The organism is Streptomyces griseus subsp. griseus (assembly GCF_000720255.1).
In the GTDB taxonomy this organism is placed as follows: domain Bacteria; phylum Actinomycetota; class Actinomycetes; order Streptomycetales; family Streptomycetaceae; genus Streptomyces; species Streptomyces griseus_I.
The window spans coordinates 1-57,410 of the sequence record NZ_JOJE01000013.1 but is presented as its reverse complement, the minus strand read 5'-3'; the positions used below and the strand labels follow the sequence as shown (position 1 = coordinate 57,410).

Here is a 57,410-nt window from a genome sequence, read left to right as displayed (position 1 = left end):
GTTCATCTCCATCCACCCCTACGGCGTGGCCGTCGAGGACAGCGCGACGATCTACTGCTACTCGGACTACTCGACGCCCTCCGACCCCAACACCTGCCGTCCCGACCTGCGGACGTACGTCGACCCGCTGCCGGGCGTCTGGGAGATCGAGGTCGAGTCGCGGCGCACCTCGCCGTACCTCGACAACCCCTACAAGCTGGACGTGTCGGTGCTCGGCACCGCCTTCGACCCGGCCGTGACGACGATCCCCGAGGCGAAGGCCGGCACCCCGATCGCCGCCGAGTGGACCGTGACCAACGCGTTCGCCGCGATCGAGGGCAAGCTCCAGGGCGGCTCGCTGGGTTCGGCGAAGCTGGAGACGCCGACCATCGCCCACCGTGAGGTCCAGACGAAGACGGTGGAGGTCCCCGAGGGCGTCGAGCGCCTCGACATCTCCATCGGCGCCCCCTCCGACCCGGCCGCCGACCTCGACCTGGTCGTGCTCAAGGACGGCGTGACGGTGGGTCAGTCCGCGGACGGCGACTCGGAGGAGGCGGTCAGCCTGTCCAAGCCCGCCGCCGGTACGTACACGGTCCGCGTCGACGGCTACAGCGTGCCGTCCGGCTCGACGACGTACGCCTACAAGGACGTGTACTTCTCGTCCTCGCTGGGCTCCGTGAACGTCGACTCCGGCAAGACCGTGTCGATCCCGAGCGGTGGCTCCGCGAAGGTCTCGGCCGAGGTCGTGGCCCGGTCGGCCGGTGCGGCGGGCCGCCAGTTCTTCGGCGAGGTCCGGCTGGTCAACGGCCGCGGCACCGCGGCCGGCCTCGGCACGGTCGTCATCGAGAAGGTCACCGGCTGATCATCACCGCCGGCCGACGGCCCGTGTCGCCGTAGGCCGGCAAGCAGTCGAAGGGGCGGGCGTCCGCGGGGATGCCCGCCCCTTTCTCTTCTATTCCTGCTCGCAGGGCGCGCCGTGCGACTGCGGCAACGCCTTTTGTACGGCGGCCCGTTCGCGGGCGATCTCCCGGTCGCCGACGATCCACACGTCCGGGGAGGCGGAGCCGCGGGAGATGCCGACGAGGACGTGGTCGCCCTCGCTCAGCATCGGATCCGTGTCCGCCTCCAGCACGAAACCGACCTCGTCCTTGCCCCGCTCGGGCTTGTAGGAGCGGGTCACGTGCAGGGTGACGCTGTCCAAGCCGGCGCCGGGCTCGCGGGCCACCTTCGTCACGTCGCCCTCCACGACGAGGCGGGCGCAGGCCAGGTAGCCGGGATCACCGAGCAGGCTGCCGGAACCCGCCTCCGTGCTCGTGTCCGCCTTCGAGCCGGTGGCCGAGGACGCGGAGTCGTTCGCTCCGTTCCCGGCCTGCGCGAGGAGCCAGCCCAGGCCGGCCACCATCACACCGGCGGCGGCCACCCCGACGACGCGGAGGGTGACGGGGAGCAGCCGGGAGCGGGGGCGGGGAGGCCGTAGCGCCTGTACCGGTCGCCGTGCCGGAGCGGGCGACTCGGCGGGCTCGGCCAGCACGTCGGCGATGACGCCCAGCTGTTCCCGCAGCAGGGCCACGTCGGCGAGGGCCGACCGGTGGCCCGCCATGAAGGCGGCGTCCGCGCGCGCCCGCTCGGGCAGGGGAGCGTCCATGATCGCGGCCAGCAGCGCGTCCATGCCGTCATAGCGCTCGGAGACGTCGTCGGCGTCGGGGCTGTCACAGGCCTCGACGGCGTCGTAGCGCTGGGAGCCGTCGTCGCCCCGGAAGTCCTCGTGGTCCGGGGAGCTGTCGTGTTCGGCGGGCATGTCACACCACCTCGTCCTCGTGCAGGCGGGCGCGCAGGGCCCGTACCGCCGTGTGCAGGCGGCTCTTGACCGTGCCCTCCGGGACGCCGAGCTCCTCGGCGATGGAGCGCACCGGCAGGTCGGCGTAGAAGCGCAGGACGAGGACCTGGCGCTGGGCGTCGGGCAGCTCGTCCAGGCCCTGGGCGACGGCGAGGGAGAGCAGGCTGCTGTCCTCGCCGGAGGGGTGTTCGAGCTGACGCAGGGAGGCCAGGCGCTCCCCGATCCGCTCCTGGCGGCGCTTGGCACGGTGCCAGTCCATGGCCAGGTTGGAGGCGACGACCGCCGCCCACGCCGACACGTCCCGCGGCGCCTCCCGACCGTCGGCCGCCCGTTCCAGCAACCTCAGGCGGACCTGCTGCACCCCGTCCAGCAGGTCCGCCTGCGGCACCCCGCCCAGCGCGAGCACCGCCCGCACCCGGCGTTCCTGTGCCGCGTCCAGAGGGTCGTCCCGCACGTCGTCCCCCTGGCCGCGGCGCGTCATTCTTCGCAGCACAGCCACCCCTCCCCCAGGGCCCGTCCCGCCGATCACGCGGGGCAGGCCCTGGCCGCGTTTCCCCTATGACGCCGCTGTGGGGCGAAACGTTCGACGCGGTTCGCCGGATTCTCGGCGCGCGAGCGGGGTGCGCGACAGGGATACTCGATCGAGGTGTACGTCACACCGCCGTGTGTCCGTGGCCCGGTCGGGCAGGCTAGCTTTCGGTCCGGGGCCATCTGCGGGCGAATTCCTCCAGCTCAGCCGGGGTGACACCGCAGGTCCGCAACCGGCCGTCGGATCGTCGCGTCCCACCCTTCGGGCGAGCGGCGCAAAGAATTGGACAGGCGGGTCGGGGTCGGCCGCATGATGGAAATGCCTCGGCCGAGTAACAGGCACGCAAAGACAGACAAAGGGAGTCGCCGTGAGGATCGGAATCGTCGGAGCCACCGGGCAGGTCGGCACGGTCATGCGCGGGATCCTCAAGGAGCGCGACTTCCCGGTCACCGAGCTTCGCCTGTTCGCCTCGGCCCGCTCCGCGGGGACCGTCCTGGACGGCGTGACGGTGGAGGACGCGACGACCGCCGACTACACCGGCCTGGACATCGTGCTGTTCTCGGCGGGCGGCGCGACCTCGAAGGCGCTGGCCGAGAAGGTCGCCTCGCAGGGCGCCGTCGTGATCGACAACTCCTCGGCGTGGCGCAAGGACCCGGACGTCCCGCTGGTGGTGTCCGAGGTGAACCCGCACGCGGCCACCGACCGCCCCAAGGGCATCATCGCCAACCCGAACTGCACGACGATGGCCGCCATGCCGGTGCTGAAGCCGCTGCACGAGGAGGCCGGTCTCGAGGCGCTGGTCGTCGCCACGTACCAGGCGGTGTCCGGCTCGGGTCTCGCGGGCGTGGCGGAGCTGCACGGCCAGGCGCAGAAGGTGATCGACGACGCGGACAAGCTCACCCACGACGGCGGTGCGGTCGACTTCCCCGAGCCGTCCGTCTACAAGCGCCCGATCGCGTTCAACGTGCTGCCCCTCGCCGGCAACATCGTCGACGACGGCCTGAACGAGACGGACGAGGAGCAGAAGCTCCGCAACGAGTCCCGCAAGATCCTCGAGATCCCCGGGCTGAAGGTCTCCGGCACCTGTGTGCGTGTCCCCGTGTTCTCGGGCCACTCCCTCCAGGTCAACGCCCGCTTCGCGCGTCCGATCACCCCGGAGCGTGCCCAGGAGCTGCTGGCCGGCGCCCCCGGCGTCGCCCTCTCCGAGATCCCGACCCCGCTCCAGGCCGCCGGTCAGGACCCGTCGTACGTCGGCCGCATCCGCAACGACGAGACGGTGGAGAACGGCCTCGCGCTGTTCATCTCCAACGACAACCTCCGCAAGGGCGCGGCGCTGAACGCCGTCCAGATCGCGGAGCTGGTGGCGGCGGAGCTCAAGCGCTGACGCGCCCCGCAGAAGAAAAGGGGGTGAGTGCCTGCGGCACTCGCCCCCTTTTCCCACCTCGCCTCAGCCCCGGCGCACCTCGTACAGGAAGCAGCCGTACTCGACGGCCCTCACGTGGACGAGCGCGACCTCGGGGTCGGTGAAGGCCTCGGTGACGGCTGCCTCGAAGCCGTCGGGGCCGGGCTCCTCGACGAGCCGGCCGCCGAGGATGCGCCCGGCGGCGGAGTAACGGCGGACGGTGCGGTGGGAGTTGGTGAAGGGCAGGCCGTCTCCGGTCGGGCCCGGGCAGGCGTGCGCGTGGATGAAGACGGGGCCCTGCTCGTCGTAGGGGCCGGGATCGGCGTCGGTCGCGGCCGCCCAGCGGCGCAGGGGGGCGTAGGAGACGAGGGCGATCCGCTCGCCGGGCTCGCTGTGGCGCAGGCAGCAGCGCAGCGGGGAGCCGCCCTCGTCGTCGGTCACGGGAACGGTCGGGCGGCCCGCGTCGTCGGTGGAGCGCAGTTCGTCGAGGGTCTCCTGCGGGATGGGCCGTGCGGTGCGGGTGACTGCGGGGGTTGTCATGTCTCGAGCCTCCCGTCGGCGTCTCCCCCGCACCGGCGGAATCCGGACATCACGTTCTGGCCGTCACGGGGAAGGCGCCCCGGGCACGTGATCGTCGCCCCGGGCGTTGATCCCGTGGAAGGATGGCGCAACCCACACATCACGAGGAGATGACCGCGTGCCTGGCACAAACCTGACTCGCGAAGAGGCGCAGCAGCGGGCGAAGCTGCTCACCGTTGACTCGTACGAGATCGATCTCGACCTCTCCGGAGCACAGGAGGGCGGCAACTACCGGTCCGTGACCACGGTGCGCTTCGAGGTCGCGGCGGACGGCGTGGAGGACGGGACGGCGGAGTCGTTCATCGACCTGGTGGCTCCGACCGTCCACGAGGTCACGCTGAACGGGGACGCGCTCGACCCCGCCGAGGTGTTCCAGGACTCCCGGATCGCCCTGCCCGGGCTGCTGGCGGGGCGCAACGTGCTCCGTGTGGCCGCGGACTGCGCGTACACCAACACCGGTGAGGGTCTGCACCGGTTCGTCGACCCGGTGGACCAGCAGGCTTATCTGTACACCCAGTTCGAAGTGCCCGACGCCCGCAGGGTCTTCGCGAGCTTCGAGCAGCCGGACCTGAAGGCCACCTTCCAGTTCACCGTGAAGGCGCCCGAGGGCTGGACGGTCGTCTCCAACTCGCCGACGCCCGAGCCCAAGGACAACGTCTGGGAGTTCGAGCCGACGCCGCGCATCTCGTCGTACATCACCGCGCTGATCATCGGCCCTTACCACTCGGTGCACAGTGTGTACGAGAAGGACGGCCAGACCGTTCCGCTGGGCATCTACTGCCGACCGTCCCTGGCCGAGTACCTCGACTCGGACGCCATCTTCGAGGTGACCCGACAGGGCTTCGAGTGGTTCCAGGAGAAGTTCGACTACGCCTACCCGTTCGAGAAGTACGACCAGCTGTTCGTGCCGGAGTTCAACGCGGGTGCGATGGAGAACGCGGGCGCGGTGACCATCCGCGACCAGTACGTCTTCCGGTCGAAGGTGACGGACGCGGCGTACGAGCTGCGGGCTGAGACGATCCTGCACGAGCTGGCCCACATGTGGTTCGGCGACCTGGTCACCATGGAGTGGTGGAACGACCTGTGGCTGAACGAGTCGTTCGCCACGTACACGTCGATCGCCTGCCAGGCGGCCCACCCCGAGTCGCGCTGGCCGCACTCCTGGACCACGTTCGCCAACTCGATGAAGACGTGGGCGTACCGCCAGGACCAGCTGCCGTCGACGCACCCGATCATGGCGGAGATCAACGACCTGGAGGACGTGCTCGTCAACTTCGACGGGATCACGTACGCCAAGGGTGCGAGCGTGCTGAAGCAGCTGGTCGCGTACGTCGGTGAGGACGAGTTCTTCCGGGGCGTGCAGGCCTATTTCAAGGCGCACGCGTTCGGCAACACGCGCCTGTCCGACCTGCTGGGCGCCCTGGAGGAGACCTCCGGGCGCGACCTGAAGACCTGGTCGAAGAAGTGGCTGCAGACGGCGGGGATCAACGTGCTGCGGCCCGAGATCCAGACCGACGAGAACGGCGTCATCACCTCCTTCTCCATCCGCCAGGAGGCCCCGGCCCTGCCCACCGGCGCCAAGGGCGAGCCCACGCTGCGTCCGCACCGCATCGCGGTCGGCCTGTACGACCTCGACGACGACAGCGGCAAGCTGGTGCGTGACGAGCGCATCGAGCTGGACGTCGACGGCGAGCTGACGGCCGTACCGCAGCTGACCGGCAGGCGCCGTCCGGACGTCGTCCTGCTCAACGACGACGACCTGTCGTACGCCAAGGTCCGCCTGGACGAGAAGTCCCTGGCGTTCGTCACGGAGCACCTCGGCGACTTCGAGTCGTCCCTGCCGCGCGCGCTGAGCTGGGCGTCGGCGTGGGACATGACGCGGGACGCGGAACTGCCGACCCGCGACTACCTCTCGCTGGTCCTGTCCGGCATCGGCAAGGAGTCCGACATCGGTGTGGTGCAGTCGCTGCACCGCCAGGTGAAGCTGGCCATCGACCTGTACGCCGACCCGATCGCCCGCGAGGCCCTGCTGACCCGTTGGACGGACGCCACGCTGGCCTACCTGCGCGCGGCGACGGCGGGCAGCGACCACCAGCTGGCGTGGGCGCGCGCGTTCGCGGCGACGGCTCGTACGCCGGAGCAGCTGGACCTGTTGGAGGCGCTCCTCGACGGCTCCCAGACCATCGAGGGGCTGGTCGTGGACACCGAGCTTCGCTGGGCGTTCGTGGAGCGTCTCGCGGCCGTGGGCCGGTTCGACGAGGCGGAGATCGCGGGCGAGTACGAGCGGGACAAGACGGCGGCCGGTGAGCGCCACGCGGCGACCGCCCGTGCCGCCCGGCCGACGCCGGAGGCCAAGGCCGAGGCGTGGGCGTCCGTCGTCGAGTCCGACAAGCTTCCGAACGCCCTGCAGGAGGCGGTCATCGGCGGCTTCGTCCAGACCGACCAGCGTGAGCTGCTCGCGCCGTACGCCGACACGTACTTCGAGGTGGTCAAGGGCATCTGGGAGTCCCGCTCCCACGAGATGGCCCAGCAGATCGCCGTCGGCCTCTACCCGGCCGTCCAGGTCTCCGAGGAGACCCTGCTCAAGACGGACACCTGGCTTGCCTCCGCCGAGCCCAGCGCGGCCCTGCGCCGGCTGATCTCGGAGAACCGCGCGGGTGTGGAGCGCGCGCTGAAGGCCCAGGCGGCGGACGCGCGCCCGTAGTCGTAGGTACGTGCGTGAGGGGCGCCCGGTGTCACACCGGGCGCCCCTTCTCGTTGGAGGACCGCAGAGAGGTCGGGAGTCGCGTCACACGCTCGTTGGAGGACCGCAGCGAGGTCGGGAGTCGCGTCACACGGGAACGCTGTCACGCTGTCGCGCGCGCCGGGGCCCGCCGGAGGTGACCCGGCGGCCGCCGCCCGCCCCCAGCTGTCCCGCGACCGTCGCGCCGAAGGCCACTGTCATGCCGGCGAGTTGGAGCGGGGTCAGCGCCTGGCCGAGGGCGGCCCAGCCGACGACGGCGGCGGTGAGCGGGGAGAGCGGGCCGAGGAAGGTGACCTGGGTGGCGCTGAGGCGCCCGATGCCGCGGAACCAGAGCCAGTAGGCGACCGCCGTGTTGGCCAGCGCGAGGTAGAGGTAGCCGCCGACCGCCCGCCCGTCCAGCGCGGGCGGGGCTCCCTCGACGAGGAGGGCGACGGGGGCGATGAGGAGCCCGCCCGCGGTGAGCTGCCAGCCGGTGAGCGCGAGCGGGCCCACCCCGTCCGGGCGGCCCCACTTCTTCGTCAGCACCGTGCCGGCCGACATGGACGCGGTGGAGGCGAGGGCCGCCGCCACACCGAGCACGTCCAGCGCCCCGGCCGCCTTCAGCACGACCAGGCTCACCCCGAACGCGGCCACGACACCGGTGAGCAGGGTCCGTACGGTCGGCCGCTGCCCCAGCACCAGCGCCGACAGGCCGACGACGAACAGCGGCCCGACCGAGCCGACGACGGCCGCCATACCACCGGGGAGCCGGTACGCGGAGAGGAACAGCAGCGGGAAGAACGCGCCGATGTTCAGCGCGCCGAGCACCGCGGCCTTCCACCACCAGACACCGCGGGGCAGCACCCGGGCCAGGGCGAGCAGCACCAGACCGGCGGGCAGGGCGCGCATCAGACCGGTGAACAGGGGGCGGTCGGGCGGCAGGAACTCGGTGGTGACGGCGTAGGTGGTGCCCCAGGAGATGGGGGCGAGGGCGGTCAGCAGGGGGGTCGCGAGCCGTCGCATGGCCGGGTCCCTTTCGGAGAGTGGGCGGACTTACGCCGTGGCGGGGGCGGGGGACGAGGGAGCGGGTGCGGCGGGGGCGCCGGGTCCATGGGCGACGGCGACCGGCACGGGCCGTACCGCCTCGGCCGGCAGATGACGCTCCACGCGGAGCAGCAGTGCGCCGGCCAGCGCCGAGGTGACGATGAGGACGGCCCAGGGCACCCGGCCGTCCACGGCGAGCAGCGCGGTGAAGAGCGACGGCGCGACGGTCTTCGCCAGCGACCAGGACATCTGGTACGCCGCCATGTACCGGCCGCGCACCTCCTCGGGTGCCGCCGCCACGGCGAGCACCTCGGCGGCCGGGCTGTGGACCAGTTCGCCGAGCGTGTGGACGAGGACGACGGCGGCCAGGGCGGTGCCGAGGACCGCGGAGGAGCCCGGACGCACGGTGCCGAGCACGATCTGCGCGGCGAATCCGAGCGCGAACAGGGCGCCGCCGAGAGCGGCCGCCCGGGTGCGCCGGGCGCCGGTCCGCCGCACCCGGGTGCCGACGTAGACCCCGGCGACCGCGCACACCACCGTGTTGAGGGTGAACGCGGCACCGGAGAGCGCCGCGGGTCCGTGCAGCCACTCCACGACGAAGAGCGGGACGAGCACCGACAGGGCCGAGTAGTTGAGGGCGTTGAGGAAGTTGGCGCCGGTGACGACGAGGAAGGGCCGGTCGGCGAGGACGAGCCGGTATCCGGCTCCGGTACGCCGCCCCTGCGCGTCCCCGTCGGCCCGCACCGGCCTGAGCGGGCGCAGCAGCAGCGCGGCGAGGGCGAAGCAGAGGGCGTTGCCCCAGGCGGTCCAGGTGTAGCCGGTGCCGCCCGCGAAGGCGATGACCAGGGTGGCGGTCAGCGCCCCGGCTCCGTATCCGGCGTTCTGCAGCGCCCGGTTGGCCGCCTGGAGCCGGTCCAGCTCCGCACCGCGCGCCACCTCGCCGAGCAGGGTCTGCTGTACGGCGGGGAAGGCGCGGTCGGCGGCCGCGGTGACCAGGGCGACCGCCGCGAAGGCGGGGAGGGAGTGGGCGAAGGGATAGAGCGCGAAGCCGAGGACCCGCACGCCGTAGAGGGCGTACTGGACGCGCTTGGCTCCGCAGCGGTCGACGGCCGTCCCGACGAGCGGGAGAAGGGCGAGCCCCGCGAGGCCGGTGGCGGTGAGGACGGCGCCGACGACGGTGAAGGACAGGCCGGTGACGTGGTGGAAGAACACCAGCGTGAACGGAACGTACATGCCGGTGGCGACGCCGTTCACCGCGGCGGTGACCGGCAGGGCCCACCGGCCCGGCAGAGCCCCTGTGCTGACCTTCGCCGTCATGGCGAACCCCCTTGAGATAGCTTGATGAAAAGTAGCTTAGCGCTAAGCTACTTTCCGTCAAGCCACTTTCTTGCGACCGACCTGAAACGGCCCGGATACTCCTCCCATGACCCAGAGCCAGCACGCGCAGAGCCCCCAGCCCGCGCCCGCCGCCGCAACCGCGCCCCGCGCCCCCCGGGACCCGGTGGACGCGATCGTCGAGCAGTGGGCCGCCGTCCGCCCCGACCTCGACACCCGGGCGATGGAGGTCTTCGGCCGCATCTACCGCCTCTCGCGCGCGATGGGCGACCAGGTGGAGCAGGCGTACGCCCCGTTCGGGATCTCACGCGGCGAGTTCGACGTCCTCGCCACGCTGCGCCGCTCCGGCGAGCCCTACACCCTCTCCCCCCGCCGGCTCTCCGCGACCCTCATGCTGACCACCGGCGGCATGACCGGCCGCCTCGACAAGCTGGAGCGCGCCGGCCTGCTGCGCCGCTCCCCCGACCCGCACGACCGCCGCGCCCTGCACGTCACCCTCACCGACCAGGGCCTGTCCCTGATCGACGAGGCGGTCGGCGCGGGCCTCGCCGTCCAGACGGAGGCCCTGACCACCGCCCTGAACGAGGAACAGGCCGACCGCCTGTCCGAGCTGCTGCGGGAACTGCTCGCGGGGACGCAAGGGGCGGCGCGCTAGCCGGCGTACCGGGCGAGGGCCGCGTCGATCGCGGCCGGTGTGGTGGTGTCGGCGGCCCAGGCCGCGCATCCGTCCGGGCGGACGAGGAGGGTCGTACGCCGGGCGCTCGCCCAGCGGACCAGGCTCAGCCGGTCCGCGCGGTCGTCCCGTCCCGGTCCTCACGGCCACCCCGGTCCGCGTACGTCTCCGGCGTGATCAGTACGAAGCGACCGCGCAGAGCCTCGTGGAGGCGGTTGCCGTCGGCCGGGCGGACGTCCGGGACGCGGGCGCCGGTCAGCGGATGGGAGCGTCGGGGGGACGCGTATCGGTACCCGATCCCGGTGACCCGGGCCAGGGCCCTGCGCCGCACTGGGCGCTGTTCGAGGAGGGTGACGGGGACGCCGGCGGTGGCCGGATCACCGGCGAGGAACAGACCGGTGGGGCCGGCCCCCACGACGACGGTGCCGATCACCGGGGAATCCTGGGTAACGCCGAGGGCACCGCCCCCACCTCGTACGGCGGGAACGGCGCCCTGGGAAACACGCCGTGCGGACAGCCGCCGTCAGGCGCTCGCCTTGGCGTCCGCCCCGGAGCTCGTCTTCACCTTGTCCTTGGCCTTCGGCTCGCGGTCCGTCGACCTGTCCAGGACCATCACCAGGCCGGTGATGACGCCGAAGATCACGAGCGGGGCCAGGACGTAGAGGCCCAGCGTCTCGACGACGCTCAGGCCCGGACCGGGGTCGTCGCCGTCGTCGCGGGTCAGCGCGAGCGCGGGGGACGACATGAGCAGCATCATCAGCGTCGTACCGGCAGCCAGGGCGCCGGCGCGCAGGGCGTTCTTCTTGTCCACGGTGCAAAAGTAGCGAACGCCGAGAAGCACCGCGCGCCCGGGGTGCCCTACGAGCCCACCGGGCCGCCGGTCCGGCTCCACCCACCGGCTTCTTCAGCCCCCCGGCTCCCCTCCCTCAGCACCTCCACCAGTGCCCGCACCCGGGGTGAAGCGGCGAGGTCCTCCAGGGGGACGGGGCGGCCCTGCGTGTCGGCGATGGGGAGGCGCCAGTTGGGGTACTGGTCCCAGGTGCCGGGGAGGTTCTGGGGGCGGCGGTCGCCCACCGTGTCGGGGAGCCAGATGCCGAGCATGCGGGCCGGGGTGCGGCGCAGGAAGCGGTGGACGGCCTTGATCCGGGCCTCTTCCGAGGGCGCGTCGAGCCCACCCGCCGCGCCGTCCAGCAGACCCAGCTCCGCCAGCAGTGCCAGCCACTCCGCCGTGTCGGCCGCCGCCTCCGCCCGCTCCGTTTCGACGGGCCGGGTCAGCAGCCCCAGGCTGTCGCGCAGTTCGACGTGTTCACCGGTGAGACGGGCCGCGGTGGGCGGCAGATCGTGGGTCGTGGCGGTCGCGAGACAGTCCGCCCGCCAGCGGCCGGGGTCCAGGGGCCGGCCGTCGCCCTCCCAGTCCCTCTCGAACCACAGCACCGACGTCCCCAGCACCCCGCGCTCCCGCAACGCCTCCCGCACCCCCGGCTCGACGGTGCCCAGGTCCTCGCCGATCACCACCGCCCCGGCCCGCGACGCCTCCAGCACCAGGATCGCCAGCATGGCCTCGGCGTCGTAGCGGACGTACGTGCCCTCCGTCGGCGCCTCCCCCTGCGGCACCCACCACAGCCGGAAGAGCCCCATCACATGGTCGATCCGCAGGGCACCCGCGTACCGGAAGAGGGCGCGCAGCAGGTCGCGGTACGGGGCGTAGCCCGACTCGGCCAGGCGGTCCGGGCGCCAGGGCGGCAATCCCCAGTCCTGCCCGCGCGCGTTGAAGGCGTCCGGCGGTGCCCCCACCGACATCCCCGCGGCGAAGTGCTCCTGCTGCGCCCACGCGTCCGACCCCCAGGGGTGCACACCGACCGCGAGGTCGTGCACGATCCCGATCGGCATCCCCGCCTCCCGGGCCGCGCGCTGCGCACCGGTGAGCTGGGTGTCGGTGAGCCAGGCGAGCCGGCAGTGGAAGTCGACGCGGTCCATCAGTTCGGCGCGTGCCCGCGCGGTCTCGGCCGAGCGTGGCTCCCGCAGCCCCTCCGGCCAGCGGCTCCAGTCCGACCCGTGCGTCTCCGCGAGCGCGCACCAGGTGGCGTGGTCTTCGAGGGCCTGCCCCTGTTCGGCGAGGAAGTCGCGGTAGGCGGCCTGACGACCGGGCCCGAGCGGCACCCCGCGGATCAGCTCGAGCGCCTCCCGCTTGAGCTCCCACACCGCGTCCCGGTCGATCAGCGCGCCCTTCTCCAGCACCGCGGACCGCAGCCGCCCGGCCCGCTCCAGCAGCCCCGGGATCCGCCCGTCACCGTCACCGGCGTACGCGAACTCCGGGACGTCCTCGACCCGCAGGTGCACCGGATCCGGGAAGCGCCGTGAGGACGGTCGGTAGGGGGACGGATCGGTGGGCGCGCCCGGTACCGCCGCGTGCAGCGGATTTACCTGCACGAACCCCGCGCCCAGCGCCCGCCCCGTCCATCCCGCCAGCTCACCGAGGTCACCCAGGTCACCCATGCCCCAGGACCGCCGGGACAGCAGTGAGTAGAGCTGGACGAGGATGCCGTACGACCGCGCGGCCGGGGTGGGGAGCCGGGGCGGGGCCACGACGAGGTGGGCGCGTGCCGTGCGCCCGTCGGGGGCGGTGGCTGTCAACAGGTGGACCCCGACCGGGAGGTTCTCGGCGTCGGCACGGGTCTCGCCCCGCTCGGTCTCGACGCGCAGACGGGTCCCGGCCGGCAGTTCGGCGAGCGCGGCGGGCACTGCGGCGCCGCTCCAGTGGACCACGGTCGGCGGCAGCAGCCGCTCACGAAGTTCCCGTTCCCGGTCGGCGAGCGCGGCGCGGGTGGCTTCCGGGGTGCCGGCGTCGACGCCGAGGGCGGCCAGGGCCCGGGTGACGGCCGTGGCGGAGGCGGTGACCGTGCGGTCCGAGGAGGGGCGGTAGGAGGTGGCGACGCCGTGCAGGCCGGCGAGCCGGGACAGGTCCTCGGTGGGGACCGGTCGGGGTGGGGTCATCTACGGCCTCGTGGTGCCGGAGTCCAGGGCGGCGTCGGACTCACTGGTCAGGGGTGCCGCGTCGGAGAGCGGCGGCTCGCTGGTGAGCGGTTCGGCGTCGGGCAGGGGCGGTTCGCTGGTGAGGGGGGCTTCGGCTTGGGCCGACTCGGCGCTGAATATGCACACGTCGGGCTCGGCGCAGGACTTCACGTGGGGCCTGGCCGAGCGTTTGGAGCGGGCGAAGAGAACAGGTTGTACCGATGTGGCCACGGGGGCCTCCTTCGTCGGGTACGGCGTCGTCACGTGGTCGTCGTGACGGGTTACCGCAGCCCTACCCACCACGCGCGAGGGCAGACGTACAAACCTCGAACAAGACACATGTTCCATCTCACCTCCCGATCCCACGCCTGCTCTCGACTCCCGCTCCCGCCCCGCTATTCACTCAGTACATGTATCGAGTGCATAATGGTCCCCATGAGCACCCGTCACATCCTGCTGGGCCTGCTCGCGACGGGGCCGAGCCATGGCTACGACCTGAAGCGACGCCACGACGAACGCTTCCCCCAGGCCCGCCCGCTGGCCTACGGGCAGGTGTACACGACCCTTCAGCGCCTGGTCCGCGACGGACTGGCGGAGGTCGAGGGCACCGACTCGGACGGCGGCCCGGAGCGGACCGTGTACCGCTCGACGGACGACGGTTCGAGCGAGCTGAGCCGGTGGGCCGGGGAGATCGCCCCGCCCGCGCCGTTCGTCACCAACGAGATCTTCGCCAAGGTCGTCGTCTCGATCCTGTCGAACGGCGATCCGGACGCCTATCTACGGGCCCAGCGCACCGCCCACATGGAGCGGATGCGCGAGCTCACCGCGGTGAAGACCGCCAAGGACGCGGACCTCGCGACCGTGCTCTCGGCGGACTACGCCCTCAACCACCTCGACGCCGACCTCCGTTGGATGACCACCACGGCGGCCCGGCTGACCACCCTGACCGCGGAGGTCGACGCAGCATGAGCAACAACGGGGGTACGCCTGTACCTCTCCTCGCGGGCCGTGACCTCGCCCGGAAACACGGCAGGACGCAGGCGCTGCGCGGCGCCTCGCTCGAACTGCACACCGGAGAGATCCTCGCCGTCACCGGGACCAGCGGCAGCGGCAAGTCCACCCTGCTGCACTGCCTGGCGGGCATCGTCCGGCCGGACCAGGGCTCGGTGGTGTACGCCGGTCAGCGGCTCGACCAGCTGCCCGAGAAGCGGCTGAGCGTGCTGCGCCGCACCGACTTCGGTGTGGTCTTCCAGTTCGGGCAGCTCATTCCGGAGCTGACCGCCCAGGACAACGTGGCGCTGCCGTTGATGCTGGCGGGCACCGCCCGCACGCAGGCGCACGCTCGGGCCGGCGAGTGGCTGGAGCGGTTCGGGGTGCGCGGGCAGGAGGAGCTGCGGCCGGGTGAGCTGAGCGGCGGCCAGGCGCAGCGGGTCGCCCTGGCCCGGGCCCTGGTCACCGGCCCGAAGGTCGTCTTCGCGGACGAGCCGACGGGGGCGCTGGACTCGCTGGCGACCGAGCAGGTGATGACGGCGCTGGTGCACGCGGTCCGGGAGTCCGGGACGTCGGTGCTGCTGATCACGCACGACGCCCAGGTGGCGGCATACGCCGACCGCGAGGTCAGGCTGATCGACGGCGCGGTGGCGGCGGAGGTGGCGGCATGAACGGCGAGGCACGCGCAGGGGCGCACACCGGGGCACGCCCCGGGATCATGACCGACCTCCGGCTCGCCTGGCAGCTGACCCGGGGATCGGACCGGCGTGAGTGGTGGCGGGTCGGTCTGACCGCGGCCGGGGCCGCGCTCGCGACGGGGTTCGCGCTCGCCGCCGCCGTGCTGGCCTCCCTGCGGGGGTACTACCGCGTGCCCGTCGGCAACGGTCTGCTGAACGCGCCGGGCGAGCGGTCCGGGGTGATCGTGAGTCTGCTGCTCCTGCTGGTGCCGGTGCTGGGCTTCCTCGGGCAGTGCGCCCGGATCGGTGCCGTGCACCGTGACCGGCGGCTGGCCGGCCTGCGGCTGGCGGGCGCCACCCCGGCGCAGGTGCGGCGGATCGCGGGGCTGGAGACGGGGCTGGCCTGTCTGCTGGGCTCGACGGTCGCCACGGTCACCGCGCTCGCGGTGCTGCTGAGCCGGTGGGACCATCCGGTGACCCTCGTCTGGTTCTGGTTCGCCCTGATCGCGCTGGGCGTGCCGGTGCTGGGAGCGGCGGCGGGCGCGCTGGCGCTGCGCCGGGTGGTGACGTCGCCGCTCGGCTGGGTGCGCCGGGTGCGGCCGGGGTCGGGGCGGGGCGTGGGGCTGTTGTTCCTCGGCGCGGTGCTGCTGGTGGTGCTGACGGCGGTGCTCGCCGTCGCCGGTACGTCCGCCACCGGGCCGGGCCGCGGCTACGGCCAGGTTCAGCTGCTGATGTTCGGCCTGGTCCTCGCGGTCGGCGCGGGCACGGTGTGGCTGGCGGGTGCCACGGCCGGGGTCACCGGGCGGCTGCTGGCGGCCCGGGCCCGGTCGGCGGCGACGCTGATCGCGGCGGAGCGGCTGCGTGCCGACCCGTGGGCGACGGCCCGCACGCACGCGGCGGTGCTGCTGGTGACGGTGGTCGGCACGGGCTTCGTGGGGATCCGGCGGACGCTGCTGACCGAGCTGAACGGCATGCGGGAGCGCCACACGCCCGGGATGGGCATGTCCTTCTACACGACGGGACTGAACCTCACGGCGGCGGCGATCGCGGTCGCCCTCGCGATCACGATGTCCGGGCTGGCGGTCGGCACCGCCGAGTCCCTGGCCGGCCGTCGCCGGGGGCTCGCCGCGCAGGCCGCCGCCGGGGTGCCGCGGGCGGTGCTCGGCCGGGCGCTGCTCCTGGAGACCGCGCTGCCGCTGGCGCCCGCGGTGGCCGTGGCGGGCGTCGGGGGCATGGCGATCGGCGTCTGGTACGCCTCGCTGCCGAAGCACGGCGAGGCCGGCCTGCCGTACGTCGCGCTGCTGGTCCCGGTGGGCGTGTACGCGTGCTGCCTGCTGGCGGCGGCCACCTCACTGCCACTGCTGCGCCGCTCGGTGCGCCCGGCGGAGCTGCGGTACGTGTGAGCGGCGGCGCGGGCACCCCATGCGGTGCGGGCGCCCCATGACGGCCCGCCCCGGGGGCACGGGGGACCCTCGGGGCGGGCAACACGAAGGCCCGGACCGTCAGGCTGAGATGCCGTCGATCCGGGCCAGGGCGTCGTCTGCGCCGTACGGTTGCAGGTACGGCATCCAGCGCGGGTCGCGATGGCCCGTGCCGATGATGCGCCAGGCCAGTCCGGTCGGCGGGGCCGGTTTGTGGCGCAGCCGCCAGCCGATCTCGACGAGATGCCGGTCGGCCTTCACGTGGTTGCAGCGGCGGCAGGACGCCACCACGTTGTCCCAGACGTGCTTGCCCCCGCGGCTGCGCGGGATGACGTGGTCGACGCTGGTTGCGACGCCACCGCAGTACATGCACCGGCCCCCGTCGCGGGCGAAGAGCGCCCTGCGGGTGAGAGGAACGGGCCCCCGATAGGGAACCCGCACGAATCGCTTGAGCCGAACCACGCTGGGTGCGGGGACTGTGACGGTCGCGCTGTGCATGAAGGCGCCGGATTCCTCCAGGGAGACTGCCTTGTTCTCCAGGACGAGGACGAGCGCGCGGCGGAGCGGTACGACGCCGAGCGGCTCGTACGACGCGTTGAGGACCAGGACATGCGGCACGGATGCCTCCTTGGGCGTCGGCGGCGCGTGGCTCGCGCCGGGACGATGTGCAGTCAGTCTCTCCTCATGCCTGGTGGAAGCGCCACCATGTGCCGGTAACGGGCTGGGAGTGTTTTCGACCACACCCTGATACATCCCCCGGATCATGACCGGTTCAAGCCCAGGTGAGCCCAGTCTCTCCTTCACACATCGGTCCGTCCCTCACACAATGCCCCGTTAGTGTGGTGGTTCTGCCCGTCCGGTGACCGTTCCGTGATCTGGACGACCTGACCGCCGTACCGGAACGGGTGGACCGTTGCACCTGGAGGTACCTGCCTTGTCCATGTCCCCTGCGGACGCCGTCCTACTGGCCGTCGGTTCGTCGCCCTCACCGTCTCCCTCGGAGACGACGGCGCCGTCGGTCCCCACCCTTCAGGACGCCCAGGAGAGCGCGACGAACGCCGCCGGCTGGGTCGAGCAGAACTGGTCGACGTGGCTCGCGATCGGGCTCCGGGTCCTGCTGATCCTCGTCATAGCGACGGTGCTCAGAGTGGTCGTGCGGCGGGCCATCACCAAGCTGATCGACCGGATGAGCCGCACGGCACAGTCGGTGGACGGCACGGCGCTGGGCGGTCTGCTGGTGAACGCCGAGCGGCGCCGGCAGCGATCGCAGGCGATCGGCTCGGTGCTGCGCTCGGTGGCGTCCTTCCTGATCATGGGCACGGCGGCGCTGATGGTGCTGGCCACGTTCCAGATCAACCTCGCCCCGCTGCTGGCGTCCGCGGGTGTCGCCGGTGTGGCGATCGGCTTCGGCGCCCGCAACCTGGTGACGGACTTCCTGTCCGGCGTGTTCATGATCCTGGAGGACCAGTACGGGGTCGGCGACACGATCGACGCGGGTGTGGCCTCCGGAGAGGTCATCGAGGTCGGGCTGCGGGTGACGAAGCTGCGCGGCGACAACGGTGAGATCTGGTACGTCCGCAACGGCGAGGTCAAGCGCATCGGGAACCTGTCCCAGGGCTGGGCGACGGCCGGTGTCGACGTGACCGTGAAGGCGTCCGAGGACCTGGACCGGGTCAAGGCCATCCTCGACGGGGTCGCCGAGAAGATGAGCAAGGAAGAGCCCTGGAACGAGCTGCTGTGGGGCCCGGTCGAGGTCCTGGGCCTGGACAGCGTGCTCCTCGACTCGATGGTCGTCCATGTCTCGGCCAAGACGATGCCGGGCAAGTCCCTCACCGTCTCCCGCGAGTTGCGCTGGCGCATCAAGCGGGCCTTCGACGCGGCCGACATCCGCATCGTGGGCGGTGCCACCGCCGTCCCGGAGGAGGGCGCGGCCCCCGACCCGACGGCGGCGGTCGCGGCCCCCTCGGTGTACGCCAACGCGGACTCGCCCCAGTCGGCGGCGGCCTCCCCGCTCGCCCAGCCGAGGCCGGCGGCGAAGTAGGCAGCACCTTCACACCAGAGGCGGCGCCCGGAGTGTTCCGGGCGCCGCCTTTTTGCCGTTCACACCCGCTCCTTGCCATGAATCCGGCCAAAGTCCCTTGACGCCCGCTCCGCGACAGGCTTACCTTCCTCCTCATCAGATAGGAAACTTTCCTAACAGTGATGTCGAGGAAGCCGTCCCAGGTCACCTGGATGGACTTCCCTCCCAGGCCACTGAGAAGCTGTGCCGTTGAAAGGCAGGTGTCGACCCCCATGGCAGGAACCGCCGGTACGCCGGGCACCCCGCGCGTCCTGCGCGCCATGAACGACCGTGCCGCGCTCGATCTGCTGCTGACCCACGGCCAGTTGTCCCGCACCCGGATCGGCAAGCTCACCGGCCTGTCCAAGCCGACCGCCTCCCAGCTCCTGGCCCGCCTGGAGGCCGCGGGACTCGTACTCGCCACGGGCACCAGCGAGGGCCGACCCGGCCCCAGCGCCCAGCTCTACGAGGTGAATCCGGCCGCCGGTCACGCCGCCGGCCTCGACGTCGCCCCCGAACGCCTGCTCGCCGCCGTCGCCGACATCACCGGCCGCACGGTCGGCGAGTACGAACTGCCCACCCCCGGCAGACAGTCCGCGAAGTCGGTCGTCCGGCAGGTCACCGACGCCCTCGACGGCGCCGTGAAGGCGGCCGGCCTGGCCAGGGACGACGTCCGTCGGCTCGTCATCGGCACCCCCGGCGCCTTCGACCCCAACACCGGCCGGCTGCGCTACGCCTCGCACCTGCCCGGCTGGCACTCCCCCGCGCTGCTCGACGACCTCGCCGCAGCGCTGCCGATGCCGGTCGAGTACGAGAACGACGTCAACCTCGTCGCCGTGGCCGAGCAGCGGCTCGGCGCGGCCCGGGGGCACGACGACTTCGTGCTGCTGTGGAACGAGGGGGGCCTCGGCGCAGCCCTCGTCCTCGGCGGCCGGCTGCACCGCGGCTGGACCGGCGGCGCGGGCGAGGTGGGGTTCCTGCCGGTTCCGGGGGCGCCCCTGGTCCGCCACGTCACCAAAGCCAACAGTGGTGGCTACCAGGAGCTGGCCGGATCGCAGGCCATCCCCCAGCTGGCCCGGGAGCTCGGCATCACCGGCATCCCGTCGGGGCCGTACGCCGAGGTGGCCGCCGTTCTCGTCGAGCGGGCCGCCGCCGAGGACACGGTCCTGCACCGCCTGCTGCTCCAGACGTACGCCACCCGGCTCGCCACCGGTCTCGCCTCGCTGGTCTCGGTCCTCGACCCCGAGCTCATCGTCCTCAGCGGCGCCTCGCTGACCTCGGGCGGTGAGGTGCTGCGCGCACTCGTCCAGGCCGAACTGGAGGAGCTTGCGGCCGCCCGGCCCCGGCTCGTCGTGGGCGACGTGCACCACCACCCCGTGCTGCGCGGCGCGCTGGAGAGCGCGCTGGCCGCCACCCGCGACGAGGTCTTCGACACCTCGCGCTGACGCCCGTACCCGTCCCCTTCCCTCCGCTCAACACTCTCATCACCCCCCGCGCCCCGCCCTGCCCTACCCTGGGAGACCCTGCCATGCCCGGAATGTCACGAAAGGTGGCGCTCGCGCTCGCCGCCACGGCCTCGCTGACCCTGCTCGCCACCGCCTGTACCGGCCAGTCCCAGTCGGCCGCGAGCGACGACACCTCCAAGGAGACGACCCTCAACTTCTGGCACGCGTGGAGCGCGCCCGGCGAGGTCGCGGCCGTCAAGGCGCTCGTCGCCGGCTTCGAGAAGGCCCACCCCAACATCCATGTGAACGTCGTCGACAACATGACCGACGACAAGATCAACCAGGCGCTTCGCGCGGGCGGCGACAAGGCGCCCGACGTGATCTCCTCCTTCACCACCACCAACGTGGGCAGGTTCTGCTCGTCGGGGGCGCTGGTCGACCTCAACCCGTTCTTCAAGAAGGACAAGATCGACCCGGAGACCACCTTCCCCAAGGCGATGAACGAGTACACCCAGTACGGCGGCGACCGCTGCGCGGTGCCGCTGCTCGGTGACGCGTACGGCCTCTACTACAACAAGACGGCGTTCGAGAAGGCCGGGATCGCCGCCCCGCCGAAGACCTGGTCGGAGTTCGAGGCCGACGCCAAGAAGCTGACGATCACCCAGGGGAACACCTACAAGCAGCTCGGCCTCATGCCGGACTACCACGGCTGGGAGACCACGACCGAGCACTACCTCGGGCAGTTCTCCCCCACCTACTTCGACTCCAGCGGCAAGTCGAACGTGGCGAAGGACCCGGCCTTCGCGCAGGCGTTCACCCTGCAGAAGAAGCTCGTCGACGAACTCGGCGGCTACAAGAAGCTGGAGACCTACCGCGCCACGCTGGGCGACGAGTGGGGTGCCAAGCACCCCTTCCACACCGGCCAGGTCGCCATGCAGCTCGACGGCGAGTGGCGGCTGGGCATGGCCCTGGACACCAAGCCGAAGTTCGAGATCGGTGTCGCCCCGCTGCCCGTCCCCGACGACCAGGCCGACACCTACGGCAAGGGTTACATCACCGGCACCATCGCCGGTGTCGCCGCAACCAGCAAGAAGCAGAACGCGGCCTGGGAACTGGTGAAGTACATGACCACCGACACGGACGCGGTCGTGAACTTCTCCAACGCCATCCACAACGTGCCGTCCACGCTGGCGGCCCTGAAGTCCCCGAAGCTGAAGTTCGACCCGCGCTTCAAGACGTTCCTGGACATCGCCGCCAACCCGAACTCGACGACTGCGCCCGCCTCGATCAACGGCGGCACGTACCTCACCACGATCCAGCAGCTCGGCTTCGACTACGAGAGCGGCAAGGTCAAGGACCTCAAGGCCGGCCTGGAGAAGGCGGCGCAGCAGATCGACACGGACATCGCGCAGGCGAAGTAGCGATGAGCACCGTCACCCTGGCGTCGAAGCGCCGACGTTCGGCGCTTCGGACCCTCGCCTTTCTCTCGCCCTGGCTGATCGGCTTCGCGGTCTTCTTCGCGTACCCGATGATCTCGACGGTCTACTTCTCGTTCATGCACTACGACGGCTTCAAGCCGCCGACGTGGAGCGGGACGAAGAACTGGACGTACGTCTTCGAGCACTACCCCCTCTTCTGGCCCGCCCTGCGCAACACCCTCTGGCTGGTCGTGATCATGGTGAGCCTGCGGGTCCTGTTCGGACTCGGGATCGGACTGCTCATCACGAAGATCAAGACCGGTACGGGCGTCTTCCGCACCCTCTTCTACCTGCCCTACCTGGCTCCTCCGGTGGCCGCGACGATGGCGTTCGCCTTCCTCCTCAACCCCGGTACGGGCCCGGTCAACTCCCTGCTGGAGAAGGTCGGCATCCCGGCGCCGGGCTGGTTCAACGACCCGAACTGGTCCAAGCCCGGCCTGACCCTGATGTTCCTGTGGGGCATCGGCGACCTGATGGTCATCTTCATGGCCGCGCTGCTCGACGTGCCCAAGGAGCAGTACGAGGCGGCGGAGCTGGACGGCACGTCGGCCTGGCAGCGGTTCCGGTTCGTCACGCTGCCGAACATCGCGCCGATCATCATGTTCGCCGTCGTCACCGGGGTCATCCAGGCGATGCAGGCCTACACCCAGCCGCTGGTCGCCGGAAAGGTCGCCTCGGGCGTGATCCAGGGCGCGGGCACCATCTTCGAGCCCGGCTACCCGGAGCACTCCACGCTCACCCTCCCCCAGCTCGTCTACAACCTCGGCTTCCAGCGCTTCGACTACGGCTCGGCGTGTGTCGTGGCCCTGGTCCTCTTCACCCTGTCGATGGCGTTCACCGCGCTGTTGATGCGGCGCCGGGGCGGACTCATCCAGGCAGGTGACTGACATGACCCAAGTACTCGACCGGCCGGTGGAGGTGCGGGTCCCGTCCTCGCCCGCCGAACGCACCGCCCGCCGCAGGGCCCTGCTCGAGTGGATCGCGATCCACTCCCTCGGTGTGGCCGCCGCCCTGTTCTTCACCCTGCCCTTCGTGTTCGTCTTGCTCACCTCGCTGATGAGCGACTCGCAGTCGCTGAGCCGGGACCTGATCCCGCACACCTGGGAGTGGGGCAACTACAAGAGCGTGCTCGACACCCCGGGCTTCCTCACCTGGTGGAAGAACACCCTGATCTACGCCGGCCTGGGCACGGTCCTCAGCGTGGTCTCGTCCATCCCGGTGGCGTACGCGCTCGCCAAGTTCCGCTTCCGGGGCCGCAACCTGACGCTCATGCTGGTGATCTCGATGATGATGCTGCCGCCGCAGGTCGTCGTCATCCCGATGTACCTCTTCTGGGCGAAGCAGCTGGACCTGTCGGGCACCCTGTGGCCGATGATCATCCCGATGGCGTTCGGTGACGCGTTCTCCATCTTCCTGCTGCGCCAGTTCCTGACGACCATCCCCAACGAGTACGTGGACGCGGCCAGGGTGGACGGCTGCGGCGACCTGCGCACGCTGCTGCGGGTCGTGATCCCGATGGCCAAGCCGGGCATCGCCGCCGTCGCCCTGTTCCAGTTCTTCTACGCCTGGAACGACTACTTCGGACCGCAGATCTACGCCTCGGAGAACCCCGCCGCGTGGACACTGAGTTACGGCCTGGAGTCCTTCAAGGGCGCGCACCACACCGACTGGAACCTCACCATGGCCGCGACCGTACTGGTCATGGCCCCCGTGATCCTCGTGTTCTTCTTCGCACAGAAGGCGTTCGTCGAAGGCGTCACGCTCACCGGAGTAAAGGGTTGACCCTCATATGAAACTCACTGTGGTCGGCGGAGGATCGACCTACACCCCCGAACTCGTCGACGGGTTCGCGCGCCTGCGGGACACCCTGCCGGTCGAGGAACTGGTGCTCGTCGACCCGGCGGCGGACCGTCTGGAGCTGGTGGGCGGGCTGGCCCGGCGCATCTTCGCCAAGCAGGGGCATCCCGGGCGGGTCGTGACGACGAGTGACCTGGACCAGGGCGTCGACGGCGCCGACGCGGTCCTGCTCCAGCTGCGCGTCGGCGGTCAGGCGGCCCGCGAGCAGGACGAGACCTGGCCGCTGGAGTGCGGCTGCGTCGGCCAGGAGACGACCGGCGCGGGCGGCCTCGCCAAGGCGCTGCGCACGGTTCCGGTGGTACTCGACATCGCCGAACGGGTCCGCCGTACCAACCCGGACGCCTGGATCATCGACTTCACCAACCCGGTCGGCATCGTCACCCGCGCCCTGCTCCAGGCCGGTCACAAGGCGGTCGGCCTGTGCAACGTGGCGATCGGCTTCCAGCGGAAGTTCGCCGGGCTGCTCGGCGTCACACCTGCCGACATCCACCTGGACCACGTGGGCCTCAACCACCTCACCTGGGAGACCGGGGTGCGCCTCGGCGGCCCCGAGGGCGAGGACGTGCTGCCCAAGCTGCTGACCGGCCATGGCGACACGATCGCCGCCGACCTGCACCTGCCCCACCCCCTGCTCGACCGGCTCGGCGTGGTCCCGTCGTACTACCTGCGCTACTACTACGCGCACGACGAGGTCGTCCGGGAGCTGCGCACCAAGCCGTCCCGGGCCGCTGAAGTGGCGGAGATGGAGCGGCGGTTGCTGGAGATGTACGGCGATCCGACCCTGGACGAGAAGCCGGAGCTGCTGGCCAAGAGGGGCGGTGCCTACTACTCCGAGGCCGCGGTCGACCTGGCGGCGGCGCTGCTCGGCGGCGGGGGAAGCCCGTACCAGGTGGTGAACACGTACAACAACGGCACGCTGCCCTTCCTGCCGCCCGACGCGGTGATCGAGGTGCAGGCGGCGGTCGGCGCGTCCGGCCCGACCCCGCTGCCGGTGACGGCCCCGGACCCGCTCCAGTCGGGGCTCATGGCGAACGTGACCGCGTACGAGGAGCTGGCCCTGCGGGCGGCCCTGGAGGGCGGCCGGGACCGGGTCTTCCGGGCCCTGCTCGCGCACCCCCTCGTCGGGCAGTACGAGTACGCCGACGCCCTCACCGACCAGCTGATCGCACACAACCGGGAGCACCTCGCGTGGGCCTGACCGACGGCGTCCTCGCCATCGACGCCGGCAACAGCAAGACCGACGTCGCGGTCGTGACGGTGGACGGAGACGTCCTCGCCACGGCCCGCGGCGGCGGCTTCCGGCCCCCCGCCGTGGGCGTCGCGGCGGCGGTCGACGCCCTCGCCGAGACGGTCGCGGAGGCGTACGCCGAGGCCGGGGTCACCTCCGTCGCCCATGTCTCGGCCTGCCTGGCCAATGCCGACCTGCCCGTGGAGGAGGAGCAGTTGGCGGCCGCGCTGCACGCGCGCGCGTGGGGCACGACCGTCGAGGTCCGCAACGACACGTTCGCGATCCTGCGGGCGGGCGTGGCCGAACCCGAGGGCGTCGCCGTGGTCTGCGGCGCCGGCATCAACTGCGTCGGCATGCGCCCCGACGGCCGCACCGCCCGCTTCCCGGCGCTCGGCCGGCTCTCCGGGGACTGGGGCGGCGGCTGGGGGCTGGCCGAGGAGGCCGTGTGGCACGCGGCCCGCGCGGAGGACGGCCGCGGCGGCCCGACCGAGCTGGCGCGTACGCTGCCGGCCCACTTCGGCCTGCGCTCCGTCTACGCGCTCGTCGAGGCGCTGCACCTGGAGCACATCGCCCCCGCGCGGCGCCATGAGCTGACGCCCGTGCTGTTCGCGACGGCGGCCGCGGGGGATCCGGTGGCCCGCTCGATCGTGGACCGGCTGGCCGACGAGGTCGTCACCATGGCGGTGGTGGCGCTGTCGCGCCTGGACCTCCTGGGCGAGGAGACCCCGGTCCTGCTCGGCGGCGGCGTCCTCACCGCCCGCCATCCCCAACTGGAGGACGGGATCACCGACTTGCTGGCGTCCCGCGCGCCGAAGGCGGTGCCCCGCGTGGTGGAGGCCCGCCCGGTCCTCGGGGCGGCGCTGCTGGGGCTCGACCGGGTGGGGGCGGGAGCGGAGGCGCGGGAGCGGGTGCGGGGGCACTTCTGAGTCGTCCCGCACCGGTGCTGGGCTCCTACTCGTTGTGCAGGACCGTCGCGATGGTGAGCCGTGCCGCCGACCGGGCCGGGACCAGGGCGCCCAGGGCGGCGATCGCGACACCGGCGAGCGCCAGGCCGGCCAGCTGCGGGGCGTGCCACGGGGTGATCTTGAGGGCCGCCGGGCGTGCGCAGGCCCCGGCGGTCCATCGCGACCTCGCGGTTCTCACACCGCGTGAGCGCGAGGTGCTGCGGCTCATGGGCCGGGGGCTGTCCAACGCCGAACTCGCCCGGAGGTTGACGCTCAGCGAGTCGACGGTCAAGACCCACGTGGCCCGCGTCTTCGTCAAACTCAGCCTGCGCGACCGGGCCCAGGCCGTCGTCCTCGCCTACGAAACCGGCCTGGTCGAACCCGGTGACTCCGTTCCCGATCACTGAGCCGCGGAAGGGAACCGAACCGATTCCCCCGGCGTATTCATGGGCAAGGGGTGGTACAGCACCGGCCCCCGCGCCGCAAGCGCTCCACTTCGATCCGATCAAGATCCAGTCAATGCCGGTGCGGATACCGGCCCTGCCAGCGATACTTGCGGCGACAGATGACCATGGGGGAGGTCAAACGTGACACACCCGCCGAAGAGCAGCGCGGCGCCACCGGGAACCGGCGTGCCCACGATGCCGGCCGTCCCGCCGCAACCGGGACCGCCGACCGTCCCCGGCCCGCCGACGGCCCACGCCACCCCGCCCCCACCCCCACCGCACCGCCGTACCGCCTTCGCCGAGGGTGTCGACCGGCTGCGCGCCGCGGCCACCACCGAACCGGGCCGGCTGCGCATCATCGGCGCCCTGCTGGCGCTCCTCGTCGTCGCCTTCGGCTCGGTCACCGCCTGGCAGATGACGGACAGAGCGGCCGCCGCCGACGACGTCCTGCACAAGAGCCAGCCGCTCAGCACCGCCGCCGCGGACATCTACCGCTCGCTCGCCGACGCCAACACCGCCGCCTCCAGCGGCTTCCTCGCCGGCGGCCAGGAGACTCCGGAATCCCGGCAGCGGTACGAGAAGGACATCGACACGGCCGCCGCGAAGCTCGTCACGGCCGCCAACAACTCCGACCCGGGCTCCCCCTCGGCCGCCTCCATCACCAAGCTCAACAAGCTGCTGCCGGAGTACAAGGGCCTGGTGGAGCGCGCCCGCACCTACAACCGGCAGGGCTTCCCGGTCGGCGGCGCCTACCTGCGGTACGCCAACGAGAAGATGCAGGACGACATGCTCCCGGAGGCGGAGAAGCTCTACACGAAGGAGAACCAGCGCCTGGCGGACGACTACGCGGACGCCACGCCCTACCCGTGGCCGGCGATCGCCCTCGGCGTCCTCACCCTGGCCGCGCTGGCCTGGGCCCAGCACCGCAACTACCGCCGCACCCACCGCGTACTGAACCACGGCCTGGTCTCCGCCACGGCCGCCGCCACGGTCGTCCTGCTCTGGCTGGTCGTCGGCCACAGCGTCGCCCGCGCCGGTCTGAACGACTCCTACGACCACGGCGTGCGCTCCCTCAACGTCCTGCACGACGCCCGGATCGCCTCCCTCAAGGCCCGCGGCAACGAGAACCTCACGCTGGTCGCCCGCGGCGCCGAGACGGTCAAGGTCGGTGACGCCACCCTCGACGCCTACGACCACGACTTCACCGAGGACATGGCGGTCCTCGGCAAGGGCCTCGCCCAGGCGGAGAAGCTCGCCGACGACCAGACCGGCGAGAAGCCGGTGACGGCCGCCGTCGGCAACATGGAGGAGTGGAAGAAGCGCCACGCCACCGCCCGCGAAGAGGACGACAACGGCAACTACCAGCAGGCGCTGGCCAAGGTGATCGGCGCCAAGGGCGCGACCGGCGAGTGCTTCGACAGTGTCGACGACAACCTGGCGATCGCGCTGAAGCACGAGCAGAGCGAGTTCAAGACGGCGGCCGGTGACGGCCTGGACGCGCTGGGCGGACTGCCCCTGGGCGCCGCCGTCCTCGCTGTCCTGGGCGCGGCGGGCGCCGTCCTCGGCATCGGCCGCAGGCTTTCGGAGTACCGGTGAAAGGGGGCGTGACGATGCATGTGCGATGTGTGCGGGCCGGTCTGAAGGGCTGGGGCGGGGTGGGCGCGATGGCGGTCGTCTGCGCCCTCGCGCTGGCCTTCGTCCTGCTGCTGCCGACGGCCCGGTCGTCCGGCGACGGCAGCACCGGCACCGGCGGCCCGGGATTCGCCACGGCCACCCACGCGAAGGACACGACCTGCGAGGGGCCGGAGAAGCAGACACTCGCACCGTCGGGCGCGGACGGGCCCACGATCACCGCCATCAAGAACCGCCAGGGTGAGAAGCGCAAGCTGATCGTGGGTGTCGACCTGAACAGCTACCGCTGGGGCTACCGGGACCCGAACCGGGCGGACGCCGAGCTGGAGGGCTTCGACATCGACCTCGTCCGACGGATCGCCCAGGACATCCTCGGCGACCCGGAAGCGGTCCAGTTCAAGGCCATCCCCACCAACCAGCGCATCCCCGCGATCCAGGACGGCCGGGTCGACATGGTCGTCCGTACGATGACCATCACCTGCGACCGCGCGGACAAGGTCGCGTTCTCCGCGCCGTACTTCAAGACCGGCCAGACCGTCCTCGCCCCCAAGTCCTCGCGGATCAGCGGCTACAACGACACGCTGGCCGACAAGAAGGTGTGCACGGCGGCCGGTTCGACGGCGTACCTGAAGCTGAAGAAGGACCGGGACACGGGCGCGATGCCCGCCTCCGTCGACATCATCCCCCCGGTCCCCAACCAGCTCGACTGCCTGGTCAGGCTCCAACTCGGCGAGGCCGACGCGGTGGTCAACGACGGCGCGCTCGCGGCGAGCCAGGCCGCGCAGGACCCGACGGTCGGACTCAAGGGCAAGGCCTTCACGACCGAGTACTACGGCGTGGCGATGAACAAGAAGGCAGACGATCTGGTACGCCGGGTCAATCAGATCCTGGTGGAGTACCGCGCGAACGGCTGGCAGGCGTCGTACGACAGATGGCTGTCGGCGACACTGGGCCAGGACGCGTCGGCGTCGAAGCCGCCCGCACCGCAGTACCTGCGCACGAGCTGACGGAACTCGGCCGACGGACCAACAGACCAACAGCGGAGCCCCAGCAACCCACACAGCAGCGAGAGGTGATCGATGGGCGTCACGGACCCCGCCGGGCCGGTGATGGACCGGGACGAGGTGGACCGTGCGCTCGCGCGGCTCGGCGCGGAGCACGAGGCGATCGAGACCTCGCTGCTCGCCCTGCAGGACCACGCGGGCCGCAGACTCCTCGAGGGGGCCGAGCTCACCGGCGTCACCAAGGAGCGCTGGACGGCCGCGGAGGCGTCGATCACGCTGCTGTGGGCGTACTTCGACGCCTACACGGGCGCGTTGCGCGCGGCCCGCGAGATCCGCTCGCGTCGGCGCTGGTCCAGCCGCGAGGATCTGGTGGAGCTGACCGAGCTGCTGCGCGGCGAGTCCGTCACGGTCGCCGACTCCGCGGCGGCCACGGCGAACGCCCCGACCCTGCACGGCACGGCCCGGCTCAGCCACTCCTTCTCGCTCGCCACGCTGGTGGAGCGGATGAACGAGCTGTACGCGTCCTCGCTGGACATGGTGGTCGCCGCCGACGCCGTGTGGTCGGCGCTGCCCGCCCGGATCGACCTCCTGGCCGCCGAGCTGCAGCGCACCCGCCGGCTCGCCCACTCCGTCGGGGTGCGCCCCGGCGAGCACCCGGCCGGCGACGACCTGGAGCGCATCACCCACACCCTCACCACGCTGCGCGAGCAGGTGGTGTCCGACCCGCTCGCCCACTGGGTGCCGGGGCAGGGCAGTTCGGCGCCGGGCGGCGGCCGGCCCGACACCACGGTGTACGACCGTGAGGCGCGCGCGCTGGAGGACGTACGCCGGGAGATCGACGCCGTGTTGACGGTGCGCCAGGACGCGGAGCAGCGGCTGGTGAAGCTGCGGGACGTGCTCTCGCGCGCGGACCGTACGCTCGCCGAGGCGCGCACCGCGCGCGGCGAGGTCCTCGCGAAGATCGCCGCGACGGAGGTGCCGGTGGTCAGCGGCCCGCCGACCGTGCTGCAGGAGCAACTGGCGACGGCCGCCGAGTACCGCAGACACGCCCAGTGGCACCGGCTGTCCCCGCTCCTGGAGTCGCTGGAGCAGAAGGCCGAGGACGAACTGCTGCGCGCCCGCGAGTCGTTGACCGCGGTCACCGCGCCGCTCGCGGTCCGCGCGGAGCTGCGCGGCCGTCTCGACGCGTACAAGGCGAAGGTCTCCCGGCACGGGCTCGCCGAGGACCCGTTCCTCGTGGAGCGCTACGACGCGGCGCGCCGCATGCTGTGGAGCGCGCCCTGCGACCTGCGCGTCGCCGAGCAGGCCGTGCTGCGCTACCAGCACGCGGCCGCCGAACTGCTCGGCGCCCCGCGGGTGCCGGAGCAGGGCGGTCACGAGGACCGCAGGGGGGAGCACGGGTCATGAGTCAGCCAGGGCAGACGTGTCAGCGGCCGGACTGCGAAGGATCGTACGAGGACGTGGGCGGCGGCGAGCTGTACTGCGACACCTGCGGTCTGGCGCCGGTCGTCAGCGCGACCGGGATGGTCGGCTCGCCCCCGACCGGGATCACCGTCGGCGGCAAGGGCTCGGCGGGCACCAGCAGTTCGCCCTCCAGCTCCCGCAGTTCCCGTACGTCGTCGCAGTCGTGGAAGTCGCGCCGCTCGGTGTCGGGCCGGCTGTCGCGCTCGGCGTCGGGGCGGTCCACGGGCCGTTCTGTGTCGGTGCGCAGCTCCGGTTCGTCGGCGGGCTCCTCCGGGCGGGCCCGGTTGGGCGTCGGACTCGTCACGGTCCCGCAGGTGCCGCGGCCGGACCCGCGCGCGATGGTCCTCGACAAAGCCGAGGTGCCCGAGCGCAAGCGGTTCTGCTCGCGTTCCGACTGCGGTGCGCCGGTGGGCCGTTCGCGCGGGGACCGGCAGGGGCGCACGGAGGGCTTCTGCACGAAGTGCGGTCACCCGTACTCCTTCGTCCCCAAGCTGAAGACCGGTGACGTCGTGCACGGCCAGTACGAGGTCGTGGGCTGTCTGGCGCACGGCGGCCTCGGCTGGGTGTACCTCGCCGTCGACCGGGCCGTGTCCGACCGCTGGGTGGTCCTCAAGGGCCTCCTGGACACCGGCGACCAGGACGCGATGGCCGCGGCGATCTCCGAGCGGCGCTTCCTCGCGGAGATCGAGCACGCCAACATCGTGCGGATCTACAACTTCGTGGAGCACCTCGACCAGCGGACGGGTTCGCTGGACGGGTACATCGTCATGGAGTACGTCGGCGGCAAGTCCCTGAAGGAGATCGCCAACGCCCGCCGCACCGAGGACGGCAAGCGCGACCCGCTGCCGGTGGAGCAGGCCTGCGCCTACGGCATCGAGGCCCTGGAGGCACTCGGTCACCTGCACAGCCGCAACCTGCTGTACTGCGACTTCAAGGTCGACAACGCGATCCAGACCGAGGACCAGCTGAAGCTGATCGACATGGGCGCGGTGCGCAGGATGGACGACGACGAGTCGGCCATCTACGGCACGGTCGGCTACCAGGCGCCGGAGGTCGCGGAGGTCGGCCCGTCGGTGGCGAGCGACCTCTACACCGTCGGCCGCACGCTCGCGGTCCTCACCTTCGACTTCCAGGGCTACACGAACGTCTTCGCCGACTCCCTGCCCGACCCCGACAACATCGACGTCTTCCGCCGGTACGAGTCGTTCTACCGGTTGCTGGTGCGCGCCACCGACCCCGATCCGGACCGCCGGTTCGCCTCCGCGCAGGAGATGGCGGAGCAGCTGACGGGTGTGCTGCGCGAGGTGGTGTCGCTCCAGACGGGGCGGGCTCGGCCCGCGCTGTCGACGCTGTTCGGGCCGGAGACCAAGGTCACGGACGTGGAGTTGTTCCCGGTGCTGGACGGGGAGGTGTCGCGGCTGGGGGCGCGGGCGGCCCGCGCCCGGGGAGGGCTCCCCGCCGCCGTCGCGTCCGGTACGGCGGGCCTCGTCAGGTCCGTCGACTGCGCCACCGCGGCCCTCGCGTTGCCCGTGCCGCTGGTCGACCCGGGGGACCCCAACGCGGGTTTCCTGGCGGGCCTGATGGCCTCCGCGCCCGGCGAGTTGCTCGGTGCGCTCGCCGCGGCGCCGACGGCGTCGGTCGAGACCCGGCTGCGGCAGATCCGCGCCCTGCTGGAGAACGGCGACTTCGCGGCCGGGCTGGACTCGCTGTCCGGTCTCGAGGGGGAGCGGCCCGACGACTGGCGGGTGGTCTGGTACCGGGGCGTGGCCGCGCTGGTCACCGGCGACCGGGAGGGCTCGGCGCTCGCCTTCGACGCGATCTACGACGCCTTCCCGGGCGAGCCCGCGCCGAAGCTGGCTCTCGGGCTGTGCGCGGAGGTGCTGGGTCAACTGGACAACGCCGCCGAGTACTACCGCCTGGTGTGGTCGACCGACCCGAGCTATGTGAGCGCCGCGTTCGGCCTGGCCCGCGTCCGGCTCGCGGCCGGGGACCGCCAAGGTGCCGTGCGGACGCTGGAGTCGGTGCCGGAGAGCTCCATCCACTACGTGGCCGCGCGCGTCGCGGCCGTACGCGCCCGGCTGCGACAGGAAACGGCGGGCGCTTCCGTCGTACCGTTCCTGGAGGACCTGACCGCCGCGGCGGCACAGGTGGAGGCGCTGGACGCGTACGGTTTGGACCCGAGACGGCGTGCACAGCTGTCGACCGAGGTTCTCGGCTCCGCGCTGGACTGGATACTGTCCGGTAGCCAGGGTTCCGCCCCCACCACCGCCGGGGGGCGGACGCTGCTCGGCAGCGGTCTCGACGAGCGCGGACTGCGGTTCGGTCTGGAACGCTCGTACCGCACGCTGGCCCGCCTGGCGACCGGCGGTGAGGAGAGGATCGACCTGGTGGAACGTGCCAACCGTTACCGCCCCCGGACGTGGGTGTAGTTGATGTCCCAGATGCCCCAACAGGCCGCCCTGTCGAAGTGCCCGAGCTGCGAGGAGCCGCTCGAGGTGGGCGACCGCTTCTGCGGTGCGTGCGGATACGACCTGTCCGCCGTGCCGCCGCGTCCGGAGGAGGTGCCGGCGCCCGCTGTGAACGGCTCGGTGCCGCCACCCGCTCCCCCGCCACCCGCTCCCCCCGCGGCGCCCCACCTGCCGCCGCAGGCACCCGCGCCGACCGGGGTGCGGTTCGACCGGGCGCCGGAGCCCGAGGAGTATCCGTTGCAGGCGCCCGACCCCCGGGTGGCCGCCGAGGCCGCGGCGCCCGCCGGGGAGGCCAAGGTGTGCGTGGCGTGCCGCGCGGGCCGGGTCGACGACGACGGCTACTGCGAGAACTGCGGGCACGCCCAGCCACGGGAACGGGACCACATGGAGCAGGAGTTCGGCCCGGTGGCCGCGGTCAGCGACCGCGGCCTGCGCCACCACCGCAACGAGGACGCCTTCGCCCTCGGCAACACCGCCCTCCCCGACGGCTCACCCGCGGCGCTGGCGATCGTCTGCGACGGCGTCTCCTCCGCGACCCGCCCGGACGACGCCTCGCTCGCGGCGTCACGGGCGGCGAGCGAGTCGCTGCTGGCCGCCCTGCCGCTCGGCACGCACCCCCAGCAGGCCATGCACGAGGCGATCGTCGCGGCCTCGCAGGCGGTCAACGCGCTCGCCGAGGAGCCCGCCACGGCACGGGAGCACGCCCCGCACCAGAACGCCCCCGCCTGCACCCTCGTCGGCGCGATCGTCACCGCCGGACTGCTGGTCGTCGGCTGGGTCGGCGACAGCCGCGCCTACTGGATCCCCCTGGACCGCACCGCACCGCCCGCCCGGCTCACCGAGGACGACTCCTGGGCCGCGCAGATGGTGGCGGCGGGCCTGATGAGCGAGGCGGAGGCCTACGCCGACGAGCGCGCCCACGCGATCACCGGCTGGCTCGGCGCGGACGCCTACGAACTGGAGCCGCACACCGCCTCCTTCAAGCCCGACCGGCCGGGTGTGGTGGTGGTGTGCACCGACGGTCTGTGGAACTACGCGGAGGCGGCCGAGGAGATGGCGGACGCCGTCCCCGTGGACGCCGCCACGCATCCCCTGCAGAGCGCCCGGGTCCTCGTCGGCCGCGCCCTGGACGGCGGGGGCCACGACAACGTAACAGTGGCCGTCCTGCCGTTCCCTCCCCCGCCGCAAGGGGCAGGATCCGCCTGAGACGACAGATACGGGGACAACTCGGCGGACCGGAGGGGACCGGTCCGTCCACCGTCACCACCTCCACCCGACGTGGAGTTTCCGAGGGGGATTTGAGCAGGCATGGCCAATTTCTCGAAGTCGAACGTGCCGCAGTTCTCGGTGGACGTCTACCAGAACGAGTACCTGCCGGAGGGCGGCCGTGAGGTCAACGCGATCGTCACGGTGACCTCCACCGGCGGCGGCACCGTCGGCAGCGCGGTCGCGGCGCCCCACCTGTACGCGCCCGGGCAGGGACCGGACGCGGCGGTGGCGATCATGGTCGACTGTTCCGGCTCGATGGACTACCCGGCGACCAAGATGCGCAACGCCCGCGACGCCACCGCCGCCGCCATCGACACCCTGCGCGACGGTGTGCACTTCGCGGTGATCGGCGGCACGCACGTCGCCAAGGAGGTCTACCCGGGCGGCGGGCGCCTCGCCGTCGCCGACGCCACCACCCGCGCCCAGGCCAAGGAGGCCCTGCGCAGGCTCAGCGCCGGCGGCGGCACGGCCATCGGCACCTGGCTGCGCCTCGCCGACCGCCTGCTGTCCTCGGCGGACGTCGTCATCCGGCACGGCATCCTGCTCACCGACGGCCGCAACGAGCACGAGTCCCCGCAGGACCTCAGGCGATCGCTCGATGATTGCGCCGGACGTTTCACCTGCGACGCACGGGGAGTCGGCACCGACTGGGAAGTGAAAGAAGTCACAGCCATCGCGTCCGCCCTGCTCGGCACCGCCGACATCGTCGCCGACCCGGCCGGTCTCGCCGCCGACTTCACGGGCATGATGGAGACGGCCATGGGCAAGGAGGTCGCGGACGTCGCCCTGCGGCTGTGGACCCCGGTCGGCACGACGATCAGATTCGTCAAACAGGTCGCTCCGACGGTCGTGGAACTGACCGGCCGCCGCACCGAGGCGGGCCCCCGCGCCGGCGACTACCCCACCGGTTCCTGGGGCGACGAGTCCCGTGACTACCACGTCTGCGTCGAGGTACCGGCCGCGAACATCGGCCAGGAGATGCTCGCGGCCCGCGTCTCCCTGGTCATTCCGCAGCCCGACAGCAGCGTGCAGAACCTCGGCGCGCAGGGTCTGATACGGGCCGTGTGGACCGAGGACATGGTCGCCTCGACGTCGATCAACCCTCAGGTCGCCCACTACACCGGCCAGGCCGAACTGGCACAGGTCATCCAACAGGGCCTCGATCTACGCAAAGCGGGAGAAGTCGAGGCGGCAACGGCGAAACTGGGCCGGGCCGTTCAGCTCGCGAGTGCCTCCGGGAACGCCGATACTGCGAAACTGCTTGCGAAGGTGGTGGACGTGGTCGACGCCGCGACAGGTACTGTGCGACTGAAGGCGAAGGTCGCGGAGGCCGACGAGATGACACTCGAAACCCGGTCGACAAAGACTGTTCGTGTAAAGAAGTGACTAAGCAGCTGCGAGCCTGACCCCTTGGGGTTGGTAAAAATCCGGCCGAGAGCGGCCGGAAGGGAAAGGGGGAAGCGCCGACATGCCGACCTGCCCGAACGGACACCAGTCGGGTTCCGACGACTGGTGCGAGGTCTGCGGTCACCGCATGGCCGGTGCCGTGCCCCCGCCCCCGCCTCCGCCTCCCGGCGGCGGCTACGGCTTCCCGCCCCCCGGCCCCGGCGGTGCCCCCGGCGGCCCGCAGGGACGTCCGCACCCCGGTGCGACGGACCACGAACCGGAGCTCTGCCCGCAGTGCCGCACGCCCCGCGAGGGCGGCGCGCCGTTCTGCGAGGAGTGCCGGTGGAACTTCCTGACGAACACGGCGACGTCGTACACGCCGGCCGCCCCGCGCCCGCCGGCGGGCGGTCCCGGTGGTCCGGGCGGTATGGGCGGCCTGGGCGGTATGGGTGGTCCCGGCGGCATGGGTGGTCCGGGTGCGCCTGGAGGCCCCGGTGGTCCTGGTGCGCCGCGCTTTCCGCAGGGGCCCGGCCAGGGCCCCGGCCAGGGCCCCGGCCCGGGTCCGTCGTACGGCGGCGGTGACTCGTTCGACTACCAGGGCTCCCGCCCGTCCCAGGTGAACCGCCCCGCCGAGCCGATCCCGCCGGGCCCGCCCTTCGGCGGCGACCCGTCCCGGCAGCCGGGCCCGCCCGGCTTCGGCGGCGGGCCGGGGGGCCCTGGTGGGCCTGGTGGCCACGGCGGCCCGAACCCGCCTGGTCCTCCTGGATTCGGTGGCGGTCCGTCGGGCCCCGGTGGGCCTGGCGGTCCAGGTGGGCCTGGTGGTCCCGGCCAGTCCGGACCCTCCGGTTTCGGCGGTGGCCCCGGCGGCCCCGGCCCTCATGGTCCCGGCGGCCCCAACCCGTCCGGTCCGCCCGGCCCTTCCGGCTTCGGCGGCGGCCCCTCGGGCCCCGGTGGGCCTGGCGGCCCAGGTGGGCCTGGCGGCCCGAACCAGCCCGGCCCTCCCGGCTTCGGCGGCGGCCCCGGTGGACCTGGTGGCCCCGGCGGTCCCAACCCTGCTGGCCGGCCCGGGCAGCCCGGCCGGCCCGGTCCCTCCGGCTTCGGCGGCGGCCCTGGTGGTCCCGGGGGCCCCGGCGGCCCCTCCGGTCCGCCCGGTTTCGGTGGCGATCCCTCGCGGCCGGGTCCGCCTCCGCCCGGCCCCGGTGCCACGGCCGGCGGTCCCCCGCAGGCGTTCCAGCAGTCCGCGCCGCCCGGATACCCGCAGGAGACCGGTCGTCCACCCCAGGGCGGTCCGTCCTTCGGCGGCGGTGACGACGACTGGGTGATCTCCCCGCCGTCCGGCGGACCCGGCCAGGGCGGCGGCTACGGCTACCCCCAGCCCGGTGCCACCACCGGCGGACCCGGCCAGGGCGGCGGCTACGGCTACCCCCAGCCGGGCGCCACCACCGGCGGTCCCGCCCAGGACGGCGGCTACGGCTACCCGCAGCAGGGCACCGGCACCTGGACGGCGACGATCGGCCCGGACCGCGCGTACTTCATGGCGATGATGCAGCGCTCCGGCCCCGAGGCCACGGGCCTGAACCTGCCCGCGTACTCGCCCGAACAGCAGCGCGCCCTCACCGGCAACCAGATCACCATCGGCCGCCGCCGCCACTCCACCGGCGAGACCCCCGACATCGACCTGTCGGTGCCGCCGGAGGACCCGGGCGTCTCGCACCAGCACGCGGTGCTGGTGCAGCAGCCGGACGGAAGCTGGGCGGTCGTCGACCAGAACTCGACGAACGGTACGACGGTCAACGGCGGCGAAGAACCGATCCAGCCGTTCGTCCCGGTCCCGCTCCAGGACGGCGACCGGGTCCACGTCGGCGCCTGGACGACGATCACGATCCGCCGGGGTTAGCCCGGCAGGTCCAATGGGTTCACGTCCTCGGCGTCACCGGAGGGGCCACACGTAGGGTCCCTCCGGGTCGTCCAGCCACGCCCACTCACCGTCGCCGGCGACCGTGATGCCGTAGCGCTCGCGCTGGGGCATGCCCTCGCGCTCCCACAGTGCGTACGCCTCCTGCGGTTCGAGGCTGTCCCGGGTGAGCGCCAGGAGGAACCGGAACAGATCGTGCTCCCTGGCCCGGCGCGGCACACCGGCCGGCGGGGTGTGCTCCCGCTCGGGGCGGGCCTCGCCGCGCAGCGGAACGAAGTAGGCGGGCGAGTGCAGGAAGTGCCCCTCGGCGTGCCCGGCGTCCCGTACCGTCAGCGCGATCAGGCCGGTGGCCAGCGGACTCAGGATGCGGGCACCGGGGCGGCACTGGGTGATCCAGGCGGGCGGGACCGACGGCAGCGTGCAGGTCGCGACGATCCGGTCGAAGGGGGCGCGTTCCGGGACCCCGCGGGCGCCGTCGCCGGTGACGACGGTGGGGTGGTACCCGGCGTCGGCGAGGTGCCGGCGCGCGGACTCGGTGATCTCCGGCTCCAGGTCGACGGTGGTGACGTTCTCGTCGCCGAGGCGGTACGAGAGCAGCGCCGCGTTGTATCCGGTGCCGGCGCCGATCTCCAGGACCCGGTCGTCGTCCTCGACCCGCAGCTCGGCCAGCATCATCGCCATCAGCGAGGGCTGGCTGCTGGAGGAGAGCAGCTCACCGTCGCGCAGCCGGGTGGCCAGCGGGGTGTCCACGTAGGCGCCCCGCATCCAGCGCTCGCGTGCCCTTGGGTCGGGACTCTCGACCCAGCGGCGTTCGTAGCCGCCGACGACGCCGACGTAGTAGTACGGCACGAAGAGATGGCGTGGGACCGCGCGGAAGGCGTCCTTCCACCCGGGGTCGGCACGGAAGGCCCCGCTCGCCTCGATCTCCCGCACCAGCTCGGCGCGTGCGGAGACGGCGAGGTCTTCGAGTTCCTGTTCCTGGAGGTCCTGCGTACCCATGGGTCCACTGTCCTGCGTGGCCGGGCGGGAAGCGAGCACCCGGGCGGTCCTAGGCCTTGAGTCCTCGGCCGCCCGGTCTGAGACCATGGGGGACGTGAAAGAGATTCGGCGCGGCACGCTTCAGGAGCAGACCTTCTACGAGCAGGTCGGCGGGGAGGAGACCTTCCGTCGGCTCGTCCACCGTTTCTACGAGGGAGTCGCCGAGGATCCGGTCCTGCGGCCCATGTATCCGGAGGAGGACCTGGGCCCGGCCGAGGAACGTCTCACGCTGTTCCTGATGCAGTACTGGGGCGGCCCCACGACATACAGCGACAACCGCGGCCATCCCCGGCTGCGCATGCGCCACGCCCCGTTCACGGTCGACAAGGCAGCTCATGACGCCTGGCTGAAGCACATGCGTGACGCCGTGGACGAGCTCGGCCTCTCCGAGGAGCACGAGGAGACGCTGTGGAAGTACCTGACGTACGCGGCGGCGTCGATGGTGAACGCGCCGGGCTGATGCCGGTGGTGAACGCCGGGCTGATGCCGGTGGTGAACGCACCGGGCTGATGCGCGGGTCTCAGCGCACGCTGAGCCCCAGCGCCCCGAGCCCGGTCCGCTCTGTCCGCCGTACCGCGACGGACCCGTAGGGCGTCCGCAGCCTGAGCCAGGCCCCCGAGGAGAACAGCCCCACCTCCGCCTGCGCGGGCTCCCCACCTGGGCGCAGGAAGCCCAGTGACTGGGCGGCGTGCACGGCCCGCACCGGCAGGTGGGTGCCGCCGATGGAGCGGGACCAGATGTCACGGCCGATCCGGTCGAGCTCGGCACGGTTGTGCCCCTCGGGCGCCAACTCCTTCGTACGCGAGCGGAATTCGGCGACGGCCGCGCCGACCGTCGCGCGCAGCGCGTCCGGGGAGGGCAGCCCCGGCTCGGGCTGCCATCCGCCGCGCGGCGGCAGCACCCCGGCCCACGGCGGACCGGTGACCGCACCCGGAACGGCGGCGGTCGCCGCCGTCTCGTCCACGGTCTCCAGGAGCTCACCGGCGGACACGGTCACGTCGAGCGTGACGTCGAGCCCGTCCTCGTAGGGCTTGGCGAGCCGTACGGCGCGGATGGCCAGCACCTCGAAGGAGGGAGGCCGGCCGAACACGGCGAGGGCGGTGCCGGCCGCCTGGAGCCGGACCGCCGCGCCACGGTCGTAATGGAGCAGCCGGGAGAGGAAGGCCGCGAGGTCCGCCGCCTCCCCCTCGTCGGCGAGGTGGAGCACCGTCATGCGGCGACGGCCTCTCCCTCGTCCGCGTCGTCCGTGTACTCCCGGAGGAACTCGCGTTCCTCCCCGGTGAGCCGGCGCGGGCGCTGTGCCTCGAAGTCGAACGGCACGACCACCGTCGAGGCCCGTACGTAGACCAGGTCGTCGTCCTTCACCTCGTAGGTGATGGTGAAGGACGCCGCCCTGATCTCACTGACCCACAGCTCGATGTCCACCGGGTGGTGCCGGTGGACGAGCTGCCGCTTGTAGTCGATCTCATGGCGTGCCACCACGGACCCCTGCTGGAAGTCCTTCTCCGGCCGGAAGAGGAAGTTGATACGCGCTTCCTCCAGGTAGCGCACGAACACCGCGTTGTTGACATGGCCGTACGCGTCCATGTCCGACCAGCGCAGTGGGCAGCGGTAGATGTGCCGCAAGATCGATCAGCCCCGGGTCAGCTTCTTGTAGGTGGCACGGTGCGGACGGGCGGCGTCCGGTCCGAGCCGCTCGATCTTGTTCTTCTCGTACGACTCGAAGTTGCCCTCGAACCAGAACCACTTCGACTCACCCTCGTAGGCGAGGATGTGCGTGGCCACGCGGTCGAGGAACCACCGGTCGTGGGAGACGACCACGGCGCAGCCCGGGAACTCGAGCAGCGCGTTCTCCAGGCTGGAGAGCGTCTCCACGTCCAGGTCGTTGGTGGGCTCGTCGAGGAGCAGCAGGTTGCCGCCCTGCTTGAGGGTGAGCGCGAGGTTGAGGCGGTTGCGCTCACCGCCGGAGAGGACACCGGCCGGCTTCTGCTGGTCGGGGCCCTTGAACCCGAAGGCGGAGACGTAGGCGCGGCTCGGCATCTCGACCTGGCCCACGTTGATGTAGTCCAGCTCGTCGCTCACGACGGCCCACAGCGTCTTCTTGGGGTCGATGTTCTCGCGGCTCTGGTCGACGTAGGAGATCTTGACCGTGTCGCCGACCTTGATGGAGCCGGAGTCGGGCGTCTCGAATCCCTGGATCATCTTGAACAGGGTCGTCTTGCCGGCACCGTTCGGCCCGATGACGCCGACGATCCCGTTACGGGGCAGCGTGAAGGACAGATCGTCGATGAGGACCTTCTCGCCGAACGCCTTGTTGAGGTCGGCGACCTCGACGACGACGCTGCCGAGGCGCGGGCCCGGCGGGATCTGGATCTCCTCGAAGTCCAGCTTCCGCATCTTCTCGGCCTCGGCGGCCATCTCCTCGTAGCGGGCGAGACGCGCCTTGGACTTGGCCTGGCGCCCCTTGGCGTTGGACCGCACCCAGTCGAGCTCTTCCTTGAGCCGCTTCTGCCGCTTGGCGTCCTTCGCCCCCTCGACCTTGAGGCGGGTCGCCTTGGTCTCGAGGTACTTCGAGTAGTTGCCCTCGTAGCCGTGCAGACGGCCGCGGTCCACCTCGCAGATCCATCCGGCCACGTTGTCGAGGAAGTACCGGTCGTGGGTGACCGCGACGACAGTGCCCTCGTACTTGGCGAGGTGCTGCTCCAGCCAGTTCACCGACTCGGCGTCGAGGTGGTTGGTGGGCTCGTCGAGCAGCAGCAGGTCCGGGGCCTCCAGGAGGAGCTTGCAGAGCGCCACGCGGCGCTTCTCGCCACCGGAGAGGTTGGCCACGGGCCAGTCGCCGGGCGGGCAGCCCAGGGCGTCCATGGCCTGCTCGAGCTGGGCGTCGAGGTCCCAGGCGTTGGCGTGGTCGAGGTCCTCCTGGAGCTTGCCCATCTCCTCGAGCAGCGCGTCCGAGTAGTCGGTCGCCATCTGCTCGGCGATCTCGTTGAACCGGTCGAGCTTGCCCTTGATCCCGGCGACGCCCTCCTGGACGTTCTCCAGGACCGTCTTCTCCTCGTTCAGCGGGGGCTCCTGAAGGAGGATGCCCACGGTGTAACCAGGCGTGAGGAAGGCGTCACCGTTCGACGGCTGCTCCAGCCCCGCCATGATCTTCAGAACGGTCGACTTACCGGCGCCGTTCGGACCGACGACGCCGATCTTGGCACCCGGAAGGAAGTTCAGGGTGACGTCATCGAGGATCACCTTGTCGCCGTGCGCTTTACGCGCCTTGCGCATGGTGTAAATGAACTCAGCCAAGAGAAACCGTCCGGCAGCTTGAAATCAGGCAGTGGGCAGATACACCCCATCTTGCCGCACCGCCACCCCTGGGTGGAAACGCGTATGGTTGGGGGGCCCTGACCAGGGGTTTCGTGATTGGCGGTTGAGACTCGCTTGTCACTGTCGGTCGCCGCCGGTCGGCCTCGGGCGCCCTCGCACGGCCCAGGGACGGCCCAAGAGTGAAGGCCTGCGCCTGGCCTATCGGCTGATCGGGATCTCGTAAACGATCTCGCAGTGCACCGCGGGCACCACGATGTCCGCTGTCTCCACGGGGCGCCCGCCTGTCGTGGCTCCAGCTGCTCCACGGCATGGGTGACGGTGACACCGATCGCGGCCATGCGGTTCACGACGCCCGTTCCGGCATGCGGCACCCCTCGGGAAGGACGACGAGAGTACCGGCGGTGAGGTCGTACGGCTCCCAGCTCGTGGACAGCTGCACCGGCCTGCCGTCAGCCAGGAACTCGTACGACGTCCAGACACACAGGTCACCTTCGGCGATGCCCAGCCGGGCCGCGATGTCGGCCGGGGCCTGCACCTTGGCGTCGGTCCTGCTCGCCCAGTCGCCCCGCTTGCCCATGGCCTTCATGTCCGCGCGGAACGGCGACCGTTCGGGCTGCTCTGAGGGGATCGGTCATTTGAGGCCATGGTTGCCTGACCCATCGTGTCTGCGAGACCGGCTGCCTTCTCATGTTCGCCCGCTGTTCCCCGCTCGATCTGGTCCGCTTGGGGTGCGAAGTTTGGATAGCAGCCGCCATGAGGCCGGCCGACGGATCAAGTTTCCGGAATTTGCTTCAAGAACTGCCGTATTTGGAGCGCCTTCTTCAAGTCTGCCGTGAACACCTCGGGGCGCTGCTCGGCCAGACTTCGGTAGGTCTCGACGGCGCAGGTGGCGGCGGTAAGTGCCTCCTCCGGCCGTCCTAGGTTCGCGAGGTGGGCGGACTGGTTGTTCAGCGACATGGCGAGGTAGGGGAGGAAGGCGTCGGGGCGCTGCTCGGCCAGGCTCTGATAGGTCTCGACGGCGCAGGTAACGGCGGCCAAGCCATCCTCCAGCCGTCCCAGCTTCGCAAGGTGGGCGGACTGGTTGTTCAGCAAGCCGGCGAGGTAGGGGAGGAAGGCGGCTGCTCGGCCAGAGCTTCGCGGATCTCGACGGCGCGAGTGACGGCCGTCAGTGCCTCCTCCAGCCGTCCCAGGTCCGCGAGACGGTTGGACTGGTTGTGCAGGGAGCCGCTGCTCGGCCAGAGCTTCGCGGATCTCGACGGCGCGAGTGACGGCCGTCAGTGCCTCCTCCAGCCGTCCCAGGTCCGCGAGACGGTTGGACTGGTTGTTCAGGGAGCCGGCGAGGTTGGGGAGGAAGGCGTCGGGGCGCTGCTCGGCCAGGGCTTCGCGGATCTCGACGGCGCGGGTGACGGCGGTCAGTGCCTCCTCCAGCCGTCCCAGCTTCGCGAGACGGTTGGACTGGTTGTTCAGCGAGCCGGCGAGGTCGGGGAGGAAGGCGTCGGGGCGCTGCTCGGCCAGGGCTTCGCGGATCTCGACGGCGCGGGTGGCGGAGGTCAGTGCCTCTTCCAGCCGTCCTAGGTTCGCGAGGTGCGTGGACTGGTTGTTCAGCGAGCTGGCGAGGTAGGGAAGGAAGGCGTCGGGGCGCTGCTCGGCCAGGGCTTCGCGGATCTCGACGGCGCGGGTGACGGCGGCCAAGCCATCCTCCAGACGGCCCAGCTTCGCGAGGTGGGCGGACTGGTTGTTCAGCGACATGGCGAGGTCGGGGAGGAAGGCGTCGGGGCGCTGCTCGGCCAGGCTTTGATGGGTCTCGACGGCACGGGTGCCGGCGGCCAGTGCCTCCTCCAGCCGTCCCAGCTTGGCGAAGTGGTTGGACTGGTTGTTCAGCGAGCCGGCGAGGTTGGGGAGGAAGGCGTCGGGGCGCTGCTCGGCCAGGCTTTGGTAGGTCTCGACGGCACGGGTGCCGGCGGCCAGTGCCTCCTCCAGCCGTCCCAGCTTCGCGAGGCGGGCGGACTGGTTGTTCAGCGAGCCGGCGAGGTCGGGGAGAGTGGGATCGTGTGTGTCGTGGTGCTCGACCAGGGCCGTGCTGAGGTCGGCGGCCCACTCGCTCAGGGCAAGGGTGGAGTTCGGTAGCAGGTTGCTGAGGCGGTGCAGCAACGTGATGTCCTGCGTGGTGCGGGTCAGATGCGCCAAGGCGGCAATCAAGGGGGCGGGGTGGGGCGTGCGTGTGGCTGTGCTCAGGGCGGCCGGTCCCAGCGGGTCCGGGGCGATGGCGACGGCATCGCACAGGATGCTGCTGATCACATCCCGGTGATGGGGGTGTTGGGCAGTGCGGGCCAGGACGGTCAGGGCCTGCGCGGCATGTGTGTCGGAGAGCGTGGTCAGGATGCGGGTGAACAACGCAGGTTCACGGCTGGTCTGGGCGCCGAGGTGGTATTCGGCGATCCGGTCGGGTTGCAGGCTGCCCCACACGGAACCGGCTGGAGTCGGGTAGAGATCTGCCAGCCAGGTGGTCAGCTCCCCGCAGACGGCGGCCGCACTCTCGTCGGCCAGACCGGGAAGCTGTGCCAGGAGTGTTCGGGCGTGATCACGGTCGGCGGCGGAGACCAGACAGGCCAGGGCAACGGCGAGAGCACGGGTTTCGGTTCCGCTGCGCTCCCCGTTCAGGCCTCGTCCGGGAGTGGCGGCGGCATCGTCCCAGTACTTGCGTTCGTGTCCCAGCAGCCGACCTTCCAGCGCGGGGGCCCGGCCCGGAAGCTGGGGAATACCGGTGGCATCCAGCAGAGCGAGGAGGGCGGCCATCTGCACCGACAGCGGCGTGTCGAACTCCGCACCGGCCAGTGCCGGTACTGCGGTCGCAGAAGTGAGGGCGGGCAGCAGGGCCGCCCAGTCGGTCAAGGGGAAGAGCCGGCGCAGTGGGGTGGTGAAATCGCCGAGGGCCTGCCGGTAGGCGATGGCGCGCTCTTGGGCGGTGTGGTGCAGTGCAGGGACCGGTGTGACGAGGGCTGTGCTCAGGGCCTGGCCGTGGGGGTGTTCGGTGGCCCGGGTCCACCAGTCGCCTGCGGCGCGAGCCAAGGCCAACACGCGTACGGGACTGATGGTTTGCTCGTGGTCGACCGCCTCCAGCAGTGCATGGAGTTGCGGGGTGCGGGTTTCGGCGTAGTCGACGACGACCAGCAGCGGCCGGCACGCCTGGGACAGGGAATCCAGCGGCACCCCCGTATCGGTGGTCAGGCGGATCGCGGCCCAGCCCTGCCTCGTCATCCGGGCGGCGAGTTCGGCGGCCAGCCGGGTCTTGCCCGCACCGCCCGCCCCGGTCAGCAGCCGAGCCTGCACCAGACTCTGCTCCCACTCCCACATCCCGGCCGAAGCGCCGTCGTCAGGGGTGGGTTGCGCCTGGTCCGGGGTCGGCTGGCACCAGAAAGTCAGGTCGTTGAGCAGATTTTCCCGTCCCATGAAGGACACCACCGCCTGCTCCGGGCGCAGCAGATCAGCGGGGGAGCGTGGCGGCCGGGGGCTTGCGGTGCGGTCGGTGAGGTGTTGCAGGTCCGCGGGCTCCAGCAGCATGGCCCGCCCGGTGTGCTCTTCGACCAGCTCCCGCACCTTCTGGTCCGACGCCAGTACGTACGCTGGGACGGCCTCCAGCTGGTTGTGGCTCCAACCGGGCGGATCACCGGCCACCACACCGGTCAGCAGCGGCGCCATCCCCGGTGTACTGCCGCACCACAACGCGGCCCCGGACATCCCACCCCACGGCGAGGCGCCCCCATGCGACTCCGCCCCCATGCCAGCGACCAGGACGTAGCGGTCTCTGTCCCTGCCGCTCTCCGGCAGGACCCGCCCCGCAATCTGTACGAGCGAGACCGCATCCCTTCCGGCCTGCCCCACCACCGGATAGCCCAGGGCCTGAGCGGGGCAGGCCTGCATGGTCACCAGCCGCCCCCAACGAACCCCTGGTAAGGGCCTGTCCGACAGATCTTCCCCGGCCAGCAACAGCGCCGCGTCCCACCCCTGCGGACCGTCCTCGAACCGTTCCCACACCACCTGGCACGGCACCCGCCCGGCCCGACCCGGCAGTTGCGCCGACACCTGCCCGTGGTCCTTGAGCACGTGCGCGGCCGTCAGCACCAGTCGGCCGCCCAGTACATACCCGGACCCCCGGGCATCACCGGACCGCACCACCGCCACCCGCGCCCGCTCCACCCCGCACCCCTCCCCATCCCCAATCAGAGCCCAGAGGCAACCCATTCCCCTGGGCCCACAGCGTGTGATGCAGCCCTGCGCTACTCGCCGAACTTCGACCCCAGCATCTCGCCCGTGGAATCCGGCTGGTCGGTGTTCACGTGATAGGCGCCGTTGGTCATGGTGTCCTTCGGCGTCAGCACCAGCTTCACCCGGTGCACCGACGCCTTCGACACCGACGCCTCCGCACCGGCCGATACCACCCACGCCTTCAGCCCGGCCTTGCCCTTGCCTTCCTTACGCATCTCCACGGAGAACTCCAGCTCCACCGGCCCCACTTCAAACCGTGGCCCGGTACCACTCCCCGCCGCCGCAGCCACCAACTCCGCCCGCAGGTACTCCACAGCCTCTGCAATCGCGATCTCCGCAGACACTTCAGCCCCCTCTCTCGGAACAACACATAACCACCGAACACGCTGGACAGCGCACCTCAGCAGACGACCACCACCACCTCATAAGTTCCCACAACACCCCAACCGCCAAAAGGTGATCGAGACTCATCTGGAAACGTCTTGACCTGATCGCAGACGGTCGAACCAGCACAGCCCAACTCAAGGTCGGTGGAGTCACAATGGGGCAGTCAAGCCGGATGCGATCTCGAAAACCGTCGTGGCGCGAGTCACCGTGGGTTCAAATCCCATAACCACCGCCAGTGACTGCGGTTCCCCGTGATCTCGCGATCACTTGGCCCATCAAGCAGGCGTGCACTTCTCCTTCACGGCCTTGTAGAAGTCGTCGGCGAACTCGTCCTCCGACATTGCAGAGGCGTACGAGGGGACGTGGATGGGGTGCTGTGGGTCGTGCGCTCGGTATGCGGCGCAGTACTCCTGTTGCTGCTTCTTGGTGCTCTCGTACCAGGCCGCTTCCCCTGGCGACCTGGTCGGATGCAGTGGCTTCGGCTCCTCCTGCGTGCACCCTGCAAGTAGGGCGGTCAGCGACAGAGCCAAGGCGGCTATGGATACGCGTCTCACACAGTCTCCCGGTGCTGAAAGCGAAGGTCGGTGGAATGTTGATGGCCGAGTCAAGGGGCTGTGTCTGTCGCCGGTGCTGTCAGGTGTCGGTGACGGCAACCTCTTCGAGCAGGTTCAGGGCTTGATTGTGGAACCGGCGTTCGGCGTCGCGGCATGGGGCGTCGATGAAGGCTCGCTGAGCTTCGGCGAGATCGCAGTTCAAGAGCCCCATGGTCACGAACACGGCTTCCACGCCGTGACACCCGTTGTCTTTGAGGAACTGCTGGAGCGCGTCCCTGTCTCCGGACACCTCCCAGACGGGCCGGGCGGTTTCCTGCATGGCAGCGATGCGCGCTGATCGTTCTGCGTCGAAGCTCACTGGGCCGTCTCTCCGGGATGGGTCCTCAGACTATCGCCGGTGATGGGCCCGGTGGCCCATTTACGCGACCGAGCCACTGGTGGGCGCAGGGTGAAAGACCTTCCATCGCGCAGGAGGGCCCACAGGATGCTTGAACCCCTCGGCCCGCTGCTTCAAGTAGTAGTCACGGTTTGGTGGCCCCACACCGGGGAGAGCTCCGCCACTACCGCGTGATCGCAGGGCTGGCCGCCCTCGCCGCATGGGGCGTCGACGGCCCAGAGGACAGCCGAACTGAACGGCAACCCCCTGCACGCCGCCGGCGACCGGAACGGCTTCGGCACCGATCTGCCCACCGCGCCCCTGGATGTGGATGGCGGGCAGATCGGCTTGTTGCTTCACTTCAGCGGCCGGAACGGCGTGCTGAAGGTGGTCGGGGACGGCAGTGCGTCAGTGCCGCCGTCAGACCGAGCTGGTGGCCGAGAAGCCGTAGTTGCGGACGCCCTTGCCGTCCTCGTCCCAGTTGAGCCTCAGGGCGCCGTCGACGTATGCGCTCTTGCTCCCCACCTTCTTCTTGATCGTGGACGAGGTCCACGAACCGTTGCCGCTGCCGTTCATGGCCGCCAGCTTGTCCTGGATGTCGAAGTCCTTCTTGACCAGGACAGTGTCCGCGCCGGCGTCGGCGTGCTTGAGGTACAGCCGGAAGCCGGCGCTGTCGAAGGTTTCATACAGGTGGTCGGTTCCGGAGTACCACGGAGGCGCGTCCCAGCTCACCGTGGCCTTGGCGTAGACGTAACTACCGGACCGGGCCACGCAGTTCTTGACGGTGAAGTCCCAGTTGTCGCCCCAGGGGCCGGAGTACCCAGCGTCGTCGATGGTCTTGGAACTGCTCTTGCACTTCCAGCTCAGCGCGGACGCCGGGGAGACGGCCAGCACCGACGCGCCGACGACGGTAGCTCCGACCAGCGCGACCGACATGGCCTTCCTGCTGGCGGACGACCGCGGCCTGGGCGCTATCCGACGCAGACTCAGTTTCATGGGTCCCCTCGTTTTTGGTGTTGGGTTCTGCTCTGCCTGGACAGAGTTCGATCACCCTACAACGCCTTCGCGTCTGCACATGATCCAGGCAAGTAGCGGCGCCCACTGAGCAGTTGACCTCGACGCCGAAAACGTCAGGCTGCCGTCGCCCATGACGTCCCGGCTCGCGTGGGCGCAGGAAGCCTGCGCCTGTCAACCAGCCGTTGATCTTCATCAGCCCGCTCGACCGCCGGGGGGCCACGGGCATGCCCGCACCACCGCCGCGCTACCGAAATCAACCGCCACAGGGATGCCCGCGGTAATCCCGACCGCAACCGCCGCACGGGCGGCAGCGATCACAGCTGGGCTCGGATTGCCGGACGGCAAGTGACCTGGTGCCTGCCGAAGCCTTCGGGACGAGCGGCCCAAAGGGCACTGGCCTCCGACTGTCCGGGCTGAGAGGGTGAGCCGGTGAGTCATCGGGTTCGGGACGCCTCCACTGCTGCGGCGTCTGTACAACGACGCATCCTGGGCTGCGGGCCACATGTGGTGCAACCACCAGAGATCGGCACGTCGGCAGGAGCAGTGACGGTGCACACACGGCTCGACAGCCAGCCCGCCGCCGGGCGCATTGAGCAGCTGCGACGGGCCAGAAAAGTGCGTATTTGTCCATCCTCGGGCGCCGAAACATGGCTCCGATAACATGTTCGAGCTCGCGGTGGTTTCCCATCGCTTTTTCCTCTACCTAGCCATCAGCGTGAATCGGCCAAAAAATTGATATCCAGGGCATCGCGGGTTTTTTCGCGAATAAGCGGCATGACTTCGTTGATCGTGGGGCGCCATTGGCGCGCGATGCTGTGGGTCGCGGCGGGTGTGGTGGCGCTGGGATTCCTCATCACGCTGGAGATCGCCGCACGCCGCTACGGTGAACCGGGGCCGATCACCAACCAGGTGCAGGCCCTGATCCTCGCTCCCAAGCCGGGGCCGCTGTACGGCGGCCTGGGGTTGATGATGGTGGTGCTCACCTGGCGGCAACGGCTCATCGCGGCCGGCGCCGCGATCGGCATCGACGCCGTCCTCCTGCTGGTGCGATGGGCGGCCGGCGCCGAGATGACCGACGGCTACTCCCTCGGCACGGGTGCGCTGTGGGTGATGCTGGGCTCCGCGGTCATCGCTGTCACGCGCCGCACCGGCCGTGAGCGCGTGCTGCTGCTGAAGGGCGTCGGGCTCGGCCTGTTGCTGGTGGCCGCCCGCAAGACCGGCGACACCTGGCTGCTCATCACTGCGAAGAGCCGCCCGATGGTCCTCGACCAGTACGTGGCCATGGCCGATCACGCACTGGGCAACCCGTCGTGGCTGGTGGGCCGGATCGTCAAGGCCACCGACCCCTTCAGCGGCCACCTTCTCCAGCTGGTCTACGGGCAGCTCGCGGTGGCCGCGGTCGTCGTCGCGTTCTACCAGCTGCGCGACGTGGCGGTCGAGCGGCGCTTCCCGCGCCACCATCTGGTGCGCACCTTCCTGGTGATCGGCCTCCTCGGGCCGGGCATCTACATGCTCTTCCCGGTGGTCGGACCGGTCTTCGCCTACGGCCCGGGCGCCTCCGGCACCGGCGGCGTGCAGTGGGCGGCGGCCAACTTGTGGCCGCACACGTCGCTGCCGATCAGCACCCCGGCCCCGATGACGTACGACGGGATCACCCCGCGCAACTGCATGCCCAGCCTGCACACGGCGTGGGCCGTCGCGATCTTCATCCACAGTCGCAGGGCCCCGCGGCTCCTGCGGTTCGCGGGCACGTTCTGGCTGATCGCCACGCTCACCGCGACGCTGGGATTCGGCTACCACTACGGCGTGGATCTCATCGCCGGCGTGGTGTTCGCGCTCACCATCGAGGCCGCGCTGCGCTCGCTCGACCGCGGCTGGGACCGGGCAGGAATCCAGCTGGTCGTCCACGGTGCCACGGTCTTCGCCGCGCTCTTGGTGTCGTACCGCTACCTGCCGGTGGAGATGGCCAGACATCCGGAGGTGTTCGGGCCACTTCTCATCCTGGTGATGACCTCAGTGATCTACGGCTACGTACGGACCACCAAACGGTGGGAACCGGCGGTCGGGCCAACGCGTCAGCCGGAACCGCAACCCGAACCGGTGTGACGAGTTCGCCCGCCTCGTCGGCCTCCCTCGCTCACGGCAGCCGGGAGCTGCCTCGTCCCGTCAGAGAAAGCTGTTGGCGTCCGTCCATGGCTCAGCGCTCGGACGCGTCCTGCTTGCGGCGGAGGAGGACCAGGGCCGTGCCGCCGATCAGCACCAGGCCGATGGCTGTGCCGGCGATCAGGGGGGTCGCGTCGGAGCTGCCCGTCGCGGCGAGGTTGGGGTCTGGGGCCGTGCCGCCTACCGTGGCGGGGCTGGGGTCGCTGAGGGTTTGGATGGTGGTGCCGGTGACGGTGGTCTGGGTCTTGCAGTCGAGGACGCCGGTGAAGCGCTGGGAGGCGGCACCGGGGGCTTCGATGGTGAAGTCGTAGGGCTGGTCCTCTTGGAGGCGGATCGTCACCGTGCGGGACTGGCCCGCGGGGATGGCGTGCTGGAGCCCCATCAGGTCGAAGGTGTACGGCTCGTCGCCCCGGTTGGTGGCGGTGATGTCGACCCCGCCCTTGGTGCAGTTCTTCGCCGCGGACAGGGCCGGGACGGCGCCCTGCGTCGCCCAGGTCGCGCTCGCCGTCGCCGAGACCGTGGACTCGCTGGAGCCGGCCAGGATCTGGGTCTGGCTGCGGGCGTCGGAGGTGAAGGCGCGGCCGACCGGGACGGTGGTCGAGGCCTGGACGGTCAGGGCGGAGGTACCGGACGCCGCCGCGTCGGCGGGGACGTCGAAGAAGAGCCGGCTGCCGTCGGTCGCGGAGGTGACGGGCTTGCCGTCCTTGCCGACGATCCGTACGCGGCTGGTGGCCGCGTCCGCCGGGGGCGTGATGGTGACGCTCGAGGCGTTGGTGTGGACGGTGACCGGACCCAGCGGTTGGCCGGGACGGCCGGAGACCGCGGGCGGATCGAGGGTGAGGGACGCCTTGGGCTCCGCCACGGCACGGGCGCTCTTGAAGAGGTAGTCGGCGAGCTTCTCCGCCTGCGGGTCGACGGCGTCCACGTCCGCGCCGTCCGAGTAGCGCCAGATGGCCACCTGAGTGCCGGCCGCAGCGTCCTGTTCGGTGAGGCCGCCGCTGATGCCCGCCTTCCCGGCCAGGGAGGCGAGGTCGTTCACCTGGGGATAGGAGTGCTGGAGGATCCAACTGATCCTTCCGGCGTCCTTGTTGACACCCAGCGAGGTGCCGCTCCACGGCGTCTCGTGGTATTTGGCGTCCCGCTGCGTGGGGGTGTGCAGGTCGACGCAGTACGTCTGGAGGGTGCCGCCCCCGTCGACGGACATCTCGAACAGGCCCGCCGAGACCTCCTGGTCCCCGTCGGCGTCGTGGATCACGGCGGTGCCGTACGTCTTCAGGCCGCCTATGGTGGCGGTCGCCCCGCCCTGGGTCTGCGCCGTCTCGTCCGCGGCGGCCGGGCCGGCGCCGAGCAGCACGCCGGCTGCGACCAGCCCGGACACGAGCGAGGCGGCGGCGAGGCGAGCCGCCCCTCGCCCGTGCGCGGACGGCGCGGACAGCCCGGAGAGCGAAGCAAACAAAGAAATCCCTTTCGCACAGGCCCCGTTGACGTGGACGTGGGGTCCCACCAGCAGAATCACGAGCCTCAAGAGCCTCATGTGCTCTGTCGGGCATCCTAGGGATGTGGCGCTCCGCGCCCCCCGATGATCTCGTACGACAACCCGATCCGACTCGGAATCGTTATCCCCAAGTCGGGCCGTGAGCAGGGTTATCGACAAATCCACCGCCGTGTGACGTGCACATTCATCGATAAGCCCCACTTCAGCCGTACTTCAGCCGCACTTCGGTCAGCTTCGGTCAGCTCCGGACACTTGCTGACATCACGTCACCGCCGCTGGTTCCAGCACCTGTTGGGCTGCCGAGGATGAATTCGCCGACGGTGTTTCCCAGTTGGGCTCCGACTGCGACGGGGTGGCGCCGGGCGTCTCCGGCCTGTTCGCCCGCCGGAAGGCCGACGTGCCCCGGGCCAGATCGTGGCCGATGGCCACCGCGTCGAGGTCGGCCGAGGTCCAGTTCTGGCCTTCACGTACTTCCGTGCGCACCTTCAACCTGCCCTGCACGATGACGGGATGGCCGATGTCCAGCGACGCCACCACGTGCGTGGCGAGCTGCCGGTTGGCCCACACCGTGAAGAAGTTGGTGTGTCCGTCGGTCCAGGTGTTCTTCTCCCGATCCCAGTAGCGCGAGGTCACCGCCAGCCGGAACCTGGCCGACGCCCCCGTCGCCAGCTCCCGGTACACCGGCCGCGTCGCCACATTGCCCACCGCGCAGACCATCGTCTCGTTCATCGCGAACCCCTCCCCCGCCCGGATGTACGGACCGGGCGGAAACGCGTACGGGTCCGTCCCGTACGGCTGCGAGACAGACTGCCTCCGCCGGGACGAACCCGCTGAGCACTGTGGACCACCGCTCATCTGTGGAAAACTCCACCACCCGAACGAGGGAACGACCGCCGTCCCCGTTGTCCCCGTTGTCCCCGTTGTCCCCGTTGTGGATCACCCCGCTTCAGGGCCCGAGGCCCACGCCCCAAGCCCCAGGCCCCAGCTCCCAGGCCCCAGCTCCCAGGCCCGAGCCCCAGGCCCGAGGGACGGAGCCGCAGCCCCGAGGCCCAGCCTCACGACCGGTCGCGACTCACCTCGCCGTCGCGACTCACCTCGCGTCGCGACTCACCTCGCCACCGTCCCCGCCCCCACCCCCGTCACCTTCGCGTACTGCTCCCGCACCTCCCGGTACCGCAGCAGCTCCGCCGCCACCGGATCGAGGACCCGGGCTCGGCCGCAGCCCGCCGCCGCCTCTCTCAGGCGCCGCTCCGCGTCCTCGCCGTACCGCCGTGCCGGGCCGCGTGCGGCCATCCGGCAGCTCCACTCCACGATGGGCCCGCCCACGATCCCGGACAGCATCAGCAGCACGGGCACACCCAGGTTCGGCGACATGACCCCGACGATCTGCCCGACCAGCCAGAGTCCGCCCACCACCTGCAGCAGCGTCATGCACGCCTGGATCAGGACGGCCACCGGCCACCAGCCCGGCCGCGGCGGACGTCCCGGCGGCAGTCCGGCCCGCGCCGCCAGTTCGTCCAGCGCCTCGGGCAGCCCCTGTGAGCCTCGTACGGCCGCCTCGCGCACCGCCTGCGCCCACGGCACCGGCAGCCCTGCCGAGGCCCGGTCGGCCACCGTCCGCACCGCCTGCTCGACGCGCTGACGCGCCGTGGCCTCCTCGTCGGCCTGGGCACGCATCGACATCCGGCCCGTGGCGGGTTCGCGTAGGTCGGTGTACCAGCGCCACAGCCGCAGCCACGGCGTCCCGCACGCGCGGTTGGCGTTGCGAAGCCACGCCCGCTCGGCCGCCTCGCCCGCCGCGGTGGCACCCACCGCGTCCGCGAGCCGCGCGGCGAACTCGTCCCTCGCCTCTTCGCTGAGCCCGGCGCGCCGGCCGGTGACGTAGACGGGCCGCAGCCGCCACGCCGCCGCGTCCACGTCGGCCGAGAGCCGGCGCACCGGCGCGCCCTGCTCCGCGACGAACTGGCCGAGTGCCTCCCGCAGTTCGCCCAGGCCGTCTCCGGTGAGCGCGGACAGCGCGAGGACGGTCGCGCCGGGCTCGCCGTACTCCCCCAGGGCGATGCCGTCCTCGTCGAGCAGCCGCCGCAGGTCGTCGAGGACCAGCTCCGTGGCCTCCGCGGGCAGGCGGTCGGTCTGGTTCAGTACGACGAACATGACCTCCGCGTGGCCCGCCATGGGCCGCAGATAGCGCTCGTGCAGGACGGCGTCGGCGTACTTCTCCGGGTCGACCACCCAGATGACCGCGTCGACCAGCGCCAGGATGCGGTCCACGTGCTCGCGGTGCTGCACGGCCGCCGAGTCGTGGTCGGGCAGGTCGATCAGGACCAGCCCGCTCAGCTGGGCCTCCGCCTCGGGGCTCTGCACCGGGCGACGGCGCAGGCGTCCCGGGATGCCGAGCCGGTCGATGAGGCTCGCGGCGCCGTCGCTCCAGCTGCACACGATGGGCGCGGCGGTCGTCGGCCGTCGTACGCCCGTCTCCGAGATGGTCACTCCGGCGAGCGCGTTGAAGAGCTGCGACTTGCCGCTGCCGGTGGCGCCCGCGATGGCGACGACGGTGTGCCGGCCGGAGAGCCTGCGCCGTGCGGTCGCCTCGTCCAGGACCCGGCCCGCATCCGCGAGGGTCCTGCTGTCGAGCCGGGTCCGTGACAGCCCCACCAGCTCGCGGAGCGCGTCCAGCCGGGGCCGCAGGTAGTCGTCGTACGCGAGCGAGGCCCCGTCCTGCGAGTCGGTCACCCGTGCTTCCACCGCCACCGCGGCGGCCTGCTGCGCCCTCGCGGAAGCGCCGGCCGGTGCACCGGCATTCTCGGTGACCCGGCGTGCGATCAGGCCGTCGTCCCAGGCCCCGGTGGAGTCGGTACGGCCGGTGGAGCCCGTAGGACCGGAAGCGTCCGTACGACCCGGAGCGTCCGTATGACCCGGAGCGTCCGCATGACCTGGAGCGTCTGTACGACCCGGAGCGTCCGTCCGTTTGCCGGCGCCGCCACGGCCCCAGAGCCTCTTTCGGCGCGCGGTGTCGGTGTCGGTGTCGGCGCCGCCCTTCACGCGCGCGTGCCCGGCATCGTTCTCGGAGTCCTTCGGCCCCTCGGAACTGTTGCCGGGCTCGCTCCCCGGTGGTCGCTTGTTGTCATCCGTGGGGTCGGTGTGCTCGCTGTTTCCCCCGTGATCGGTGTGGCCCGTGTGGTCCTGGTCGGCGACGGCGGTCACCCGGTCACCTCTCCTTCTGCAGTACGGACAGCGCGGCGATGAGTTCGGCCTGGGGTTCGGCGTGGACGTCAAGTCCGTCGAGCGGGGCGAGGCGGCGTTCGCGTTCGGTGTGGATCACCCGGTCCAGGTGCTCAGCCAGCAGCCGCCCGCCGCGATCCCGCAGCCGCAGCGCTCCGTGCGCGCCGATCCGCTCGGCGAGCGCCTCGCCGGTGGACCGCGCCCGGCGGCCGCCCAGCAACGCGGTGGCGACGAGCGCGGCAACCACCTCGGCGTCGGGCGCGACGCTGCGTTCGATGTGGCGCACCTCGTCCTCGGCGTACTCCTCGAGCTCCCGCCGCCACCGCCGTACGGACATGCCGATGCGATGTTCGGCGCTCTCCGACGACGGGCCGCCGCCCGCCAGCCCCGGGGCGGCCGCCGCCGGTTCACGACGCCAGGCTTCGTCGACGCGCTCGTCGGCGGCGGTGACGGCGCACAGCAGGAGGGTGGTCAGGCTCTCGGCGAGTGCGTCGAGGAGTTCGCCGGCAGTGCAGTCGAGGGGGAAGGCGCGCCAGCGCTTGAGCGCGTCACCGGCGAGTACGGCCCCGTTCTGCAACCGTGCCCGCACGCGCGTGTACTCACCGTCGTACGCCGCGTCGACGGCGGCGGTGAGCCGCAGCGCGGCCGCGTACTGAGCGGCGGCCGCGCCGGCCAGCTCGGGCATGCGGGACTTGAGGGAGTCGAGCACGCCGCCGGCCGTACGGGCCATGGCGTGGTGGCGTGCCGTGGGGTCCTGGGCGTGGTGGACGAGCCAGGCGCGCAGGGACGCCACGGCGGTGGCCGGCAGCAGTCCCGCTCCCCAGGTGGACTCGGGCAGCTCGGGCACGGTGAACCGCGGTACGTCGCCGAGTCCGGCCTTGGTGAGCAGGGCGCCGTACTGTCGGGACACCTCGGAGACGACCTGGTGGGGCACGCGGTCAAGGACGGTGACGAGGGTGACGTCGTACTCCTTGGCGGCGCGCAGCAGGTGCCAGGGCACGGCGTCGGCGTAGCGGGCGGCCGTGGTGACCATGATCCAGATGTCGGCCGCGCAGAGCAGCTCGGCGGCGAGGACGCGGTTGTCGGCGACGAGGGAGTCGATGTCGGGGGCGTCGAGGAGAGCCAGGCCGGGTGGCAAGGTGTCGACCGTCTGGATCCGCAGCACGCGCGAGGGGTCCTCGCCCGGGAGCAGCAGGTCCTCGCCCGCGTCCTGGTGGGGCACCCACAGGCGCGTGAGGTCGGGCAGGACGCGCATGCCGCTGAACCAGTGCTGGTCCTCCGGGTGACAGACCAGTACCGGGGTCCTTGTCGTGGGCCGCAACACGCCTGCCTCGCTGACGCGTCGCCCGACGAGTGAGTTGACGAGCGTCGACTTCCCGGCGCCGGTGGACCCGCCCACGACGGCCAGCAAGGGCGCTTCGGGTTCCTTCAGCCGGGGCACCAGGTAGTCGTCGAGCTGGGCGAGGAGTTCGTCGCGGTTGGCACGCGCGCGTGGAGCCCCCGCCAGGGGCAGCGGGAAGCGTGCGGCGGCGACACGCTCGCGCAGGGCGGAGAGAGCGTCGAGCAGCTGAGGCCGTACGTTCAAGGTCACCACATGCGAAGAATGCCCAATTTTAGGGGAATTCTGAAGCATATGGGCATGTCAGCGCGCCGACGGGAATCAGAGGGACAGAAGGGACGTCTGGGACAAGGGCGCAGCGCAGGCATAACGAGTACACAACACCCGAGGTGCGAGACACCAAAAGCGGTGCACGATTCGTACCTGCCTGCGATTATCAGGACCGCTTCACCGAACCTCCACATTGAGCCACGGAGGCGAAGCAACAGGGACAAGGATCCGGGAGCCCTATCCTTGTCCCCGGCAACGTCACGGATCAGCCCACACCCGGGCACCACGTGCGAGGCCACCACACCCGGCCCCCGTAGCTCAGTGGATAGAGCAGGCGCCTTCTAAGCGCTTGGCCGCAGGTTCGAGTCCTGCCGGGGGCGCACGTCTCCGCCCTCCCCTTGAGGGAGGGCTTTTTGCTGGTCAGGGTAGGTGACGCTGGACACAGCGAAGCCCCGGACTCCCTATTGACGATCGAGGGCAGACTCCGGGGCTGTCCGGCTGTCACCGGGTTTTCGCGGGTGGTGGTGTCGAATACGCGTCGAAGATCCGGGCCGCGGGATCAGCCGACGGACGGCCGCTCGGGAAGATCTACGGCACCTTCAAGTTCAAGCCGCCTCTTCAGTTCGGGCAGCCGGCCCTCGGCGCATCGGGCGTAGGTCGCCAGGAGCACGGCAACGCTGTTCCCGGCCCACTCGGCCACTTGGGCGGGCGGGATGCCGTCGTTGAGCCACTTCGTCAGGCGCGTGTTCCGGGTGTCGTAGACGCGCCGCCCGGTGGGCGACTCGAAGACGTGCGGGGGCAGTACGGCCTTACGGGCGTTGCGCGTATTGAACGCCCACTCACGAAGAGCGGTGCGCACAGAGGCAGACGCGAACTGCGTGGGCTTGGCCCGCAACAGCGCGATGGTGGTCGCGGTCAGCGGCTTAACCACGTTCTACGGCTGTAATCGCCCTCGTACGACGCCGCACCAGTGTTCTGTGGGCCCTCCTGCGCGACGACCGGGTTTTCACGCCCACCCCGCCCATCACGCAGACGGCTTGACTCAGCCCGACGCCACAGAGACGTCAGCGTGGTTGAGCTTGTTCCGCTTTGACGGACACCATCGGTGTGGTGGTCAGGCTGCGAGTGCGGTCTCGTATTCGGCGGGACTGCGGTAGCCGAGGCTGCTGT

49 protein-coding genes, 1 tRNA gene and 2 pseudogenes (1 of these 52 running past the window's edge) are annotated in these 57,410 nt (G+C 71.2%); 25 read left to right on the top strand and 27 right to left on the bottom strand.

Annotated features, from left to right (window positions below; translation table 11 throughout):
* Positions 1–841 carry the 3' portion of a S8 family serine peptidase gene (locus IG99_RS18985; protein WP_037675541.1) on the top strand. 2,468 nt of this gene lie to the left of the window's left edge, so the window shows 841 of its 3,309 coding nt (coding positions 2,469–3,309); its start codon lies off the left edge, out of view; its stop codon occupies positions 839–841.
* Positions 842–931: 90 nt separating this feature from the next.
* On the opposite strand, the gene IG99_RS18980 is transcribed toward IG99_RS18985, so the two are convergent.
* Positions 932–1,777, bottom strand: a complete 846-nt coding sequence (locus tag IG99_RS18980) for a hypothetical protein (RefSeq protein WP_051865559.1) — start codon at positions 1,775–1,777, stop codon at positions 932–934.
* Position 1,778: 1 nt separating this feature from the next.
* Positions 1,779–2,315, bottom strand: a complete 537-nt coding sequence (locus IG99_RS18975; RefSeq protein WP_199815554.1) for an RNA polymerase sigma factor — start codon at positions 2,313–2,315, stop codon at positions 1,779–1,781.
* Positions 2,316–2,712: 397 nt separating this feature from the next.
* Between IG99_RS18975 and IG99_RS18970 the strand changes: the two genes are divergently transcribed.
* Positions 2,713–3,729, top strand: coding sequence for an aspartate-semialdehyde dehydrogenase (locus tag IG99_RS18970; protein WP_037675539.1), 1,017 nt, complete (start codon positions 2,713–2,715; stop codon positions 3,727–3,729).
* A gap of 63 nt (positions 3,730–3,792) precedes the next feature.
* On the opposite strand, the gene IG99_RS18965 is transcribed toward IG99_RS18970, so the two are convergent.
* Positions 3,793–4,287 (bottom strand): DUF1203 domain-containing protein, encoded by a 495-nt coding sequence (locus IG99_RS18965; RefSeq protein WP_037675538.1) that lies wholly within the window; start codon positions 4,285–4,287, stop codon positions 3,793–3,795.
* A gap of 157 nt (positions 4,288–4,444) precedes the next feature.
* Here IG99_RS18965 and pepN point away from each other — a divergent pair, with 157 nt between their 5' ends.
* Entirely contained in the window at positions 4,445–7,030 is a 2,586-nt protein-coding gene (pepN, locus tag IG99_RS18960; protein ID WP_037675536.1) for an aminopeptidase N, read from the top strand.
* A 126-nt stretch (positions 7,031–7,156) separates the two neighbouring features.
* Here pepN and IG99_RS18955 read toward each other — a convergent pair whose 3' ends face one another.
* A complete protein-coding gene (locus tag IG99_RS18955; protein WP_037675535.1) occupies positions 7,157–8,071 on the bottom strand; it encodes an EamA family transporter in 915 nt (304 codons plus the stop codon).
* A gap of 30 nt (positions 8,072–8,101) precedes the next feature.
* Complete coding sequence (locus tag IG99_RS18950; protein ID WP_037675534.1) at positions 8,102–9,409, bottom strand: MFS transporter; 1,308 nt, start codon at positions 9,407–9,409, stop codon at positions 8,102–8,104.
* A gap of 106 nt (positions 9,410–9,515) precedes the next feature.
* On the opposite strand from IG99_RS18950, the gene IG99_RS18945 reads away from it, so the two are divergent.
* Positions 9,516–10,082 (top strand): MarR family winged helix-turn-helix transcriptional regulator, encoded by a 567-nt coding sequence (locus IG99_RS18945; RefSeq protein WP_051865555.1) that lies wholly within the window; start codon positions 9,516–9,518, stop codon positions 10,080–10,082.
* On the opposite strand, the gene IG99_RS51680 is transcribed toward IG99_RS18945, so the two are convergent.
* The 5 genes from IG99_RS51680 to IG99_RS18925 form a co-directional block, all read right to left on the bottom strand.
* The gene (locus IG99_RS51680) at positions 10,079–10,204 is read right to left on the bottom strand and encodes an aromatic-ring hydroxylase C-terminal domain-containing protein (protein WP_324606137.1); all 126 of its coding nucleotides are present in this window, start codon (positions 10,202–10,204) and stop codon (positions 10,079–10,081) included. The genes IG99_RS18945 and IG99_RS51680 overlap by 4 nt on opposite strands.
* Positions 10,205–10,206: 2 nt before the next feature.
* Positions 10,207–10,533: a hypothetical protein gene (locus tag IG99_RS51675; protein ID WP_037675533.1), complete on the bottom strand. Its 327-nt coding sequence runs from the start codon at positions 10,531–10,533 to the stop codon at positions 10,207–10,209.
* 90 nt (positions 10,534–10,623) lie between these two features.
* Positions 10,624–10,911, bottom strand: coding sequence for a hypothetical protein (locus IG99_RS18935; RefSeq protein ID WP_037675907.1), 288 nt, complete (start codon positions 10,909–10,911; stop codon positions 10,624–10,626).
* A 47-nt stretch (positions 10,912–10,958) separates the two neighbouring features.
* Positions 10,959–13,094, bottom strand: a complete 2,136-nt coding sequence (gene malQ / locus IG99_RS18930; protein WP_051865552.1) for a 4-alpha-glucanotransferase — start codon at positions 13,092–13,094, stop codon at positions 10,959–10,961.
* Entirely contained in the window at positions 13,095–13,283 is a 189-nt protein-coding gene (locus IG99_RS18925; protein WP_107055970.1) for a hypothetical protein, read from the bottom strand. It abuts the gene before it with no gap.
* A 264-nt stretch (positions 13,284–13,547) separates the two neighbouring features.
* Here IG99_RS18925 and IG99_RS18920 point away from each other — a divergent pair, with 264 nt between their 5' ends.
* The 3 genes from IG99_RS18920 to IG99_RS18910 are packed head-to-tail and all read left to right on the top strand — an operon-like array spanning position 13,548 to position 16,182.
* Positions 13,548–14,081: a PadR family transcriptional regulator gene (locus tag IG99_RS18920; RefSeq protein WP_037675902.1), complete on the top strand. Its 534-nt coding sequence runs from the start codon at positions 13,548–13,550 to the stop codon at positions 14,079–14,081.
* Entirely contained in the window at positions 14,078–14,773 is a 696-nt protein-coding gene (locus tag IG99_RS18915; RefSeq protein WP_037675532.1) for an ABC transporter ATP-binding protein, read from the top strand. Before IG99_RS18920 ends, IG99_RS18915 begins: the two co-directional genes overlap by 4 nt.
* On the top strand, positions 14,770–16,182 hold the full coding sequence (locus IG99_RS18910; protein ID WP_234311889.1) for an FtsX-like permease family protein: 1,413 nt from the start codon (positions 14,770–14,772) through the stop codon (positions 16,180–16,182). The genes IG99_RS18915 and IG99_RS18910 overlap by 4 nt, the downstream gene beginning before the upstream one ends.
* Positions 16,183–16,281: 99 nt before the next feature.
* Here the strand turns inward: IG99_RS18910 and IG99_RS18905 are convergent, their stop codons facing one another.
* Positions 16,282–16,818 (bottom strand): HNH endonuclease, encoded by a 537-nt coding sequence (locus IG99_RS18905; protein WP_037675529.1) that lies wholly within the window; start codon positions 16,816–16,818, stop codon positions 16,282–16,284.
* 322 nt (positions 16,819–17,140) lie between these two features.
* On the opposite strand from IG99_RS18905, the gene IG99_RS18900 reads away from it, so the two are divergent.
* The 7 genes from IG99_RS18900 (at position 17,141) to IG99_RS18870 (ending at position 25,193) form a co-directional block, all read left to right on the top strand.
* The gene (locus IG99_RS18900; RefSeq protein ID WP_037675526.1) at positions 17,141–18,241 is read left to right on the top strand and encodes a mechanosensitive ion channel family protein; all 1,101 of its coding nucleotides are present in this window, start codon (positions 17,141–17,143) and stop codon (positions 18,239–18,241) included.
* 251 nt (positions 18,242–18,492) lie between these two features.
* A complete protein-coding gene (locus tag IG99_RS18895) occupies positions 18,493–19,704 on the top strand; it encodes an ROK family transcriptional regulator (RefSeq protein WP_037675524.1) in 1,212 nt (403 codons plus the stop codon).
* 83 nt (positions 19,705–19,787) lie between these two features.
* Positions 19,788–21,125: an ABC transporter substrate-binding protein gene (locus IG99_RS18890; protein ID WP_037675522.1), complete on the top strand. Its 1,338-nt coding sequence runs from the start codon at positions 19,788–19,790 to the stop codon at positions 21,123–21,125.
* A 2-nt stretch (positions 21,126–21,127) separates the two neighbouring features.
* Positions 21,128–22,069 (top strand): carbohydrate ABC transporter permease, encoded by a 942-nt coding sequence (locus IG99_RS18885; protein WP_037675520.1) that lies wholly within the window; start codon positions 21,128–21,130, stop codon positions 22,067–22,069.
* A 1-nt stretch (position 22,070) separates the two neighbouring features.
* Entirely contained in the window at positions 22,071–22,964 is an 894-nt protein-coding gene (locus IG99_RS18880) for a carbohydrate ABC transporter permease (protein WP_037675518.1), read from the top strand.
* Between the two features lie 7 nt (positions 22,965–22,971).
* On the top strand, positions 22,972–24,237 hold the full coding sequence (locus IG99_RS18875; protein ID WP_037675516.1) for a 6-phospho-beta-glucosidase: 1,266 nt from the start codon (positions 22,972–22,974) through the stop codon (positions 24,235–24,237).
* The gene (locus tag IG99_RS18870) at positions 24,228–25,193 is read left to right on the top strand and encodes an N-acetylglucosamine kinase (protein ID WP_037675514.1); all 966 of its coding nucleotides are present in this window, start codon (positions 24,228–24,230) and stop codon (positions 25,191–25,193) included. Before IG99_RS18875 ends, IG99_RS18870 begins: the two co-directional genes overlap by 10 nt.
* Before the next feature lie 25 nt (positions 25,194–25,218).
* Here IG99_RS18870 and IG99_RS50350 read toward each other — a convergent pair whose 3' ends face one another.
* Positions 25,219–25,440 (bottom strand): hypothetical protein, encoded by a 222-nt coding sequence (locus IG99_RS50350; protein WP_234311900.1) that lies wholly within the window; start codon positions 25,438–25,440, stop codon positions 25,219–25,221.
* Here IG99_RS50350 and IG99_RS18865 point away from each other — a divergent pair.
* The 8 genes and pseudogenes from IG99_RS18865 to IG99_RS45580 all read left to right on the top strand — a co-directional run.
* Positions 25,397–25,618 (top strand): annotated as a pseudogene (locus IG99_RS18865) (response regulator transcription factor); the annotation flags it as partial. The gene IG99_RS50350 and the pseudogene IG99_RS18865 overlap by 44 nt on opposite strands.
* 234 nt (positions 25,619–25,852) lie before the next feature.
* On the top strand, positions 25,853–27,253 hold the full coding sequence (locus IG99_RS18860; RefSeq protein ID WP_051865549.1) for a hypothetical protein: 1,401 nt from the start codon (positions 25,853–25,855) through the stop codon (positions 27,251–27,253).
* A 14-nt stretch (positions 27,254–27,267) separates the two neighbouring features.
* The gene (locus IG99_RS18855) at positions 27,268–28,296 is read left to right on the top strand and encodes a glutamate ABC transporter substrate-binding protein (protein ID WP_037675897.1); all 1,029 of its coding nucleotides are present in this window, start codon (positions 27,268–27,270) and stop codon (positions 28,294–28,296) included.
* 72 nt (positions 28,297–28,368) lie between these two features.
* The gene (locus tag IG99_RS18850; protein WP_037675509.1) at positions 28,369–29,700 is read left to right on the top strand and encodes a hypothetical protein; all 1,332 of its coding nucleotides are present in this window, start codon (positions 28,369–28,371) and stop codon (positions 29,698–29,700) included.
* Positions 29,697–32,186, top strand: a complete 2,490-nt coding sequence (locus IG99_RS18845) for a serine/threonine-protein kinase (protein ID WP_037675507.1) — start codon at positions 29,697–29,699, stop codon at positions 32,184–32,186. Before IG99_RS18850 ends, IG99_RS18845 begins: the two co-directional genes overlap by 4 nt.
* A 3-nt stretch (positions 32,187–32,189) precedes the next feature.
* Positions 32,190–33,431, top strand: a complete 1,242-nt coding sequence (locus IG99_RS18840) for a PP2C family serine/threonine-protein phosphatase (protein ID WP_037675504.1) — start codon at positions 32,190–32,192, stop codon at positions 33,429–33,431.
* Between the two features lie 102 nt (positions 33,432–33,533).
* On the top strand, positions 33,534–34,880 hold the full coding sequence (locus IG99_RS18835; protein ID WP_037675503.1) for a vWA domain-containing protein: 1,347 nt from the start codon (positions 33,534–33,536) through the stop codon (positions 34,878–34,880).
* A gap of 82 nt (positions 34,881–34,962) precedes the next feature.
* Positions 34,963–36,777, top strand: a complete 1,815-nt coding sequence (locus tag IG99_RS45580; RefSeq protein ID WP_078947787.1) for an FHA domain-containing protein — start codon at positions 34,963–34,965, stop codon at positions 36,775–36,777.
* A 33-nt stretch (positions 36,778–36,810) separates the two neighbouring features.
* On the opposite strand, the gene IG99_RS18825 is transcribed toward IG99_RS45580, so the two are convergent.
* Entirely contained in the window at positions 36,811–37,794 is a 984-nt protein-coding gene (locus IG99_RS18825) for a methyltransferase domain-containing protein (RefSeq protein ID WP_037675500.1), read from the bottom strand.
* Between the two features lie 85 nt (positions 37,795–37,879).
* On the opposite strand from IG99_RS18825, the gene IG99_RS18820 reads away from it, so the two are divergent.
* Positions 37,880–38,293: a globin gene (locus tag IG99_RS18820; RefSeq protein ID WP_037675498.1), complete on the top strand. Its 414-nt coding sequence runs from the start codon at positions 37,880–37,882 to the stop codon at positions 38,291–38,293.
* A gap of 60 nt (positions 38,294–38,353) precedes the next feature.
* Here the strand turns inward: IG99_RS18820 and IG99_RS18815 are convergent, their stop codons facing one another.
* The 9 genes and pseudogenes from IG99_RS18815 to IG99_RS18775 form a co-directional block, all read right to left on the bottom strand.
* Positions 38,354–39,046, bottom strand: coding sequence for a hypothetical protein (locus IG99_RS18815; RefSeq protein ID WP_037675496.1), 693 nt, complete (start codon positions 39,044–39,046; stop codon positions 38,354–38,356).
* Positions 39,043–39,459 carry an acyl-CoA thioesterase gene (locus IG99_RS18810; RefSeq protein WP_037675494.1) on the bottom strand — a complete coding sequence of 139 codons (417 nt, stop codon included), beginning with the start codon at positions 39,457–39,459 and terminating at the stop codon, positions 39,043–39,045. Before IG99_RS18810 ends, IG99_RS18815 begins: the two co-directional genes overlap by 4 nt.
* Before the next feature lie 6 nt (positions 39,460–39,465).
* A complete protein-coding gene (ettA, locus tag IG99_RS18805; RefSeq protein ID WP_037675492.1) occupies positions 39,466–41,130 on the bottom strand; it encodes an energy-dependent translational throttle protein EttA in 1,665 nt (554 codons plus the stop codon).
* 219 nt (positions 41,131–41,349) lie between these two features.
* Positions 41,350–41,770, bottom strand: a pseudogene (locus IG99_RS47635) (UTRA domain-containing protein); the annotation flags it as partial.
* Between the two features lie 152 nt (positions 41,771–41,922).
* Positions 41,923–45,348 (bottom strand): tetratricopeptide repeat protein, encoded by a 3,426-nt coding sequence (locus IG99_RS18795; protein WP_234311888.1) that lies wholly within the window; start codon positions 45,346–45,348, stop codon positions 41,923–41,925.
* A gap of 80 nt (positions 45,349–45,428) precedes the next feature.
* Positions 45,429–45,761 (bottom strand): trypco2 family protein, encoded by a 333-nt coding sequence (locus IG99_RS18790; RefSeq protein ID WP_037675491.1) that lies wholly within the window; start codon positions 45,759–45,761, stop codon positions 45,429–45,431.
* A 318-nt stretch (positions 45,762–46,079) separates the two neighbouring features.
* Positions 46,080–46,358 carry a hypothetical protein gene (locus IG99_RS18785; protein WP_158973201.1) on the bottom strand — a complete coding sequence of 93 codons (279 nt, stop codon included), beginning with the start codon at positions 46,356–46,358 and terminating at the stop codon, positions 46,080–46,082.
* 79 nt (positions 46,359–46,437) lie between these two features.
* Positions 46,438–46,716 carry a hypothetical protein gene (locus tag IG99_RS18780; RefSeq protein WP_158973200.1) on the bottom strand — a complete coding sequence of 93 codons (279 nt, stop codon included), beginning with the start codon at positions 46,714–46,716 and terminating at the stop codon, positions 46,438–46,440.
* Between the two features lie 438 nt (positions 46,717–47,154).
* A complete protein-coding gene (locus tag IG99_RS18775) occupies positions 47,155–47,670 on the bottom strand; it encodes a hypothetical protein (protein ID WP_037675488.1) in 516 nt (171 codons plus the stop codon).
* 855 nt (positions 47,671–48,525) lie between these two features.
* Here IG99_RS18775 and IG99_RS18770 point away from each other — a divergent pair.
* Complete coding sequence (locus IG99_RS18770) at positions 48,526–49,857, top strand: phosphatase PAP2 family protein (protein ID WP_078947785.1); 1,332 nt, start codon at positions 48,526–48,528, stop codon at positions 49,855–49,857.
* A 91-nt stretch (positions 49,858–49,948) separates the two neighbouring features.
* Here IG99_RS18770 and IG99_RS18765 read toward each other — a convergent pair whose 3' ends face one another.
* The 4 genes from IG99_RS18765 to IG99_RS18750 all read right to left on the bottom strand — a co-directional run bounded on the left by IG99_RS18765 (position 49,949) and on the right by IG99_RS18750 (position 56,225).
* A complete protein-coding gene (locus IG99_RS18765; protein ID WP_234311887.1) occupies positions 49,949–51,370 on the bottom strand; it encodes a Cys-Gln thioester bond-forming surface protein in 1,422 nt (473 codons plus the stop codon).
* 300 nt (positions 51,371–51,670) lie between these two features.
* Positions 51,671–52,138, bottom strand: coding sequence for a single-stranded DNA-binding protein (locus IG99_RS18760; protein WP_037675480.1), 468 nt, complete (start codon positions 52,136–52,138; stop codon positions 51,671–51,673).
* 378 nt (positions 52,139–52,516) lie between these two features.
* On the bottom strand, positions 52,517–54,613 hold the full coding sequence (locus IG99_RS18755) for a YfjP family GTPase (RefSeq protein ID WP_037675478.1): 2,097 nt from the start codon (positions 54,611–54,613) through the stop codon (positions 52,517–52,519).
* A gap of 4 nt (positions 54,614–54,617) precedes the next feature.
* The gene (locus tag IG99_RS18750) at positions 54,618–56,225 is read right to left on the bottom strand and encodes a dynamin family protein (RefSeq protein ID WP_037675475.1); all 1,608 of its coding nucleotides are present in this window, start codon (positions 56,223–56,225) and stop codon (positions 54,618–54,620) included.
* A gap of 322 nt (positions 56,226–56,547) precedes the next feature.
* On the opposite strand from IG99_RS18750, the gene IG99_RS18745 reads away from it, so the two are divergent.
* Positions 56,548–56,620 (top strand) — tRNA-Arg (locus IG99_RS18745).
* 179 nt (positions 56,621–56,799) lie between these two features.
* Here the strand turns inward: IG99_RS18745 and IG99_RS18740 are convergent.
* Positions 56,800–57,171 carry a hypothetical protein gene (locus IG99_RS18740; RefSeq protein WP_051865547.1) on the bottom strand — a complete coding sequence of 124 codons (372 nt, stop codon included), beginning with the start codon at positions 57,169–57,171 and terminating at the stop codon, positions 56,800–56,802.
* Positions 57,172–57,410 lie beyond the last annotated feature (239 nt).

What these genes read in the sequence shown, in the direction of transcription:
- IG99_RS18980 (WP_051865559.1), bottom strand. Translation starts at nt 1,777, where the DNA reads ATGCCCGCCGAACACGACAGCTCCCCGGACCACGAGGACTTCCGGGGC.
- IG99_RS18965 (WP_037675538.1), bottom strand. Translation starts at nt 4,287, where the DNA reads ATGACAACCCCCGCAGTCACCCGCACCGCACGGCCCATCCCGCAGGAG.
- IG99_RS18955 (WP_037675535.1), bottom strand. Translation starts at nt 8,071, where the DNA reads ATGCGACGGCTCGCGACCCCCCTGCTGACCGCCCTCGCCCCCATCTCC.
- IG99_RS18950 (WP_037675534.1), bottom strand. Translation starts at nt 9,409, where the DNA reads ATGACGGCGAAGGTCAGCACAGGGGCTCTGCCGGGCCGGTGGGCCCTG.
- IG99_RS18945 (WP_051865555.1), top strand. Translation starts at nt 9,516, where the DNA reads ATGACCCAGAGCCAGCACGCGCAGAGCCCCCAGCCCGCGCCCGCCGCC.
- malQ (WP_051865552.1), bottom strand. Translation starts at nt 13,094, where the DNA reads ATGACCCCACCCCGACCGGTCCCCACCGAGGACCTGTCCCGGCTCGCC.
- IG99_RS18920 (WP_037675902.1), top strand. Translation starts at nt 13,548, where the DNA reads ATGAGCACCCGTCACATCCTGCTGGGCCTGCTCGCGACGGGGCCGAGC.
- IG99_RS18915 (WP_037675532.1), top strand. Translation starts at nt 14,078, where the DNA reads ATGAGCAACAACGGGGGTACGCCTGTACCTCTCCTCGCGGGCCGTGAC.
- IG99_RS18910 (WP_234311889.1), top strand. Translation starts at nt 14,770, where the DNA reads ATGAACGGCGAGGCACGCGCAGGGGCGCACACCGGGGCACGCCCCGGG.
- IG99_RS18900 (WP_037675526.1), top strand. Translation starts at nt 17,141, where the DNA reads ATGTCCCCTGCGGACGCCGTCCTACTGGCCGTCGGTTCGTCGCCCTCA.
- IG99_RS18895 (WP_037675524.1), top strand. Translation starts at nt 18,493, where the DNA reads ATGGCAGGAACCGCCGGTACGCCGGGCACCCCGCGCGTCCTGCGCGCC.
- IG99_RS18890 (WP_037675522.1), top strand. Translation starts at nt 19,788, where the DNA reads ATGCCCGGAATGTCACGAAAGGTGGCGCTCGCGCTCGCCGCCACGGCC.
- IG99_RS18885 (WP_037675520.1), top strand. Translation starts at nt 21,128, where the DNA reads ATGAGCACCGTCACCCTGGCGTCGAAGCGCCGACGTTCGGCGCTTCGG.
- IG99_RS18880 (WP_037675518.1), top strand. Translation starts at nt 22,071, where the DNA reads ATGACCCAAGTACTCGACCGGCCGGTGGAGGTGCGGGTCCCGTCCTCG.
- IG99_RS18875 (WP_037675516.1), top strand. Translation starts at nt 22,972, where the DNA reads ATGAAACTCACTGTGGTCGGCGGAGGATCGACCTACACCCCCGAACTC.
- IG99_RS50350 (WP_234311900.1), bottom strand. Translation starts at nt 25,440, where the DNA reads ATGAGCCGCAGCACCTCGCGCTCACGCGGTGTGAGAACCGCGAGGTCG.
- IG99_RS18860 (WP_051865549.1), top strand. Translation starts at nt 25,853, where the DNA reads ATGCCGGCCGTCCCGCCGCAACCGGGACCGCCGACCGTCCCCGGCCCG.
- IG99_RS18855 (WP_037675897.1), top strand. Translation starts at nt 27,268, where the DNA reads ATGCATGTGCGATGTGTGCGGGCCGGTCTGAAGGGCTGGGGCGGGGTG.
- IG99_RS18850 (WP_037675509.1), top strand. Translation starts at nt 28,369, where the DNA reads ATGGGCGTCACGGACCCCGCCGGGCCGGTGATGGACCGGGACGAGGTG.
- IG99_RS18845 (WP_037675507.1), top strand. Translation starts at nt 29,697, where the DNA reads ATGAGTCAGCCAGGGCAGACGTGTCAGCGGCCGGACTGCGAAGGATCG.
- IG99_RS18840 (WP_037675504.1), top strand. Translation starts at nt 32,190, where the DNA reads ATGTCCCAGATGCCCCAACAGGCCGCCCTGTCGAAGTGCCCGAGCTGC.
- IG99_RS18835 (WP_037675503.1), top strand. Translation starts at nt 33,534, where the DNA reads ATGGCCAATTTCTCGAAGTCGAACGTGCCGCAGTTCTCGGTGGACGTC.
- IG99_RS45580 (WP_078947787.1), top strand. Translation starts at nt 34,963, where the DNA reads ATGCCGACCTGCCCGAACGGACACCAGTCGGGTTCCGACGACTGGTGC.
- IG99_RS18825 (WP_037675500.1), bottom strand. Translation starts at nt 37,794, where the DNA reads ATGGGTACGCAGGACCTCCAGGAACAGGAACTCGAAGACCTCGCCGTC.
- IG99_RS18820 (WP_037675498.1), top strand. Translation starts at nt 37,880, where the DNA reads ATGGGGGACGTGAAAGAGATTCGGCGCGGCACGCTTCAGGAGCAGACC.
- IG99_RS18815 (WP_037675496.1), bottom strand. Translation starts at nt 39,046, where the DNA reads ATGACGGTGCTCCACCTCGCCGACGAGGGGGAGGCGGCGGACCTCGCG.
- IG99_RS18775 (WP_037675488.1), bottom strand. Translation starts at nt 47,670, where the DNA reads ATGTCGGTCGCGCTGGTCGGAGCTACCGTCGTCGGCGCGTCGGTGCTG.
- IG99_RS18770 (WP_078947785.1), top strand. Translation starts at nt 48,526, where the DNA reads ATGACTTCGTTGATCGTGGGGCGCCATTGGCGCGCGATGCTGTGGGTC.
- IG99_RS18760 (WP_037675480.1), bottom strand. Translation starts at nt 52,138, where the DNA reads ATGAACGAGACGATGGTCTGCGCGGTGGGCAATGTGGCGACGCGGCCG.